The following is a 57,671-nucleotide window of genomic DNA, read 5'->3' on the forward strand; positions in this document are numbered from 1 at the left end:
TTGAAGAGTTTAACAATCAAAACAAAATTTATCAAAATGTAGCTTAACTTATACTGGAATTTTTATTTGCATATCCATAATTGTAAAGGACAAAATCGAGAAGACTGAATTGATAAAGGTTTCTCCTTTTCGAAAAGAAATCCGAAAAACTACACCACACAAGCATAATGACTATTTAGAGATTATTTGTTTACTTGAAGGAAAAGGTACACATACCATTGATTATGTTCAGTATCCAATAAAAGTACCCACTGTTTTCTTTGTGCGCAAAGAGCAGGTGCATAACTGGGATATAGAAGCTCTACCAGAGGGGTATGTATTATTACTGAAAAAAGTGTTTGTAGAACAATCAATGGATAATGAACTTAAAAATCTTCTTGCCAGGTCAAGTGCCTTAAATTGCTTGCATTTGAAGGAAAAGGATACAGTTGAAATTCTCTTTCAGCTACTTATTTTTGAAAAGGATTATACTGTCATCGAAGGAATATTAAAGGCGTTATTAGCTAAAATAATTAACACTGCTCAACCAATCTCAATGAATATAAAAAAGAACAGTGATATTATGTTGTTGTTTCGGGAATTGCTTAATAATACTGAGGATTTAAAAAATAATGTTGCCTATTATGCCGAAAAATTAAATACAACACCGCAAAATTTAAATTCTATTTCGAGAAAAACATTTAATCTTTCTGCTTCAGAAATAATAGCGGAGCATATCATTGGAGAGGCAAAAAGATTGCTAATCTATACAGAGAAAAATATAGCTGAGATTGCGTATTTACTTAACTTTAATGATGCTTCTCACTTTGTAAAATATTTCAAACGTCATACAACCTTTACACCTCAAGCATTTCGTAACAATTAGAAAAAACCATACTATTTTCAAATATACCATACAATATTACAAGTGTTGTAGCAATTTTGTATTACAGATAAACCTGATATGCTATGAAATACTTATTTATTATCCCGATTATATTGATATTATTTGCTTGTAATCCATCAAATAATAATTCACAGGCTTTACAAAGCCAATTAGACAGCCTACATCTAAAATTAGATAATAGTTATAGACCAGGATTTGGTGAATTTATGAGCAATATACAGGTTCATCACAATAAACTTTGGTTTGCAGGTATCAATCAAAACTGGAAGCTTGCAGATTTTGAAATAGTTGAAATTCAGGAAAATATAGAAGGTATTAAAGATTATTGTAGAAGCCGTCCTGAAACAAAGTCTTTACCAATGATAAATCCTGTATTGGATAATCTCAGAAAAGCTATTGAACAACAAAGTAGCAAAGCTTTTAAAGATGAATATATCAATCTAACAAATACTTGTAATACTTGTCATCAGGTAACCAAACATGAGTTTAACGTAATTATAATACCATCTACACCTCCATATAGTAATCAAGACTTTAAATTACATAATGAAAACTAGTATTATCAAAACAAAGGAGCTGCCATTGTTAATTCCAAGAATGATAGTTGGGTTTACATTCCTTTCAGAAGGAATACAAAAGTTTATTACGCCCGAAACGGTTGGTTCAGGTCGTTTTGCTAAAATTGGATTTCAAAATCCTGAATTTTGGGCTACAATGGTTGGCGCGGTAGAAATTGTATGTGGTATTTTATTACTTCTGGGTTTATTGTCCAGATTGGCTTCAATATTTTTGCTGATTATTATGGTAGTAGCGTTTATTTATACAAAAGTTCCCATACTTACTGAAAAAGGATTTTGGAGTTTTGCCCATGAATACCGCACTGATTTTGCAATGACATCATTATTAATAATGCTTTTTTATTTTGGTAGTGGTAATTATTCGATTGATAAATATATAAGCAGTGGAAAAAAATCGTAATCTGAAAGAGATAGCTCAACTTTTTCTGAAATTGGGAATTACAGCATTTGGCGGACCAGCTGCTCATATTGCTATGATGCAACAAGAAGTGGTTGTGAAAAAAAAGTGGATAAGCGAACAACATTTTTTAGACTTATTAGGAGCCACAAACCTTATACCTGGTCCTAATAGTACGGAAATGGCAATCCACATAGGTTATGACAGAGGAGGATGGAAAGGTTTAATAATTGCAGGGCTGTGTTTCATCCTGCCTGCTGTTTTTATTACTTTAATATTTGCGGTACTATATCATAATTATGGACGGTTACCCGAAATACAACCTTTCATCTATGGTATAAAACCAGCTATTATTGCAATTATTATAGGAGCGGTCTATCCATTGGCAAAAAAATCGATAAAATCATTATTTTTAGGTTTAATAGGACTTGCAGTACTGATTGCTTCTCTATTGGGTGCTAACGAAATTTATTTAATGTTTGGAGCGGGTTTATTGGCTTATTTGCTATATTCTAATAAGAATAATACGATTCAAAATTTTATACCCTTTGCTTATATTAAAATCTCACAAATATCTTTTTGGGATACAACCAATATTAAATTGGTTTTGATATTTCTTAAAATTGGTGCGATACTTTATGGTAGTGGATATGTGCTTTTTGCTTTTTTAGACACGGAATTAGTACAAACAGGTTTTTTAACAAGAAAACAACTTATTGATGCAATTGCGGTGGGACAATTTACACCTGGACCTGTTTTTTCATCAGTCACTTTTATAGGATATCAAATTAACGGATTATACGGTGCAATTGTTTCAACAATAGCAATATTCTTTCCTTCATTTGTCTTTGTAGCGTTTCTCAATCCATTAGTAAAAAAAATGCGCAGCTCAAAAGGTTTGTCAGTATTTCTTGATGCAGTAAATGTAGCCTCGGTAGCCATTATATTATCTGTTTGTCTTGTAATGGGCAAGGAAAGTATTGTTGACTGGCGAACAATTTTAATTGCAACTATAAGTGGCATCATTGTTTTTAAATTTAAAAAAATCAATACTGCGTTCATTGTTGCTGGAGGTGCATTATTAGGTTTTTTACTATTCCAGCTTTAATCAGATTAAGTTTGCAGTTAAAGATTTTTTTGAAATACAGCTCAACATTTTATTAATATACCTTTTTACCTTTTGAACTGTATTTTTTGAACAGTCTGTTAATTTTGCAATTTCAATTATAGTTGGTGGATTTTTTCTATTTAGATAACTAATTACATTTGGATATTTAGCTAAAAATTCATCAACAGATTCTGAAGTATTCTTCAACCTTCCTTTATAAATCCCTTTAGCTTTCGCAATTTGAATCCCTTCCCGTTGTCTTTCTAATAGTGAATTTCTCTCCATTTCACTGATATTCGCCAGAACACTTATTATTAGTTTAAATGTAGGGTTCTCTTTCCCATCTACCAAACTTTCAAGCCCTAAATTGTCAACTTTTAAACATATCTCATTGCAGTGTAACTTTTCAATTGTTTGTAGCACATCTAGTGTATTTCTTCCTAATCGATCTATACTGGAAACACTAATATACTGTATTTTATTTCTATCAATATCTCTAAGTAGTTCCCTTGCGGAAGGTCTTTGATCAAATGGAATTGAACCACTTATTTTATCGATATAAATTTTTTCATCAGGATATTGCTTCAGTAATTGTCTTTCAATTTTTTGGTTCAATGTCGATACTCTGATATATCTTGTCTTCATTTCATAAATTTTTATTAAAATCAACCAAATTGTACCAATTTTAGGGTAGGTACTTTTGGTATACCTTTATCTCTTATAAATTGCTAAAAAACATCATAAAAATATCTCACTATTAAACTATAGTCTAATTATGGAATTTATAATATATTTATCTTCACAAAATATTTCTGATGCCTAGAATAAATCTTTTAAAAAATAAAGATATTGAGATTTTCGATAATCCAGCTGAATTAACTTTTGAAGAAAAAAAAGTATTATTTACTTTAGATTTTGACAATCTTGAACCTAATTTAAGGAAAGACATTACGATTGTAGGATATATTCTCCAAAAAGGTTATTTTTTATCCCAAAAAAAATTTTTTGCACCAAGCCAGTTTAGAGAAGAAGATATAAATTATGTTTCAAAATTATGTGGAATAGAATATAAGATAGACATTACAGAATATAAAAGATCTTTATATACTCAACATAGAATTTTTATTTTAAATAAATTCGGATATCGTGCTTTCTCTGATTGTATCGCTTTATTTGAAAAAGAAGCTTTGGAATTAGTTAAAACTCCGCAAAGACCAAAAGAAATTTTTTACTCTCTAATTTCATTTTTAGAAGGTGAATCTGAAGTTAAATTTGATTTAATTACTAAGGAAAAAGGAACTAAAATTAGAGTAACTCATACAGGACTACATAGTTTTCCTAATGATCCACATTTTAAAAGAGAAAGATTTGAATGGGGTTGGAATAATCTACTTGGCAAAAATTTAAAAACACTTTTAGAGAATGATTAGAAAAAGCGAGCCGCAAATAATAATTGCCAAAAGAAATTGATTCTAATGATTATTTATAAAACTCAAATAAGCTTTTCCAACTTAATCTATTTGCAAAAATAATTTTTACCGAACACACTATCATATAAAGCATGTTGGTTCAATTCTATCTATTTCTGTTCAGCAAATTTGTACATAAATTAGTACATCCAAAGGTTACGGTTATTAAGCTTTACAGAAAAAAGAGACTGCCTAAATAAGACAGTCTCTATAATTAATTAATTTTTACGCTTTCGCACTGTCGCGAAGTGCCTTTATTTTATCGTGAGAATTTCGGAGCGACTGCTTCTGCTCGCGTAGCAGGATTTTGGTTTCTTCCATTACATCCTCATCCTCAATGGCAGATTTATAAGCCTTCTGCGCCGCATCTTCACCAGCTTCACAATTGCTTAATACCGAAGCTCTGTCTCCACCTGAGAATGCAGCTCTTACATCCATCCATGCACGGTACACTTTACCAGACGTAGTTGTTCCGCCATCTGTAGAGCCCCCATATTCAATTACTTTACTCTCTAGTTCAGATTTGTAGGTTCTGCTTTCGCTGATCATCTGTGAGAACAGAGATTTCAGATCGCTGTTTTTGCCGTCATGCAATTCATCGATTGCTTTTTCATACCCTTCGATTCTGTCGTTGTTGATTTTAATGAGGTCGTTCATCGCCTCAATACACGCACTATGACTCATAATTTTGATTTTTAAATTAATATTTTGTTTGATTGTGATTATATCTAATTTGATTTCTTTGAAATAATAAATTTTGAAGTTTTATAATTATTAATCCTCTTCTTTAGCTTCAAAATTGATCGAATTGTACGCAGATTCCGTAAGAAGCTGATCTGCATCTTTTTCTTCCTGCAGAGTTTCTTCCAGTAAGGAAGCAATTTCTTCTTCTCCCAGCGTTTTTGCGAAAGCTACCAGTGTTCCGTACGATGCAATTTCGTAGTGCTCCACTTTCTGGCATGCCGAAATAATTCCGGCATCTCTTACAGGTCCGGCCTCTGTCTCTTCCAAAATGCTTTCTCCTTCTTTGATAAGCCCTTCCATTGCATCACATTTAATTCCCCTACTTGATTCTCCCAGCATTTCAAAGATTTTTTCCAGTCTTGTGACCTGACCTTCCGTAACGGTGATGTGTTCCTGTAAAGCCTGCGCCAATTTGGGTTCGCTGGCATTTTTTGCCATTTTAGGTAAAGCCTTTAAAAGTGCTCTCTCGGCAAAAACGATGTCTTTCAACTCATCTACGAATAATTCTTTTAGGCCTTCCGCAGCAGACGGTTTCGCCTTTTTCATTTCTGATGTTTTCATAATAATAAAATTAATTGATGATTGGTATATGCATAGTTACAAGTTTCAGACCTTAAAAAAAGTATGTGGTACAAAAAGTTGAAATTTTAACATTATGCATCATCATATCTTTAGAAAACCTTCTTGAAAGGCATACGCCAGACTATTTAAATCGATAATTGGCGTTACTGCTGATAAAAAGATCATTTTTCTCTTCAGAAATAATTTCAATGAAACGGCTGTAATGCTTCAGCACGTCTGATATCAATTCATTCTTTGTAAAAAGCTGCACATCATAGCCTTCCCTGCTGTCTCCAAAATAAGATGCGGGAAAATAGATCATTTTATCATCCAGATTCGGAAGATTGTCTTCTTCAAGAAGGTAACCAGAAACAACTTTCGATTCGCATCTTACGCCATACATGAAATTATTAACAACATCATGTCTGATTTCAATTTCAAAAGCCTCAGGCTCTGTATCTTCATTAATTTTAACCTCAATATTGAGAGCCGAAAATTCCTGCTTAAGTTCTTCAAATGCTTCTTTAACGGTAGTATGCAGAAATTCCCGCACTGATTTCTGATCCTGAAAAGAGACAATCTGATGCAGTCTTTCTTTCCAGTACGCACCGGACCATGGAACGGTGGTGGAAGAAAAATCTCTTTCATAATATTTCTGATCCACCACCAATGCCTTCATTAAACTGACTATAAAAAGCACCATAATTACAGAAAAAGGCAGCGCCGTAATGAGCGTCATGTTCTGTAAAGCCGATAGACCGCCTGCTTTCAACAATATTAAGGCTAGAGCTGCCAGTAAAATTCCCCATCCTACAGTTTGCCATTTTGGTGAAACTTTGGCGTTTTTCGTGGCAATATTATTCATCACCAGCATACCGGAATCTGCGGATGTCACAAAAAAAATAATAATGATAAGAATAGTAAGAAAACTGGCCACCGCCGTTAAAGGCATATATTCTAAAAACCTGAACATCAGCGCATCGGGATTAGATGATAAACTGCTTAATAAACCATCTGCCACATTCATATCAAACCAGATAGCAGAGTTCCCGAACACCGACATCCATATAAAATTGAACAGTGTAGGGATGAGAAGTACTGCGGCAATAAATTCCTTAATGGTTCTCCCCTTGGAGATTCTTGCAATAAAGAGACCTACAAACGGAGACCAGGATATCCACCACGCCCAGTATAAAATCGTCCAGTCATAAAACCAAGGTTGTGTATTGGCATCGTAAACATGGGTATTAAATGTTAAACTGAAAAAATTTGTAATATAATTGCCGATGCCATCTGTGAAGCTTCCGATAAGGTAAATGGTAGGTCCGAAAAAAAGAACAAACAACAGAAGTAAAATTACGGTAATAATGTTGATATTACTAAGAATTCTTACCCCCTTATCTACCCCACTTACTGCCGATACCACCGAACATGAAACCAAAACCAGAACAATAATGATCTGATATTTAAAACTGCTTTCGGGTAAAATATTCAAGATCTCAAGTCCTGAATTGATTTGCACCACTCCAAAGCCAAGCGTAGTGGTAATTCCGAAAAAAGTACTGCAAAGGGCAAAAACATCAACAGCATTTCCCCATCTACCCTTCACTTTATCTTTAAGCAAGGGATAAAAACAGCTTCGTAGAGAAAGTGGCAATCTGTAGCGATACGCAAAATAAGCGAGAGAAAGCCCTACAAGACCATAGATTGCCCATGCATGAATTCCCCAGTGAAAGAAAGTGAACAGCTGCGCATTTTTTACCCTTTCTACAGAGGAATGAGCATTAAAAACTTCGTTAGAATAATGTTGCATCGGTTCTGCCACACTGAAGTACATCAACCCAATCCCCATCCCCGCTGCAAAAAGCATGGAAATCCACGAAAAGAAAGAATATTCCGGTTTGCTGTCGTTTCTGCCAAGCCTGATCTTTCCGAATTTACTGAACATCAGAAAAACAAGAAACATCACAAATAGAGTAACCGCCCAGACATATACCCAATTTAAATTAACGAAAATAAAATTTTTAACGATATTAAGAACCCTTTGTGAATCTGCAGGATAAACTGCTGATACCAAACAAATACCCACTATAAAAATAAGACTCGGAACCACAATACCGCCATTCAGAGTTGTCCTCAGTTTTAAATTTTTTGTCATAAAACAGATTTTTTTATTTCTAAAAAGGTACAGAAATAATATTAAAAGGCTTTTATGAATTTTTTTAAAGCAAATACAAAAATCACATTCCATTAATATTTTAGTTATGATAAATCTTGAAAATGAGATAGAATTTGTAAATTGACATCAGAATATTTAATTTACCATAAAGTTATGATTGATCTAGACAAAGCAATTCATTTGATAAATGAAAAACTAGAACTATGGTTCCGGGCATTGATAAAAATTCTCCCCAATCTAGCTTTAGCAGTTATCATCTTTCTTATCGGACTTTATATTTCTAAATGGCTTCGTAAACTTTCTGAAAGAATTATTTCAAAATTTACCAAAAACATTACCATCACAAGATTATTTTCTACCTTTATTTATCTTTTTTCAATTGGAATAATCTTTTTTACAGCGTTAAGCATTTTAAAATTAGACAAAGCAGTCACATCTATTCTTGCGGGGGCTGGTATTGTCGGCTTGGCTTTAGCATTTGCTTTTCAGGATATTGCAGCAAACTTTATTTCCGGTATTTTTATTTCGTTCCGACGTCCTTTAAAAGTTGGAGACATTGTATCCATCAAAGATTATATGGGCAAAGTAGAGGAAATAAACTTACGTGATACCGTCATTCTTACTTTTCAGGGAAAGATGGTCATCATTCCTAACAAAGATGTTTTTCAAAATCCAATTGAAAACTATTCTATCCTTGGCAAAAGAAGATTTGATTTAGAAGTTGGAGTTTCTTATAATGATGATTTAGAAAAAGCCGCTCAATTAGCGATTGATGCAGTTAAAAATATTGAGGGGATTTCCTCTGAAGATGATGTAACATTATTCTACAAGGAATTTGGTGAAAGTTCTGTCAACTTTACCATTCGTATCTGGTGCAACTCTTCCGAACAGCTTCAATTTTTAAAAGTTGGTCATTTGGCGATTATTGCCATTAAAAAATCATTTGATCAAAATAAGATCAGTATCCCATTTCCGATTCGAACTTTGGATGTGGCTTGGCCAGAAAAATTTTAGATAAAAAATGACGGCATTTGATCACTTTCACGAACTTATAAAATTAACCTCACACCACCTAACTCATCTACTCTATAGCTGAATTTTTCCCCAGGGCTGCTGATGAACATAAAGTTCTTAGGAATACCCCAAGATTTACTTAATTCCTCGACAAGATCTGGAGTAAACTCTCCTACAATAGTTACGTATTCCATATCAACCTCGGGATAAGCTCTGTCTAATGTATCAAAATCAGCGAGAAACTTTGCATCAGGCTGAATCTTTTCATCAACTACAGTCACTATTTTAATCCTGTTGGTAACTTCATTTTCGTGCAGGTACATCATCACCTTATTTAAAGTTGAAATATCGTCGCCTTTAGAGAAAAAAACAAAGTTCTGCTCATACAGTTTTTTCAAACTTTTATGAATGGAACGCTCTCTTTGAATTGTATATTTTCGATAAGACTTTGATACAGATTCCAAGGTCTCAACGATAAAATGCATGATGTCTTTTCTTAGCATTAATCCCAAAATAATGATTGCTGACGGAATAAAGTACTGAAGAAATGTAAGCAAATATTTGGGATTTGATTTAATATTACCATATAACGCAATGATGATTGCGACAAAGGCAATTAAAACGGCTCCAGGTTTTGCATATTCCGGTCTTGGAAGGCGCGATCTTCTTAACTTTAATAATATATTTCCTAAAGCGAACGAAGCCATTACGGTTAGGAAAGAAAGCGCATATACTGCAGCTAATGGTGCCAATTGTCCTTTTGTTACCAATAACACAGAACAGCATAAAATAAAAAATAAGATTAAAATTCTGTATGTACTTCCTTTCTTATTCTCTTTCAGAAAATAATTCGGTAAAATTCTGTCCAAGGTCATTCTTTTAATCAGTCCATTAACACCGACAAAAGAAGTGAGAACCGCACCACTTAAAACAGTAACGGCATTAATAGAAATAACAGTGGCAAGCCATTTTCCTCCGGTGAGCTCTCCTAAATAACTTAAAAATGAATTCTGTTGCGATTCTACATCTGAAACAGGGATGATACAAATGGCCAAAAATGCCAAAAGGGGATTAAGAATTGAGACCGCAATCCACATATTTCGTAGTGTTTTGGCAAACACGCCTCTTTTCTGTTCCTCGACAAAATTAGAAGAGCTTTCAAATCCTGATATCCCCAACATAGCAGCTGAAAATCCAAAAAATATCGCCATCAATACACTTCCTTTTTTTGTGGGCAGATGAAAGTTGTTGTAAAGAATATCTAAACCATGTACTGAAATAAAATAGAAACATGTGCCAATAAGAAGTGCCATTGTTGCCAAATGAAATAAGAAAATTATTAAGGCAACCACTGCACTTTCTGAAATTCCTAAGATAGTCAAGCCTAAAAAAATTAATAGCAAAACAAATGTTGCAACATTAACATTGAAGTGCGGAAATATATGATGAAGATAGTGCATTGCCTCACTCGAAGAAATTACTGCTGTCGCCATATATGACAATATGGTGAGACAAGCGGCAATAGCCGCATTACTTTTAGAGGTCGTGTTAAGTAAAACATTATAAGCTCCCCCATTCAGAGGGAGTGCCCCAACTACTTCACCATATATCTTTCTAAATAAGAAAAGAACAGCAGCAACCATAAGAAGTGCAATCCATGCATATTGACCTGATGCCACAATGGCTAATGCTGATACATAAAGGCAAGACGATGTAATATCATTTCCGCAGATTGCTGTCGCATACCATTCTCCTAATTTTTTAGTCGACATAAAAATATTTTTTTGGGTAATATTAAAAAATATTCTTCAAAAAGGAAACCATTGTAGCCATCATTTCTGGAATTGATGTAAAAAGAATTTCCTTTTCCATATTTTTGCACAAAAGATATTTTTATGACAGAAAACTACAATAAGAAACCCATTGACAAGATTGTTTATCCTTTGCAGAGATTTATTCAGCAGGAAAAATCCGGCGGACTACTTTTGGGCATCAGTGTACTGATTGCACTCATTCTTGGCAACACTTCTTTGTCGGAAGGTTACCATCATTTTTTAGCTCATAAAATAGGATTAAACTTTGACGGCAAATCATTTTTGGATTTAAGCATTCATCACTGGATTAATGACGGTCTGATGTCTGTTTTCTTCTTTGTTGTAGGACTGGAACTAAAAAGAGAAATGATTGGTGGTGACCTTTCTAATCCTAGACAAGCTTTTTTACCTATAGCTGCAGCGATTGGTGGAATGCTGCTTCCTGCTCTTATTTATTTTGCTCTTAATCCCAATTCAGAAACCGGCAGAGGTTGGGGAATTCCAATGGCTACAGATATTGCGTTTGCTTTAGGTGTTCTCTTTCTTTTAGGAAAAAAAATACCTCTTGCGTTAAAAGTATTTCTTACCGCTCTTGCTATTGTAGACGATCTGGGAGCCGTATTGGTAATCGCTTTTTTCTATACCAATGAAATTAATATGACCTACCTTTTTATAGGACTGTTCATTCTTCTAATTATGCTTTTAGGAAGTAAACTGGGTGTTCGGTCTGTGCTTTTCTACGCCGTTTTTGGAATTTTTGGTGTTTGGGTGATGTTTCTTTTTTCAGGGGTTCATGCGACGATAGCTGCTGTACTTGCTGCATTTACAATTCCTGCAGATGTAAAGATTAAGGAAAATCTTTTTATAACAAAAATATACAATTATTTGGAGCGGTTTAAAAATATAGACCCTACAGAGAATACACCTACTTTAACCAATGAACAGTTACACGAGCTTGAAAAAATACACGAAGCAACGATTGCAGCCACTCCTCCACTACAAAGACTGGAACATGCTATGCACCCTTTTGTAACTTTTGTAATTATTCCAATTTTTGCTATAGCTAATGCCGGGATTTCGCTAAACATAGATTTTACAACCCTCTTTGACAATAATGTCGCCATTGGAGTTGCAGCGGGTTTACTTGTAGGAAAAGTACTTGGAGTTGTTCTTTTCAGCACTCTTATTATTAAACTTAAAATCGCAGAAGTCCCTAAAGGTATGACTTTCAAAAACCTTTTAGGATTAGGTTTTTTAGCATCAATCGGTTTTACAATGTCTTTATTTATTTCATCGTTAGCTTTTACATCTGAATTTTATCAGACTGAAGCCAAAATCGGTATTTTCGTAGCATCCATTATTGGGGGCATCATAGGATATCTAATTTTAAACACAAATAAAATTCGTGACAATGAATAGTTTTTTCAACTTTATCAATCTTCATAATGGAGAAGAAAGCAAATCAAAAGTTTTAGAAAATGTTACTTCAAACATTTCCTTTCGGGGATCAAATCTTTGGATTCTCGCTTGTGCCATTATGATTGCATCAATTGGCTTAAATGTTAATTCCACAGCTGTAATTATCGGTGCGATGTTGATTTCTCCACTTATGGGTCCTATTGTGGGAGCAGGTTTTGCTTTAGGAACTTTTAACTTTACGTTATTAAAAAAATCGTTTAAAAATTTATTGATTGCCACTGCTGTAAGTCTTAGCGTTTCTGCCTTTTATTTTTACATCAGTCCTTTTAAGGATGTTCAATCTGAACTTTTAGCCAGAACGGCTCCTAATATATACGACGTTCTTATAGCTTTCTTCGGAGGTCTTGTGGGAGTGATTGCGATTACCAGAGTAGAAAAAGGAAATCCGATTCCGGGTGTTGCTATTGCTACAGCATTGATGCCTCCACTATGCACCGCAGGTTATGGTATTGCAACTTTAAATCTCTCTTATTTCTTAGGTGCATTTTATCTGTATAGTATCAATTGTTTTTTTATCTGCATCGCTACTTTCTTTGTTGTTAAATACTTAAAATATCCTTCTGCACTTGTCGACAGTAAATATCAGAAAAGAATTCGCTACGGAATTACTACTTTAATATTTATTATGATTGTTCCTAGTTTTTATCTCGCATATAATCTTTACAACGAGAAGAAATTTACCAAGACGGCAGAACAATTTATCCAGAGAGAGTTTGACAACCATGGCTACACAGTAATTTATAAGAAGATTAATTACAATTCATCACCAAAAACTATAGATGTTGCATTCATAAATAAAAAATTTAGTGATCAGGAAGTTGAAGTTTACAATAAACTTTTAGCTGAAAACGGACTTACCAACACTGTTTTAAACATTAAACAGAACTCAACGGATTTAAAATCTGAGATTTTAAGCGAAATCAACAAAACAAATAATAACATATCTGAGAAAGACATCGCTATTTCAAAATTAAGAGAAGAGCTAGACTCTTACAAAATATCAGATTCTACTCTAGTGCAGGAAATAAAAATTTTATACCCAAATATTAAAGACATTTCCTACGGTAAAATTGAGCAATATCCGCAAACGGACAGTGCAAATCTACGATTTTTGGTGCTGTTCGATGGAGAAGATATTAATCAGGAACAATTAAAAAGCTGGCTTCAAAAAAGACTGAATCAAAATAATATTGAGCTTTTAAAAAAGTAGTTTTTTCCAAACGCTCAAGATTATTTCACTCTGAAAAATCAAAAATTTAATACAACCTACTGGCACAAAGTTTGAAACTTTAAAAATGATTTTTTTCATATTAAATTCTTCTAAATAATATGTCAATTGCAAAAATGGCAGATTATTTTATTTTGTATATAATGATTACAATTGTTTCCATTTACATTTAGTCAATTCTACAATAAATAAATCGATGATGTATCGTCTTTATTGAACCGTTTTTAATTTAGTTTTTTTCTATTATAGGCACAAGATTTGTTTTTCACAGATTACATTTTTTCATCACAACTCAAATTTCCATTCAAATAATCCTCTTCATTTAGAAGCGGATTATTTTTTTATCTTTACTTTAATAAAAGTGATAATAGTCATAGATGAACAAATTCTTATTTCTTTAGGTGCTGAGCTAAAGCACTACGCTCCTGGCAACATCATTTTTTCTAACAATTCGTTCTGCAAGTATTATTTTCAAATAAAAAAAGGAACGGTAAAACTATGTAATACTGGGGAGGATGGTAAAGAGCTAGTACATGGCTTTCCATTTGAAGGTCATTGTTTTGGAGAAAGTTATCTTTTTACTGATTTGGCTTATGCAATGGATGCGGTGTCATTGGAACACGCTGAAATTTTAATATTAGAGAAAAATTCTTTACTTCAATATTTAGTTATTAATCCTACTCTAATTTTGAAGATTAACCAATACACTGCAGAGAGACTTCATTTCCGATACCTAATTTCTTCATTTCTCATTACATCAAATCCAGCGGTAAGATTAACAAAACTCTTTGATCATCTTAAACAATATTTTGGAAATATAGATCAATTTTCTTTTAAGATTCCATACACCAAACATCAGATTTCCTGCGTTACAGGATTAAGAACAGAAACAGTAATTCGGACTTTAAAAAAATGCAGGTGGAAAAAAAACTAAAAATTATCGAAAGTAAAATTTTTTATTCCTTCATTTTAGCATGTCATTTTATAACATACAATTAAATTTCAACTATAGCTACGAAATCTTTTTGCAGAAAAAAATGTCAAAAAAAATTCTCTTACAGTTAAATCATTATAAAAATCATGGGATAATTTTTGTTTGGTAAGTCAATACTCATTTTTTATTTTATGGAAAATTACTTGGTTATCTTAACAATTATAGGAATCGCTGGTTTTACTGTCACTTGGATGCCACAAATTTCAGAAAAGACCGGAATATCTTATTCGATATTCTATTTATTCGCAGGAATGATTTTGTATAGCATTTTTCCTGAAAAACTACCTGATCCTCTTCCTAAACATCATATTGATCTTACAGTTCATTTAAGCGAATTAATTGTTATAATTTCTCTGATGTCGGCAGGGATAAAACTCGACCAGCCTTTCGCTTTTAAAACTTGGCGCACTCCTCTGAAGTTAGTCAGCATAACCATGATTCTTTTGATAGCTTTTAGTTTCTTGGCAGGATATTATCTGCTTAATTTAACATTGGCCTCCGCTTTTTTACTCGCTGCAGCACTTTCGCCAACTGATCCTGTACTTGCTTCTGACGTGCAGGTAGGACCTCCCAACGATTCAGAGAAATCCAAAACTAAATTTATCTTAACTGCCGAAGCAGGATTAAACGACGGTATGGCATTCCCATTCGTTTGGCTTGCTATTATAATAGCTAAAAGTGGATCAATGACTGAACTTAATATCGTAGAATGGTTTTCGTATGATGTTATTTACAAAATTATTGTGGCAGTCGTTATAAGCTATTTATTAGGGAAAGCTGTTGGATATTTACTATTTACAATGTCGAAAAAATTTAAATCACTGAATACAAATGATGGTCTTTTGGCATTAACAGCAACGTTATCTGTGTATGGAATAACAGAATTTGCTCATGGATATGGGTTTATAGCCGTTTTCATATTTGCAATAACTTTAAGACATTACGAAAAAGACCATGAGTATCATAAAAAACTACATGCATTTACGGATCAGACAGAAAGATTTCTTCTCGCTTCTTTATTAATTATTTTTGGGGGTATGATTGTAAGAGGCATACTCAATTATTTAAGTTGGGAAACAATTCTGTTTTCTTTTCTATTTATTTTTGTTGCAAGACCATTATTCAGCTATATAGTAATTTTTCGCGAAAAATATTCTATAAGAGAAAAAAGAGCCATAAGCTTTTTTGGAATTAAGGGGTTGGGCTCAATATTTTACCTTGCTTTTGCTATAAAAGAGTTCAATTTTCCAAATCAAAACGAGTTATGGTCAACTGTTTCTTTCGTTATTCTTTTATCGATTTTATTTCATGGATTTACGGCTCCTAAAGCCATGAAAAAAGTAACAGAGACTTTATAGAAAAGCATTTTAACATTCACAAACAAATAAAGGACGCTTTTGAACGTCCTTTATTGAATTGAATAACAAATTTTATTAAATTGATGTATGTTAAATTATCATGTGAATCAGTTTCTTTCCCTCTCAAATTCCCAGGATCAGATGTATATTCTAAATGGTTTTGTTCCGATTTAGTTCCTCGAAACATTTTCATCTTCAGTTCGCCAACCTGACCTTCGTTAGGTATTTCTAAAATTCCCATAAGTTAATTTATTGCTTTTTTTGTTAGTTTTTCCGATAAACGAGCCGCAGCTTGAAGAATTGTGATTAAATTACTGTCTTATCATTAAAGTTATTCCCAAGAAATTAATTATTAATTTTTATAATGTATGTTTTGTGCTTTTACCTAATCAAACCACGTTCTTGGAATAAGTGCGTTATAAGTCTTTGGCTGATCAAAAGATCCTCTCCATTTCTCAACTAAATGTATATTAGAATCATCCCCCCACGTAGACTCTGAAGCGTGTTCAAGAATAATTATCTGCGTTTGAAAATTATTATTTTTCATGAATTCGCTACATGCTTTAAATATGAGTGTTGTATTTTGAATATCTTCTGATATTTTTTTCTTTTTATCTTTTTCAAGATTATCTTTTTGCAAATCTTTAAAATCCTCTGGAAAATAAACTTGACTGGGTTGATCAAGGACAAGTAATGATGGTATATAATTTTTTTTACCGGAGCTTGGAAGATTCAAAAAGTACTCATGTAAGCCAAGCATTGTAGCCAAGTGAAAACACATATGGTTAGCACCGCTGCCTAATTTATATAAAAAGTTTATATTTTTTGTTCTCGTATCTTCAATACGTATGCCTACGCTAACATCCGGATCTAATAATACACGTCGTTGTTCTTTATTTTCTATCGGAAGAATTTTAACATAATTTGCAATTGCATCTGATACCTTTTTTAAACAATGCTCCTTGTCAAATTTTTCTTTTAGTCCCCTTAATTTTTTTCTCTTGCCAGCTAATTCTTCTGCAATTTTTTCAAGTTCAATAACCAACTGTGCAGAAGGTGAAATTTTAGCTAGATTTTCAAGTACATGTTCAATTTTACCACTGAATTCAAAAATATCCTGAAGTTTTTTATAATTTTTACGATCCTCATCTCTAAGAATTTGAATGTTGTTATCAATTTTGATAATTTCTCGTTCTTTACACCTGATCTTTTCCTTATAATCTCCTTTCTCTTTTTCAAAACTAAAACTTTCAGATCTTGAAGCTTCTAAAACTTTCTTGTTTTTTTGACTTTCATTTTGAAGACTAAGAAGCGTATTGATTGCTTTTTCAGATACTGAGTCACAAAATGGACATATATTAGTACCCTTTTGCTTTAGGAACCAATCTACTGGCTTAAGTCTCTTATCAATTTCAACAGCAACATTTTCAACATATTCAGCCTTAGAACGGTCAAATTGTTGTATTTTTTGCAATCCAACCCTAAGTTCATCAAGCTCCCTAGTGAATCGAATACGATCAATATCTAGCTCTTCCAACTTTTCCGAATACCTTACAGCTGAGCCCTCTTTAAAGAATCTATTGTTTTTTACATCTGAAACAATTTTTTTTAGTTCATTTTTTATCAGGTTTACACTTGCACTTTCTATACTAATATCGGCATTTGTCAATCCTAAATTAATCGCTTTGGAATAGTACTCATAAATGTCTGACTGCCAATTTTCATATTGTAAACGCAGATCCTCTAATTTCCTTGCTTTTTCTTTTTCTTCCCGCTCTAGTATATTGATTTCACTCTCTAAATTTAAAATTTCATATGATTTATATCCTAAAACTAATGGAAAAAGTGTCTTCAAACGACGTAAGTGTTCAAATGTATCAGTTTTATAAAATATTGTGGTAGGATTAGCAATAATGTTCTGTGGCTGGAACATAAATGCCGCCGTATCTCGAAAACTTGCTGGAGCATCATCTTTTTGATTTTCATTATTGATGGAAATGTTCTCAAATCCTGCTTTGACACTGAGATAATTTTTAACCTTATCTCTATTGGTTTTATATCTACCAGCTTCTTTGATCCATTCATTTGTGTTCAATGAAGGATTATCACCTTTTCCTTGTACATCATACATGTACATAACATCAGAAACTTTGTTATCATTTCCAGGACAATCTCTTGCTAAAAAAAGTGATTGGTCCCCGATGGTTATATAAATAGCAAACTTATCTACCTTTTCTCTAATTGTTCCAACCGGTATATCACATTCACTACTACCAAGACAATAGTCAATAATAGAGATAATTGCCGATTTCCCTCTTTGACTATAACCAGTAATAACATTTACTTTGGATTCATCAAACTTAATAATTCTGGGGTTAAGGGTTTCGTCAAGTGGATATAGTAGTATATTTTTTATTTTTAATTTCATTAGAACCTAATATTTAGATCGTTTTGTATATTATTGTCGTGTTTTTTTGCGAAAATACAGCCTAATTTATAAGCACTATCCTGAATTTGCTTAACACTATCATAAGAAGTATTTGATGACATTGCAAGGACTAATTTTTTGGCTGTATAAGGTCTAAGCAAAATTATTAATCCATTCTCCTTATTAATACTCAAAATCTTTTTACTAAAGGCCAAATTAAGTGCATCAAAAGTTTGTACAGACATCTTCTCAGCTCTTTCCTGCAGACCAAGAAGTATCGAGTGCTCCTTCATTAAGGCAGTATACAATTCATTCGAGTTTAAAAAACTAAGCATGGCCGAATAATTATAAACTATAGGAAGTACAAAAAAAATATATTCAAGCCTAGGGAAGGTCATTTCACTTTTTCTATTTTTAGCTATCGTATGATACCCCAAAGTAAAGCTATGTAAAGCAATTACACTTAATGCGTCATTTTGCATTAACTCAAAAAGATTATATCCCTGCCCAGCTATTTGATTGCTGCTCATGATTTTTTATATTTAGATTCCCAGTCTGGATGCCAACCTATTTCAGGTATGTTCGATAGTTTTAAGAATGTACCGTTGCGGATATAGCTATTTGATGAATTAAATGAAAAACCATCTTGAAAATTGATCACCATATTGTTCATTATATTATCAAAAATCTTTATCGCCATTTCATTTTTCTCATTATCATCATACTCCTCCAATTCCTTAATAACAACAGTATCTACATAGCTCTGCCATCTATCCATACAAGATTTTTGAAACTCTCTGAAATCTGGTTCTGTAAAGTTACCTCCTCTCACGATGTGTGCCATTTCAATATCATGATATATAAAATCTAACACAGCATTTTCAATGAGCCGTTCCTTTGCAGATTGCTTACGATTGATGTCGGAGATTTGTGTCACAAATAGTTCTTTCTTAACTTCTGAAAGACGTTTCGCATCTATAGTTCCCAAATCATCTTTTTTTCTAAAAACTGAATTTACAATGGCCGGATTTGCATTTACAATTGATAATTTGGCATCAAAGTCCATTTTGGAAAAAGTCGCACCAATTTTAGTTCCCTGCAGCCATTTTGATTTACTTCCGTTGACTAGCCATCCATACATGGAGTCATATACAAAATCTTTTCTTGTTTGAGTAAAGTTATCTGTTGTCATATGAGTTGCTATAAAAAATCTATCCTTTAAGGACTCTTCATCTTCTATTTCAAGATTTTCCTTTACAATTCGAAAAATTTCTTCCTTAGAAAGTACAAACTCAATGAGCTTAATGATTGGTTTAATGGATTTACCTGCTTCGGCATTGGTAGACTGTAACGTTTTAAGTTTGCCTTTCTGATTCTTCAGAAGCTGTTTAATATCTTTTAGAACCTCATCGAAAGGTTTTGTTAAAATTTTTCTCAGCAAATAATCATCTGGAATTCTTTTATTTGTAGAACATACAAACTTTGTCGAATTATTAAAAATACCGCTATCAAGCTTTTCTATCCATATTTGTAAAGTTCTCCATAGTGATTTACTAGTATCTTCAAACGTAGTTCCATTAGGTGCAATACTATGTTTAGATTGTACAGTTACTAGAACAAGATCTTCGTCGTTCTGAATGGCAACATCATCAACTTGTTCAATGGATACAACATCGCTAGTATTATCTAGAGTGGCTAAAAGTACCAAAGCCTTTTCAAACTGAAAGAGAAAACCGGATATAGAACCAGAGGCAGAGTCGGTCATAGATTAAATATGGTTGTTAATTTTTACTAAAATAAATATTTTATAGATATTAGACAAAACTTCACTTCATTAAAGATCTTAAAGAACATTTCTAAATCAAAAAGTATTAATAAATGTAATAATTAAAATACCAAAGATAGCCTCTTCACTTCAATAGTGATTGCGGTTAACCATAGAACATTACAATATTCGAGAACTGATATGTAGTAAAATAACCTGCCTTACTATAGCTTTTAATAAAAGTATCAGTTAGCAAGATTAAAAGTAAAATCGTGAATTCGCTTTACTTTAGAAGGAATAATGCATAAAATCAAAATAAAAAATTTCGGTCCGATAAAGGAAGGATTTTAGGAGAACGATGGATGGATTGAGATTAAAAAAGTCTCACTCTTTATCGGAAACCAAGGCTCGGGAAAAAGTAGCCTGATTTTAAAGGCAAAAAAAAACTCGAGTGAAATTGTTTGCTCGAGTTTTTATTTTTAAAGATTTGATAAACTGATGATGATTGCAATTCATTCACAAATTACCTGAAAATGTTAACAGTTTTTTTATGTGAATCAAGTTATTAAATAGTATTTAGGACTTTTAAAATATTGTCAATATCTTCTAATAAATGGTTTGGAAAGAGTCCTGTGTAGCTCACAAAACCGGCATTAGAAGTTTACTTCTTGCCGGTTTTTTATTTCCGCTTATTTTACTTGACTCTCTAACTCTTTTCTTTAAATTAAACCATAAAGGTATAATTTTCTGATCGCGTCTGATTGAAAGAATTTTTGATCAAAGCTAAAGTTCAGCAATTGATTCCTCTTCATGCAGATTTTTTCCCTGTTGTTTTCACGATCCAAGCAGAATGTTTCTTCCGACCGCACCAGCAGCGGGATTCAAAGTCTATGCTTTTCTTTTTCATACGAAGAAGGTTTTGTGTTTTAATTGTTTTTTGGGGTTACTTATATAACTTATTCTACAAATGTAATAATATTTCATTATTGCGCACAGAAAACCGCACTGTTTTTTTTCTCTTTCTTTTAATTTGTTAATATGAACGATGAAGAAGACGTAATCATTTCTATTTGCAAATACATCTACACTAATTGGATTTCAAAAGCGGAATCGCAAAGAGATTTTGCGTCAAAATGTGGTGTAGAAGAAAGTACCATAAGAAGAATTAAAAATATTGCGTTAGGAACATCAAAGACTGATTATAATATGTCTTTAAAAACTTTAATCAGAATTTGCCGAAAAAAAGAGATTACTTTAGAAGATTTTTTTGGAAATATAAATAAATGAAAATCCTGACAAGAGTCGGGATTTTTATTTGAGAGATTTGTAAATAATTAAAATAAACTTCCAAAGACAGAAAGCTTTCCAAACATGATCTCTACACAGATAAAACTCACCAAAGTTTCTTATTCTTAGTCTAAAAATTTCATACATAGAAAATTTTTATGCACTAAAACGATGTAACAATACTGAAAATCAATTTTTAGATCGAACACAGGTTAAATTACAGTACTTTTTGTCTACAAAGGTAGCATTGTCAATTTTTATCATTAGTTTTGTTCCTTCTAATGCAAAAAACGTTAAACACTTTTTTTCTTGTTTCAGTGTTACTCATGTTTATTTATAACGTGAGCGGCATTAGTATTTGCATAGATCACTCGCAACACCAGAGTAGCAAAACTTTTGATATTAAAAATTCAAAAGACAATCAGCAGGCAAAAATTTCTAAGGAAGATCATTGCCAGTGTGCACTTCATTTTCAGATGAATCATAGCTTACTGCCCGATTTAACCTCACTGGATTGTTCAGTTTATCAGACGAATAAAAGTGAAATTCCACAATCGAAGTCGAAAACCTATCGATGTCTGCTCGATTATTTTTCATCGAGAGCTCCACCCTGTTTTTCATAACTTTAGCTTTCTTTAAGTTAAAATTCTTTACCTACAGATTTTTTTAAGTCTGTAAAGTCTTTTTGCGAATATTTGGGTTTAATAAGATCCTGAATATTCTTATTCTAACGAGGTATTTTTAATACTACTTTACTAATTTTTATGTCATTCAATTCTCATCAAACCGGAATAATACATTGTATTTCCTGTAAGCCTTTTCATTGGGCAACCTTAAGCTTCTTTTTATCATCAATTGCAGTTCATGCACAGAAAGCAAAAGGAGATACGGTCTCAGCAACCATTCAAACCGTAGAGATTGTAGGAAGAAAATCAAAAGCTTACACTTCAGATTATTCATTTGCAGCCACAAAGATCGCAATGAAAAATAAAGATCTTCCTCTTACACTCAATACCGTTACCAAAGAACTCATCAGCGACAGACAAGCCTTCAGACTGGGTGATGTCCTTAAAAATGTTGCAGGTGTTTCCAATGCAAGTTTTTATAATCAGTACAGCATCCGTGGAATCAGCCAGAATGAAGAAGGGCAGATCATTAATGGTATGAGAACCAGGCAATACTATTTTCTCCAGCCCATGACTCCGCATATTGAGCGTGTAGAAGTTTTTAAAGGTCCGGCAAGCATCACGATGTCGAGTGTAGATCCGGGTGGAACGATTAATATGGTAACCAAAAAACCATTAACCAGCCCTCGTTATGAAATGAGCCTCTCCGGCGGAAGCTTTGATACCTATCGTCTTTCCGCGGATCTTACAGGTCCTTTGAATAAAAGCAGAACACTTTTGTACCGGTTCAACGGAGCGCACCAGAATGCCAGATCTTTTCGTGACAATGTGAAGAACAACGGACTTTTAATCGCGCCTTCAATTTCCTTTGTTCCGAATGATAAAACGTCTGTAAATGTAGAGATGATCTACAGCGAAATGAACGGTAATCTCGACCGCGGACAGCCTATTTTCGGAGCTGTTGCAGGAAAAACAAATCTGAACAGTACACCAATTAGTCTAAATTTAGGCGCACCGGGAGATTATTTCAAAACCAAAGACCTAACTTTAATGGGAAGCTTATCTCATCATTTCAGTAAAAGCATCAGTTTCAATGCTTCGTATATGAAACAACGTTGGGATGAAGACACCCACGAAACAAGGACAACCAATTCTTTTGTTCCCGACATTAACAATAAGTCGATTTCCAGTCTGGCAATGATGCAGTATCTTGAAAGAATCCAGCACTGGTCTGTGGATAATATCAATGCTTATTTCAATTTTACATATAAAACCGGAGCATTTGAACATCAGACTCTTGTGGGATACGACAGCCACATCTGGGAGAAAAAAAGTGGTGGAAAGCAGGATGCGGCAAGAGGTTTTCTGCTGAAAGACGGAACTGTTGCTTCATCGTATAATGCAGCTAATGCCGCGTTGTATGAAACGATAATTTACAACGGAATTACCCTTCCGAAACCGAACGTAAACCCTTTTGACCTTACGCCCGGAGCGGTAAATCATCAGGGGAAAGATTACGCAGTTTTAAATATCATCAATCCTTTACCCACAGCTTTAACGACCACTCACGCGGCGTACATTCAACATTTGGTAACATGGAAAAAGCTGAAGCTTTTAGCCGGATTAAGGCAGGAATGGTTTCAGGATATTACCAATTACAAAAAACAGGAAGAAAGCTCATTCAGAAATCAGAAAATGCTTTACAGAGTGGGTCTTACCTACAGCATCACTGAGAATACCAATATCTACGGAACCTATCTTACGGGTTATCAGCCGCAATCTAACACGATCTCACTGATGCCGCAAACGGCAAATTTCACCGGTGCAGTTTCTGCTTCATTATACAAGCCTTTATTGTCGGATTTAAAAGAATTTGGAGTAAAAACAAAACTTTTCAAAAAGATTGATGCCCATTTTTCAGTGTACGAAATCAATCAGAAAAATATTCTGGTGAACGCAAATAATCCCGCAGAACCCGACCAACTGATACAGCGCGGCGCAGACAGAAGCCGTGGGTTTGAAGCTGAATTTACAGGATATCTTCTTCCGCAATGGCACATTTATGCAGGTTACAGCTATATTGATGCTAAAGTTAAAGATGACTCCAATCCTGCTCTTATTGGTCTGGCTAAAGAAAATACATCGAAAAATTCTGTCAATCTCTGGACGAGATACAATTTCACGAATATTCAGGCTTTAAAAGACTTCGGAATTGGCGCAGGAATGCTTTATCAAAGTAAAAAAATACCGTGGTTCACAAGAAGTTTTGAACTTCCGGCTTATACCACACTGGATGTTGCACTGTATTATTCAGTACCGCAAACCAGACTTCAACTGGCACTTAATGTTAACAATATTACCAATACAACTTATTGGGTAGGAGCTCAGAATTACCTGAGACTTTTTCCCGGAGCTCCAAGAAATTATCTATTTACAGCAACTTTTAAAATTTAAACAATGGCTTTTTCACACCTGAAACTAATAGTAAGAAAAACCAGACAGGATTTATTTAAAAGCAGACAAAACCTGCTCATTGTGGTTACCGTTCTCCTGTTTTGTTTTCTAAGCATAGGAATAGGATTTACAAAATATGGAGAAAACTATTCTAAAGTAAAAGAATACCGCAAAGAAACACGTGAAAACTGGGAACACAGACCCGATAAACATCCTCACAGAATGGCACATTACGGCTATCTGGTTTTCAGGATCGGGCATCCGCTGAGTATTTTTGATAATGGTCTGGATGATTATCTGGGAAATGTAATTTTCCTTGAAGCACACAAACAGAATACCGCCAATCTTTCTGAAGCCGGAAGTTCGGGAATACTTGTCCGTTTCGGGGCTTTCAGTTCGGCATTTATTCTTCAGGCAATCGTTCCTCTAATTATATTATTTCTCGGTTTCGGGCTCATTGTTCGTGAAAGAGAAGATGCTACACTGAAAATCCTGACTGTTCAGGGGGCTTCTCCAAAAGCTATTTTATGGGGAAAGATTCTCGGGCTTTGGCAGTTTTCTCTGGTATTTTTAATTCCGGTGATTCCTGTGGTTTTACTGATGGGAATCTGGACTGAAGATTCTGATTTTTCAGATATTTTATCAAGAACAGGGGTAATTTTTCCGGCGTACATGATCTATTATTTCTTCTTCAGTACGTTAACTGTTTTAATTTCTGCCCAAAGCAAAGCTTCTTCATCAGCTTTAATCAGTTTAATCGGTTCCTGGCTCGTTCTGGTCATTTTCCTGCCGAAAGGAATTCAGTTTGCAGCACAAAATCTTTACCCTACCCCATCCAGAATTGCGTTTGAAACTCAGGTGGAAGAAGATGTTTTGAAAATCGGCGACAGTCATAATCCCGACGACCCGCATTTTAAACATATTAAAGATTCTTTATTAGCAAAATACAATGTAAAAACCACCGACGAACTTCCTGTTAATTACGGTGGAATTGTGATGAAAGAAGGTGAAAGAATAAGCGCAAAACTTTATGTTGACCATTTGAAAAAACTCCAGAACCAATATCAGCAGCAGCAGAAACTGAATGAGATTTTTGGTTTCATCAATCCTGTAATGGCAATTAAAAACCTGTCTATGACGGCTTCCGGAACAGATTATTTTGCGTACCGGCAATTTCAGAATCAGGCAGAAAGCTATCGTTACAAACTTGCGCAGCAGATGAATGATCTGCAGATTGAACACATTAGTAACATTAAACCGAAGGAAGGCGAAAAACCAGCCGCTGTAGGACACGAAAACTGGCAGAAATTTCCCGATTTCCGGTATGAATTTACCTCACTGAAAGAAAGTTTAAGCCATCAGTTTCTTTCTCTTGCAGCGATTATTTTCTGGCTTTTAGCCTGTGTTTTAATGATTGAGCTAAGTGCTAAAAATTTAAAATTAATCTAATGAATCATTATTTATATAAACAGTTTTACCGCAACAAAGCCTACCTTATTTCTTTGTTGATTCTGCTTTTTGCAGGTTTGAGTTCTTTGTACACCGGTAAAAAATTTCTCGACAGGAATGAAGATATCATCGCAAAAAGTGCGGCATATCAAAAAAACAGCATTGATAAAAATGTGGCATTACACAGCGACGATATCGGTCTTTTGCTGTACTACGTAAAGTTTAATCTGGTGAATGAAATGCCCAAATTAGCTGCTTTAAATATTGGCTTAAGAGATTTAAACCCTTCTATTCAAGGAGTCACGATAAGAAATCTGGAGGAGCAAAAAAACAACTCAGATTTTTTTAATCCCGCCAATGCGGCAGTAGGAAATTTCGATTTTTCTTTTGTTCTGGTTTTTCTTTTTCCGCTGGTCATTATTGCGTTCTGCTACAATCTTATTTCCGAAGATCAGGAAAAAGGAACCTGGAAACTGCTTTCGGTACAAAGTGAAAATCTGAGAAAACTTATTGATGCTAAATTATTAATCCGTCTAATGGCGGTAAGTTCGGTTTACTTTTTATTGTTGATTGTTGCTGTGGTCTATATTCATATTCCGGTAGATTCAGCTTTTATTATTTTCACTTTAGCGGGTTTACTCTATCTGGTTTTCTGGTTTGCACTTTGCAGATGGATCATCGGTTACCAGAAATCGTCTTCGTGGAATGCTTTGGCTTTGGTTATTTTCTGGATGGGAATGAATTTTATTGTTCCGATGACAGGAAATATGCTGATTCAGAAACTTATTCCGATAAAAGAAGGTTTGCAGGCGCAAATTGAACAGCGCGAAGGCTATCATAATAAATGGGACGAAGCAAAAATTCCTACGATGCAGAAATTCCATAAGATCTATCCGCAGTTCAGGCAATATACCGTTGCCGAAAACAGCAGCTTTTCCTACACATGGTATTACGCAATGCAGCATATGGCAGATGTGGAATCTGAAAAATCTTCCAGACAATATCAGGAAAAAAAGCTTTACAGAAACAAGGCAGCAGTTTATTTGGGCTATCTTTTACCCAATATCCAGACGCAGCTTGTACAAAGCGAAGTTGCAAAAACAGGAATGGAAAACCAACTGAATTACGCCGAAGGTCTGAAAAAATTTCACGAAAAACAGAGGCTGTATTTCTATCCGTCCATCTTTAAAAAGGTAAACGGAAACACCATCGACTGGACGAAGCAAACCGTAAAAACCTTTACAGATGAAGGGAAAATAAATCTTGCAGGTGTATTTCTTCCCTATTTTATAATTATTTCTTTATTGTTAATTCTTTCACACATCAAATTCAGAAAGCTATGTTAAAAACCATTAATCTCCATAAAAAATACAACGATTTTACAGCCTTAAAATCTCTTGATCTCGAAATTCAGGAAGGTGAAATCTTCGCTCTTCTCGGGCAGAACGGCGCAGGAAAAAGCACCACCATCAATATCCTCTTGGGTTTAATTAAAGCCACTTCGGGAGATGCTTTCATCCATAATATATCCGTAAAAGATCATCCTGAAAAGATTAAAAAACACCTGGCTTATATCCCGGAAACGGTATTGCTCTATCCCAATCTTACAGGAATTGAAAACCTTGATTTTTTCTCGAAGATTGCCGGATTTAATTATGATAAAAATGAACTTTCCGCTTTGCTGAAACGTACCGGATTGCAGGAAACTGCCCACGAAAAACCTTTGGGTGGTTATTCGAAAGGGATGCGGCAGAAAGTAGGAATTGCCATTGCACTCGCCAAAAACGCCAAAGTTCTTCTTCTGGACGAACCTACAAGCGGACTGGATCCGATTGCCACCGCAGAATTTACCGAAATTGTAAGGCAGTTAGGAAACGAAGGCAGAACCATTTTAATGGCAACCCACGATATTTTCAATGCGGTAAGTGTTGCTACCAATATCGGGATCATGAAGCAGGGCGAACTGGTACAGCATCTTCCTTCAAAAGCTTTTTCGGCGGAGGAATTGCAGGAATTGTACCTGAAAACAATTTAGAAATTAAAAGCCTGATTACATTTAACACTTTCATACAATAATGGAAGTGTTTTTTTGTAAATTTTATTACCGAATTGCCTTCTATCTTTAATCAAAACAACCTCAGTTCGGGACAAGAAACAGATTAAATAATTGATTTATAGTATCATATTAATCTGTCACAAAAAAAACAAAAGATTTTTTCCCTTATTGAAAGTTGGTAAGCTAAACAAAAAAGCATTTCGTTTATTTAAAAAAGACAAAAATATTTTTGATTGTCCTTTTATTAACCTAAAACTTCGACAGGCTCAGCTTGACATCGCTAGAAATCAAGTGTTTAGTATTAGAGGTATCACACTGAGCTTGTCGAAGTGCCTGTTATAAATAATTGATTTTCATATCAGTGCATAGTAATAGGTTATTTAACGGATATTCAATAAAATATTCCTTTGATAAGTTTTTCGCCTTTCTATATCTTAAAAGCTGAATCCTTGTTTGAGTCTCTTTTTTAATAGTGCGTTTAAGAAGAAATATCCCGAACTCAGGTTAAAACCAATTCTGATCATGGCTGAAGTTCAGCGATTGATTCCTCTTTATGCAGGATTTTTTCCCTGTTGTTTTTACGATCCAGAATGAGCCATGCTGCATCGAGTATTTTGATGAGGTGCAAATACGGATCTACGATATTGCGCTCCGGTACATTGTTGAACTTTCCGAGCGAGAAATACACGATTTCCGACAGAAACTCTTCGAATTCCACAAGACGGTATTTTTTAAAAGCTTTCCGGAAAACTTTTGCCGGATCGCGGTATTCTTTTTCCGACAGTGATCCCTGTAACATCGGATTTTTGTGTTCCGAAAGTTCATGAACCAGCCATTTTCCGCGATCGTTTCTAAGGGAATATGCTGCACGAATAAACGACCGGAGCGACTGGTGAAAATAAAAGACAACGGAAGCATCTTCCGGAATTCGTGTTTGGCGCTGTGCGGCGTATTGCATGATGAGATTTAAATGTTTTTTGGCAATTACCAAATCATGAAACTGGAAAAATACTTCCATCAGCGAAAGCGCAGAATGTTTCTTCCGACCGCACCAAAAGCGGGATTCAAAGTCTATGCTGTTCTTTTTCATACGAAAATGGTTTTGTGTTTTTATTGTTTTTTGGGGTTGCTTATATAACTTATTCTACAAATGTAATAAAAAACTTCACATTCGATACAAATTTGTATCGAATAATTTTATCTAATATTTCAAATTTTACTGTATGCAAGAATATAGTAATGAAGAAATTGACGCATTAGGTTTACAGATAGGTTGTATAATCAGAGTAGAAAGACTTAGAAAAAAATTATCACAAGAAAATCTTGGACTTCTAATTGGATCTAATAAAACAACAATAGGTCGATTAGAAAGGTATGAGCATTCTACAAGTTGGAAAATTCTATATAGAGTAAGCCAATCATTAAGCATTGATTATAATGAATTATTCATTCTTAAACCATTGGATTTTATATTATCTATAATTAAAGAATCTTTTGATTTAGAAGAAAAACTTACTGCTGAAAAAGAATTATTTTACAAGAACTTAGAAATTGATGCAAGAAAAATTTTTGGTAGAATTAAATAATTACTACAACTTTAAAATATACATTTTAATAAATAAAATTGAACGCTTTGGTATTGAAATATTTAAAAACATATCAAACTTGCTAATAAATCCTTACGAGAGTTGGGATTTTTTTGTTGTTTACGGAAAGCCGTAAGGTAATATCAATCATTAATTATAAATTTGATTTAGTTAACAATAAAATATTAATATTATGGCACTTAAACCAGGACCAAAAAGAATAGCTGAATCAACTGGGAAACCAGATAAACGACAACGTGATAATAAAGAAACACCGGGAAATACCCCTTCTTTAAAACCACCAAAGAAACAGCAAGGTAAATAAACCATATCTTAAACTAAATCCCAGCTTTTGTTGGGATTTTTATTAAAAGAATTTATTCATTTAATTTTTTTTGATAATATTCGTTGAAAATTTCATCAGCTTTGGGATTAATCTAAACTTAATTCTTATTGTTAAGGAAATTATTTTGTTAGCATTAAAACTATTGAAGTCAAGAGACTTTACGCATCAGAGACAATTATTTAAAAATTTCAGGGAAATTACTGATTGAAAATCTTCTAGCGATTTTTATTTTTGTTTGTGGAAAACAATAAGAATACCTATTAAATTATTCTATATTTTGATAAAATCTTTCTCTGAACTAGTAAGATTAACTCTGAATGATACAAAGTAAATAACAGTAAAAAATGAGTATAACCTCGAATCCCTTTGAAGAAAAGATAAAAATTTGGCAAAACATTGTTCAAGATTGTAATCTAAATTTTTTGATTGGTTCAGGCCTTTCAAATCCTTTTTTTGGAACTTTAGGAAATATTGAAATTTGGCTCACTGAATTAGAAAATGATACTTCATTAAAAGCAGATCTAAGAGAATACATTAAAGCGAGTTTATATGCAAGTTACTTTGTTGTTGCAATGCAGAAAAATATAATGTTATATGATGCAGCGTCAATTAAAGATGAGTTAATTTCAGCACCAAAAAATGATACTGAAAAGCTTCAGAATACCTACAAAGGTTACAAGGATTTTCTTCGATTAATTAATCAAATAGTCTATTTAAGAAGGAGTAATACAGTAAATAAACAAACTAACTTATTTACAACAAATATTGATATATTTTTAGAAAAAGTGATCGAAGATCTAAATCTTCATTATAACGATGGTTTTAATGGTGTTTTCAAGAAGACTTTTAGCTTAAGTAATTTTAAAAAATCTTTTTATCAAAAAAGTCTTCATTATGATAACATTGCTGAAATCCCTGTTTATAATCTACTAAAAATACATGGATCAATAACATGGAAACTTCAGGACAATCAATTAATGTTTAATGATATTGATACAATTTATTCAATTGAAGAAGAGTACAATAAAATTAAATTTTTAGACATAATTAAGCTAGATAACGATTATTGGAATAAATACAAAAAAAGCATTCCCTTTAAAGAGATTGTTAAAGCAGCAGAAAAAGCAACAATTGTAGATACTACAGATTTCATTGCAGCATATGAAATGCTACAAGTTGTAAATCCAACAAAAGCAAAATTCAAAGATACTACATTCAACAAATCATATTATGAAATGTTGAGGCTTTATGCTAATGAACTAGAAAAAGAAAATAGTGTCTTATTTATTTTCGGATTTTCAATGGCAGACGAGCATATCCGAGATATTACTTTCCGAGCCATAAGATCTAATCCTACTCTAAAAGTTTTTATTTCTTCTTATACCAAAAGTGCAACTGATATAGTTAATAATCTTAAATTGGATAATATTGATTTAAAAGATTTTCATAATGTGGAATTATTAAATGAGATTGACAATTTTAATCTTAATCTTATCAACGAAACCATCTTTAAAAAAATGCTGGATTATATTAATTGTTTGTAGGAATGGAAAAAGATTTACAAAAAGATTCTATTTTCAGAGTTGGCAAAGTAGTTTCAGTTGAAGGTAGAACGATAAAAATTGAAGTCGATAAAAGTAAGAATAGTTCACATTTATTGTACAATGGTGAAATAATTAGAAATATTTCGGTAAATAGCTATATTAAAATTACAAAAGGATTTAATCGTATTATCGGCAAGGTTGATGGTGAATATATATATGAAGATTCTAATTTTTCTAGTAAGGATTATACAAATGAAAAAAAGAAAATTAAACGAATTTTAATTGTAAAACTCTTAGGCTTCTTTACAAGACGTGGCTTTGAAAGGGGTATTAAGGAGCTTCCTCTAATTAATAACGAATGTTTTCTATTAGATAAAAAAGAATTCCAAGATGTACATCAATTTGTAGGAAAAGCTGATTTACCATTGAATATTGGTACTTTAACTCATGAACCCAATCAAAATGTAGAAATTGGCATCAATGAACTTTTTGCCAGCCATATAGGTATTTTTGGAAACACTGGAAGTGGTAAATCATATACTTTGGCAAAAATATACTATGAACTTTTCATGAAATTTAAGCATGAAGAAAAGTTTAAAAAAAATGCAAAATTTCTCTTATTTGATTTTAACGGAGAGTATGAATCAAAATATAGTATAATTGAACAAAAAAAAGTTTATAATTTAAATACTCGTGCTATAAAAAAGAAGGATAAACTGATTTTTCATGAAAGTGATTTACTTGATAAAGATTTGTTTAGTATAATTGCAAATGCAACGGAAAAGACGCAAAAACCATTTGTAGCAAGAACCTTAGAGTTTTATAAAAATATTTTCAGTTCAGAAGATGCTTTAGAATATTTTCAGAATATCCTTAGAAAAAGGGTCAAAGATGTATATAAAATGGCTGATAAAATTAAAGCTGAGCTACTCCTCGATTATTTTAGGGAAATTTTACCTCCGCAATACGACGACGATAATATAGAAATTGATTTAGCGAGCGATGTTGATTTCAACAATAAATTTGGCGAATTTGTATTTGACGGCACATATTTACGAAGTAACCCAGAAAGTATAGAAGATACATTACTCTATCAACAAGTAAATCGATATGAATTTAGCGAAGACTTTATTTCAAGAATTGTACATTTCCTTTATTTACAATTAATACATGATATCTTTAGTAATAGAGCTACAAACGAACACATTTCTCCTGTAATAAATAAGCTAAAAAGTTTTCATAAAGATATTGATGCTGTGATTAAAGTTGTAGATAATTTAGATGAAGAAGACTTTTGGAATGATAACTTTTTTTGTGTTATTAATTTACATAAAACCAACACCCATATTAAGAAAATGATTCCTCTACTTGTGTCACAAAAACTTTACTCGGAACATAAAAAACACAATAGAAAAAAAGAAAAATCCTTAAATATAATAGTTGATGAAGCTCACAATATTCTTTCATATATTTCCGAAAGAGAAAGTGAAACATGGAAAGACTATAGATTAGAAACATTTGAGGAGATAATAAAAGAAGGACGAAAATTTGGTGTTTTCATGACAATAGCCAGTCAAAGGCCTTCAGATATTTCTGCAACTATTATTTCACAACTGCATAATTTCATTTTACACCGTTTAATCAATAATAACGATATTATTGCCGTTGAGAGGACTGTATCATATTTAGATAAAGTTTCTTTTGAATCATTACCCATTTTGCCGACTGGTACTTGCATAATTGCTGGACAATGCCTACAAATACCCATTATGGTTGATATTTCTTCCATAGATAAAGCTAATGAACCAGACAATAAAACAATTAGATTAATTGAAAATTGGATTTAAATAAAAAGCTAGAAGAAATTCATTTAGTTAATTCCTTTTTGAAATAACTTAAGTTACTTAAATAGCAAAAGCCATTTAATTCGAAAACAGACTAAAAGCAATAATATTCTATTTGATTACTTTATGATATAAATCAAAAAAAAAATCCCGAAAACTCGGGATTTCAAATTTCAAATTCAAACTTACTTGATCTCCACAGGAACCGAGATTTGATCCCAATCCATCGAAAATCCGTTCTTATTTATTTTGTAAACCAGAGTTTCCTGTTTTGCAGGCAGTGCTTTTGTTTTTACGTCTACCCGTAAAGCATCTTTTGCCTGTTCGTATTTGTAGGCGCCCCACTGTTTTGCCTCCTTGTTGAAGATGGCAGTCCATGTTCCGCTTTCTTTAGGAATTAAGAAAAAGCTGTATTTTCCGGCAGGAAGTTTTTTACCCTGAACGGTAATATCTTTATCCGTTTCAAAAGTGGTGGCTTCATTGGCTCCCGCACGCCAAACCTGATCATACGGTTCCAAACCTCCCCAAATGGTGCGCCCTTTAACAGAAGGACTGCTGTAAGCGATCGTAATATTGGCATCATTAATCTTTCCGGTTGCCGTTGCAGGAGGACTTGCCGGTTTTTTGGTGTCCTGTGCAAAAGCGTTTACCGAAAGCGTCATGGCAGCCACAAGAACCGTAGCCGATTTAAAAATTGTTTTCATAATACTATTATTTGTCTGTTTATTTTTATGATTAAAATTGTTTCAACTTAATAGCTATAATTATCGCAAAGGCGCAAAATATATTAAATACAATCTTGTCTTAAGGCGCAAAGATTTTATCTACGATAAAATGAAGCATCCATCCTTATTGAAAATCTTCGATTTTCTTGCGCCTTAAAAATTTGAGACGAATAAAAATCTTGCGTCTTTTGCGTTTTCCAACAAGTGTTCTAAAGAAATTCTATTCTCCGTTTACGAATTTACTGCTTTCGGTTTATAAAACAGTAACCCGATTGCAGAAAATACAATCACCGCTGCTGCGCCGATCACATTAAGCCAAAGGAAGGAAACAATATCGAACTGATAAACGGCAATCACGGCAATTTCAGATAAAATAGCAGCAATAAATACATTCGCCCCGTTGATTTTTTTAAAGTAAAAAGCGACAAGGAAAATCCCCAATATCGGTCCGTAGAAAAGGGAACCCAATACATTCACCGCTTCAATAAGAGAACCCATTTGCGTGGCAAACATCGCGACTCCGATGGAGAAAATTCCCCACGCTAATGTGTGAAGTCGGCTGTATTTTAATTCAGTGGTATCATCAGGAATTTCTTTTTTAAAGATCAGATGAACATCTTTTAGGGAACACGCAGCAAGAGAATTCAGTGCCGCCGAAATGGAACCCCAACTGGCAAGGAAAATAACGGCAAACAGCAACCCGATCATTCCAACAGGTAACGTATTTTTCACGAAATACAGGAAAATATAATTGGTATCCGTTTTCTCGGCATTAAAGTTTGACTGATTGATGGCTTCTTCTACCCTTCCGTGAAGTGCTTTTACCTGAGACTGCGTATTTTTAAAATCCTGAATTTTTGTTTCAAGCTGGGAAGAGTTGTTTTGTTTTAACTGTAAAATTTCCTTCGATTCTGCATTAATTTTTGCCTGCAAATCCTGATGTTCTTTTTCAAAAACCGCTGCCTGTTCAGGTTTCGTTTCCTTTAAATGCTGATAAGAACGCTCGTTAAAATAAATCGGAGCCGGTTTCAGAGAAAAGAATGCGAAAAGCAAAGCCCCAATTAAAAGAATTGCAAACTGCATCGGAATTTTAACCAGTCCGTTCAGCAGCAAGCCCATTTTTGCATTGGTATTGTCTTTCGCCGTAATATATCTCCCAACCTGACTCTGGTCTGTCCCGAAGTAAGACAATGCTAGAAAAAAACCGCCAATTAATCCGCTCCAGATATTGTATTTGTCTTTCCAGTCGAATTCTGTGGTGATGACATTCAGCTTTCCTGATTTTCCCGCGAGATAAAGCGCATCTTTAAAACCAATTCCATTCGGCATATTTTCGATAAGTAAATATCCTGCAAAAGCCATGGTTCCCAGAATAATGAGAAACTGTAGTTTTTGGGTGTGCGCAATGGCTTTTGCTCCGCCAACATAGGTATAAATCAATAGAATTCCGCCTGTTAAAACATTCGTCAGGTAAATATTCCAGTTTAAAACGCTGGATAAGATGATACTCGGCGCATAAATGCTGATTCCTGTAGACAAACCTCTCGAAAAAAGAAAAAGCAGTGAAGTAAGTACCCTTGTTTTCTTATCAAAACGGTTTTCTAAATATTCGTAAGCCGTATACACATTTAACCGCTGAAAAATCGGGATAAACGTAATACAGATCACAATCATCGCCAAAGGCAGCCCAAAGTAATACTGCACGAAACGCATTCCGTCTGTATAAGCCTGTCCCGGCGCCGAAAGAAAGGTAATGGCACTTGCCTGAGTCGCCATAATCCCCAAAAGCACAATGTACCAAGGCATTTTATTGTCTGCTTTCAGGTAAGATTCGTTGCTTTTCTGTCCACGCCCGATGAATACGCCGTACACAACCACTGCAACCAGTGTACAAATAAGAACTGCCCAATCTATAGTACTCATGCCCAGAATTTAGTAAACCAATAATAAAAAGCGATCTGCACTACCAAAGCGAGCGCCAGTAAAATGTACCATGTATTCCAATTTTTAAGAGGCTTGTTCATCAGTTTTTCTGTGCAGATAAAAAGTTTAAAAATAAACGTGCGGCCCCAACATTTCCCGCAGGCAACTGCCTGAAAAATGCCAACGGCGTATAAATAAAATTCCCCTTTCCGTATGGGGCATATAAAGTAGATCCCTGCAAAGGCTCTTCACCGGTGTCATGCATTTCAAAAAGAGGTTCATAAGCAGAATCCCACTGATCCGGAAAATACGCGCCGCGTTCCTGTACCCAATCCTTGAAATCATTTTGAGTAATTTTATTCGGAAAGTTTAGTAATTTATGATTCGGATTTAAAAATGTAACCTCTGCATTTTCTTCAGTAACGCGTTTACTTGTGGCAATACGGAAATTGTAGATTCCCAATTGATCGACGGTTGTATCCTGATTGGTGTTGTACTGCATCACCAGATTTCCTCCGGCTTTTACATAAGACCATAAAAAAGGCATCCAGCGACCGAGCTTTTTCTCTGTGTTATTGGCACGAATTCCCAATACTATGGCATCATATTGAGCCAGTTTGTTTTGGCTGCCGTTTCCGCTGTAAAAATCTTCGTCTTTCAGAACATCAACCTGAATCCCCGCAATTCTCAGAAATTCAGGGATAAAATCTCCTGCACCTTCTATATATCCTACTTTTTTAACCTTTGACTGAATGTCACCTTTCATTACGGTTACCGTTGCAGGTGCAAAATATTGCAGGGAAGGTAAATGCGGATATTGAATTAATACCTGCTTTTTATTGTAAATAGCTCCATCTGCGACAAAATTAGCATCCAATTGTAAACGGGATGCATTTATTTTGCTGAGTTTATTTTTGGGAATTACATAATTGATGGTTGTTTCTTTTCCATTGAATGAATTGACATCTGTACTGCCTAATTGTTCTCCGTTGTACATCAGATTAATTTTACCATTGCTGAATGGTTTATCTGAATTAACTTTAACATTTACGCTCAAATGTAGATCTTCATTTTCTTTTGCTAAATAAAGCGGCTGCGTAAATTTCAGTTCCAGAGCAGGAACAATGCGCAAAGCTTCTACCACATCACCTTTTACGGGATCTAATTTTTTGAACGATAAAGGAAGCTTAACCTGAAACTTTTCCGAGCCGATTTTTAAATCCACCCAGACATTCAGTGGAGATTCTGCTTCCGGCAAACCGATTAACGTATCATTCGGAACTGAAAAAGTTGCCGCGTTCGTAGCGGGTTTTGACAACCAGTAAGGTTCCGTAAGTGCTGCATCGGATGGAATCTGAATATCATGCTGAATGGTAATTAAAGAATCTTTTGAAAGATTTCTGTTGAAACTTTCAGATTGATTCAGCCATTTTACATTTTCTAATACAACAGGATTGGAAGCTCTTGAAATAATATTTAATTTGAATTGATAGTGATTTCCTGCAACCGCTTCAGCCTGATTGGTCACTACTTCCCCCATGAATCCGGCGCAGCTTAAAATAATCTGGTCAAGAGATTTAATTTTATCTTTTTTCAGCTCTGCATCTTTCAGCGCCATAATCTTTTTTCGTAATGCAAGCAAAGCAGGTAAGCTGAGATCCGGATTGTTGAAATTAAAATTTGAAATAATCTGATCCAGTGATTGGTCAATGTCAGCATTTCCCTGTGAAGTCCATGTTTTAGTGATACCGTCAAAAAGTGTCGATTTTGCAGGATCTCCGATAACGTGGGAAAAATATTCAGTCTTTATTCCGGCAACAGATTGTGTTCCTGCACCCTGACTTTTGTGTAAACTTCTGCTGAGTCCTGCCAGTTCACCATAACCCATTCCGAGTTGCGCATCGTATTGTCCAACGGTAATTTTCAGTTGATTTTCAGCGGTTGTATTCACTGCACCAAACCGGAATGTATTCCACAACACACGTTTTGGCTGCCAAACATTAACGTATTTCAATTGATCCGGAAAAGCGGTTTTATCACCTGCCAGTTTAAAAGCTTTTTCGGCAACCACAGCCGAAGCCGCGTGTTGTCCGTGTCCTGCCGCAGCGGTAGGCGGAAAACGACAAATAATGACATCCGGACGGAATGTACGGATCACCCAGACAACGTCTGCTGTAATGTTGTCTGCATTCCATTGTTTAAAAGTATCTGTGGTATTTTTAGAGAATCCGAAATCAATCGCGCGGGTAAAGAACTGTTGAGCACCGTCTAATTTTCTAGCCTCTAAAAGCTCATGCGTTCTGATTAATCCCAGTGCAGCACCTTGCTCTGTTCCCAATAAATTCTGCCCTCCATCGCCTCTGGTTAAAGACAAATAGCCTGTTTCTACATTTTGATCGTTAACCAGCCATGAAAGTAATCCTGTATTCTCATCATCAGGGTGAGCGGCAAGGTATAACACTTTTGGCAGATGTTTAAGGGTTTTGAGTTCGCGGTAAATCTCAGATGATTTTGACGGCCGAAGCTGCTGAGCCGGACAAAAGGCCGCATAAAAGACAAGGATAAAAACAAGGGTTACTTTTCTGAACATTTGAATTTGCTTTGCAGGGCAAATATAAGTAAATCGTTTTTGGTTTTGATGCTAAAGATATTTTGCTGATCTCTTTGTATGAAAATAAAAAATCGAAGCGGAATCTGCCAACTTCGATTTTTTATACTGTTTAAACTTTTTATTTAATCACAAAAGATGACTAAACTTTTATTTAAAGCTGATCACTATAAATGAAAAGGTCTCCATAGTTTTTAAAAATCTTTGATTTTATTCTTTTGAGCGCTTCGATTATTATAGAAATTCGCTTTAACATTGTCTTTTTTGCCTTTTATGGTTAATTATGAAATAGTTTAAATAAGTTTACGCTTAAAAAAGGAATCTTTTTTACAAAACTTTTTTACTCCAGACCAAATTCCTCCGAAATTACAATCTCCGAGTTTCCGCCTACCATTACTTTAAATGCTCCTTCTTCTACAATAAAGTTTCCGGAATTATCATAGAAACCGAGTTCTTTTTCAGTTAAATTAAAGGTGATCTTTTTACTTTCGCCGGATTTCAGTTCTACGATCTGGAAGCCTTTTAGTTCTTTTACAGGTCTTGCAACGGAAGCAGATTCGTCCTGAAGATACAACTGAGCCACTTCCTTTCCATCGTATTTTCCTGTATTTTTAAGGGTAAAAGTGACCTGAATGTTTTCTCCTTTTGAAAACAACTTTTTATTAATTTTTAAATCGGAATATTCAAATTTTGTGTAACTCAATCCAAATCCGAACGGATAAAGCGGTGTTTTTTCTACATCGGAATAATGGCTCCAGAACACATTTTTATCTTTATCAAAAGGTCTTCCGGTATTAAGATGATTGTAATAAACAGGGATCTGACCTACGTTTCTTGGGAATGTCATCGGCAATTTTCCACTTGGATTGTAATCTCCGTAAAGAACCTGCGAAACGGCGTTTCCTGCCTGTGTTCCCAAATGCCACGCTTCTACAATGGCAGGTATATTTTCTGAAGCCCAATTGATGGTTAAAGGTCTTCCATTGTTTAAAACGAGTACGATATTGGGATTTACTTTAAAAATTTCTTTTAAAAATTCTTCCTGAAGTCCGGGTAAATCGATGTTTGTTCGGCTTCTTGCCTCTCCGGACGAAAATCCGTGTTCTCCTAAAACCATCACAACAACATCGGCATTTTTTGCAGCATTTTTTGCTTCTTCCAGCCCTTTTCTGTCCGTGGTATTGTAATTCACTTCGGTAAGGAAAGTAGGTTCGGAGGTTGTTAATTTTGATCCTTCCACAAAATTAAGCTGATTGCCTTTGTAGGCTTTCATACCTTCCAGAACAGAAACTGCGGTATTGTTGTCTGCTGCAATTCTCCAGCTACCGAGAGGGGAATTTTTACTTTCTGCCAAAGAACCCAGAAGGAGGATTTTTTGTCCTGATTTTTTAAGCGGAAGAAGATTTTTTTCGTTTTTAAGAAGAACAATGGATTTTTTTGCCATATCCAGAACGGCTTCATGGTTTGCAGTGCTTCCAATTGTTTCCTTTTCACGCTTCTCATCGAGAAAACGATAAGGATCATCGAAAAGTCCCAGTTCAAATTTAACGCGAAGAATTCTTCTTACGGCATCATCTACAAAACTTTCTTTAACTTTTCCTTGTTTCACCAGATCAATGAGGTACGGCAGATAAATTCCGCTTTCCATATCCATATCGGTTCCTGCTTCTACGGCAGATTTTGCCGCTGCTTTTTCGTCTTTTGAGAATCCCCATGAAATCATTTCACGGATAGAAGCCCAGTCTGATACCACAAAACCGGAAAAATTCCATTTGTTTTTCAGCACATCTCTCAGAAGATATCTGTCGGCTGTTGCAGGAGTTCCATTGATGGTATTGAATGAATTCATCACACTTCTTATTCCCACGTCTACTGCGGATTTGAAAGGCGGCAACACCTGATTGAATAAAGTATTGTTTCCGATTTCCACGGCATTGTATTCCAGTCCGGCTTCTACAAAACCGTACGCTGCAAAATGTTTTGCGGTGGCCGCGATTCTTAACGGAGATTTGAAGGTGTTATCTCCCTGAAAGCCTTTTACACGCGCTGCGGCAATCTTTCCTCCCAAAAAAGGGTCTTCTCCGGCTCCTTCCATCACTCTTCCCCATCTTGCATCTCTGGAAATATCCATCATGGGACCGAATGTCCAGTTGATTCCGGAGGCGGCAGCTTCTGAGGCAGCAACTTCCGCAGATTTTTCGATGGCTTTGAGATCCCAGCTTGCCGCTTCTGCCAAAGGAATCGGCGAAATCGTTTTATATCCGTGAATAACATCAAAACCAATAATTAGCGGAATGCCGAGTCTTGTCTGTTCAACAGCGATCTTCTGAACTGCTTTTACTTCTTTTACTCCGCGAACGGTAAGCATAGATCCTACCAGTCCTTTTTTTATATTTTCATATTTTTCTTCAGCACTTCCTCCAACGGGAGCAGGTCCCGTAACATCCCAGAAACCGTTGTACTGATTCATCTGCCCTACTTTTTCTTCCAGTGTCATTTTAGACATCAGAACATCGATCTTCTTTTCTGTTTCGGGGTTAAGTTTTTGCTGTGCGCTGACTGTGTTCACTGTAATGATGCTTATTATGGAGATAATTACTATTTGGGTTATTTTCATTTTATTTTTGATTATTCTTTGTTGATTATGATCTTTAATTTTAACGTAAGATTCTGAGATAAAAACTCAAATATTTTTTAACGGTAAAAAATTTATCATCACAATTTATGAATGTCCGTTTTTAAAATTCAATCAATATAAAAGAAATATCTGGTGTTTTTAAAATTTTTCAGTTAAAGTTCTGACTCTATGAATTTTTCTGTTTTATTTTTCGGTTGAAAAACTGGAAGCGGGCAATTCAGACTTATTAAATAAATCAGGAACCGCGGTGTTGCTCCAGTCATATCTTACATGAACAGGGCTTTTCACTTCTTTGGATTCTAAAATAATGGTATTCCCTTTTATCACTGCGGCTGCCGGAGAAAATTTTCCATCTGTTCCTGCAATTTCAAAAAGTGTTGATTCTTTATCTTTAAAATGCAATCCGTCTGCAAAATCAAAAGATAAAATAGCTTTATTTCCTTTGTATTCTACGTTTTTAAGCTTCGGACTTTCTACAAGACCGTTATTTTTGCCGTATACATTTTTCAGAATAAGATTTGCCATTCTTATCCCGACCGGCTTTTTATTTTTCGGATGAATGTCGTCTGTTCTGTCGAGATCTGAGGTAATGACAAGACCTGAATTTTTAACGGTTTCTGAAACTATTCTCTGGGAATTCTGAATTTTAACGGTAGTATCGCCCCAACCTGTATATTTGGCAATCTGAATGATGTAAAAAGGAAATTCTTCTCCTCTTGCCTGTCTCCAGGATTGTATCATGGAAGAAAGCAAGTCTGTATATCCTTCGGCATTTCCTGTATTGGTTTCACCCTGATACCAGAGTGCGCCTTTTATTTTATACGGATTCAGAGGGAAAATCATTGCATTGTACGCTCCGCTCATCTGCGTAGGATAATATTCTGAACTTCCCAGCTTTTTGTAATTGTCTGCTAACCGAGGATTTTGGCGGAATACCTGTTCCGGAGCCCATAATTCTGCTGCACTTCCTCCCCATGCGGAAGAAATAATTCCTACCGGAACACCGCTGAGGTTTTCCTGTATTTTTTGGGCAAAGAAATAGCCTATCGCACTGAAGTTTTTCATGGTCTCGGGATTGCAGGAAACCCAGCTTCCAAAGAAATTATTCTGTGGATAGGGTGATGAGAGTTTCGGAACGGTAAAAAATCTTATGTCCGGAAAATTGGCTTTGGCAGTTTCTGCATCGGCATCTTTCATTCCCCAAGCCGGCGTATATTCCATATTAGATTGTCCGGAAATCAGCCATACTTCACCCAGCATTACGTTTTTAAGCTTTACTTCGTTGTAGCCTTTCAGGGTAATGGTGTAAGGTCCCCCTTCTTTTCCTGTGGGTATGGTGAATTTGAAAACAGCATCATTGCCTGTCACGGTTTTGTATTCTTTATCGAGAAAATCTGCTTTCAGGGTGATTTCTTCTTTTGGATTGGCATTTCCCCAAATAACGATTTCTGCATTACGCTGCAACACCATATTGTCTGTAAACATTGCCGGAAGATTGATGTTGGCGAACAATAGATTCGTGAGTAATAAAGAGAAAAGACTTATGATAGATTTCATGTGAGATAAATTAAAGCTTAATTAAGGTAAGTATTTCTGTAAAAAAGGAATTAACTGGTTTGCCATTATCTGGTCGTCTTCTTTACCTGGATGATATCCGCATCCTTTCGGAGTCATTGGCTTAAATTCAAATATTTCGATTGGCTGATGTTTTTTATCATTCCTGAAAGAATTTTTCACGGCATTTAAACATTCTACAAGGAGTTTATTATTCTCGCCTGAAACCATCGGACTGTTTAATAAAACAACTCTGGTGTCCGGATATTTTTTGTAAATATTCTGAACGAATTCCACATAATTTCCGATGAATTTTTCTTTATTGAACGGCAGACGTTCTTTTTTGCCATCGCCATTCGACAGATCATTTGTTCCCAGACATATACTTACCAGATCAGGCTGATAATCGTTTCCGAAAAGTTCCGGCTCGGAAGTTCTCAGATAAAGATAAGGATAAACATCGGGCAGAATATTTTCTTCCGATTTCTCTGTGTTCCAGTTTCTATACATCCCATATCCTGAAACAGAACTTAAAAGATAATCTGCTCCCAAAGTTCTGGCAGCAACAGAACCATAAGCAAAATACGCATTATGCTGATCAAACCACTGTCCTTTTCCGCACGGCAGTCCGCTTTCATCATTTCCGAATCCGCAGGTAATAGAATCTCCTATAAATTCAATTTTTTTTCCTGGTTTCGGCTGAAAAGAGACAGCATCAATTCCGCTGCCGTCAAAATAGACTTCTCCCATTGCTGCTTCCGTTGCCTTTACGATTTTAATGGTGTGTACTTTCAGATTTTTGTCTGAAACATTGTAAGTAAATTTTTTAATCTCGTTATTGTCTATTTTAAATCTACCGATATATTTACCGTCCAGTTCAATGGAAACATAGTTGTAATAGCCTTGGAAAGGAATATTTTTTAATCCGAAACTTACGGAATTTCCGGTAAACTGAAATTCGGTATAAGATCCGGGACCAATAAGTTTACCTTCGTTAAAAGAAGACTGAAGCACTCTTCCGTGCCAGTAAAATTTCTGAAGAAAGTTTCCTCTGTCGTCAAACTGTTTAAGATATTCTCTTGTTATTATTCCGGATTCGTTAAGATCGGATAATTTCCAGTTTCCGTTGGAGGAAGCAGTTGGAAGAAGCATGGAGCAGGTTTCTTTTTTGTCGGAAACAGACCATGTAATCCAGCTCAGCTTATTTTTATTCATCCAGCTAAAATAGCTATGCCATTCAGGATAATTAAATTTTCCATCTCCGGTAGCTTCCATTCCGGCAGATTCTGAAATGAAAACCGGAATGCCCGATTTTATGGCTTCATCGGTTCTGTCGCGCAGCCATTTTCCATGAGTTCCGGCATAGAAATGCACGGTGTACATGATATTTTTTTTGTCTTTTAAGGGATTTTTCTGAACGAGATCTATTCTTTGATCCCATTCCGGACAGCCTATGAGAATAATATTGTCGGCATCATTTTTTCTGATGGTCTTTACAATTTCTTCCGCATAACTTTTAACTTCTTCCCAGGATTGTTTTTCAGGCTCGTTGAAAACCTCATAGATCACGTTCGGGTATTTGCCGTATTTTTTGGATATTGTATTAAAGAATTCTTTCGCTTCTTCTGTATGAATTTTATGAGCGTGCCAATCGATAATTACATAGATGCCTTCTTTAATGGCAGCATCAATTACCGTTTCTATACTTTTGAGATTTACCTTAGGGTTTTGCAAATAAGCACCTTCAGGATCAATTCCCATGGAAGCACGGACAACATTTACGTTCCAGTCGTCTTTCAGCCACTTTACGGTTTTCGGGGTATAAAATCTGGGATGAAAATTGCTCCAGCCGAAACTGGTTCCCACTAACCTCACAGGTTTGCCTTTTGCATCGGAAAGCTGGGTTCCCACAAGCTGAAGATTTCCGATTTCCTTTACAGGATTTCCTGCAAATGTAAATATGGAAATTAAAATGAATAGAAGTGTAATGCGTGAAGATTTCATTTTACCTTTTTTATTGTTATTTCTGTTCAAACAATTTCAAATTTATCCAACATAAGACACTGGTAAATTGTTTGTTAAAATCATTTAAACTACAAATAGTCCTGTTTAATTTTAATTGTTATCTTACTAATGGATTATGCATTATTATTTGTACAGGTTCATTTTTCCGGCTTCTTTTTCAAATAGTGTTTTTTTATCTTTATAGAATTTAAAAAAATCTTTTTCCGAAGGATGTCCTTTGAAAGGCAGATAATATTCCACTTCATTATTTCCCGGTTTGAAACCTGCATTTCTCCAGAACAGGACGTATGAAAATGTGTGTTTATCAAAAACAGGTTTCAGCACTTTCGTAAACCACTCAGAATCCGGAATCTGGTTATATCCTATTTCGCCGATGGCTGAAATTTTATTATGTTTTTCTGCTGCCTGATTCATTGCTGAAATAAGAACATCCAGTTTTTCTGCAAATTTTTTTCCTTCATCCACAGAACCTCTCTGATAAGCGTCAAAAGACATCATATCTACATAGCTGTCTCCCGGATAGCGTTTCAGGAATTCTTCAGGGGTAGAATATTCAACGCTGGTGTTATAAACTGAAATCAGGTGATGCAGTTTTTTTTCATTTTTTAAATAATCTAAAGAAAACCTGTACAATTCTTTATATTCTTCATCTGAAGCCGATTTCGCACCCCACCAGAACCATGTTCCGGTGTGTTCATGAAATGGCCTCCACAGAATAGGAATCGGAATTCCTTTATCGTCTTTTAAATCCGCTAAAAAATCGGCAACTTTATCAAGATAAGATAGAAAAACGGAATGTTTATCTCCACCTTTCAGAATACTTTTTATGGAGGTATTGGAAAAATCCCATGCATTGCCGCCTGTAATGGGATTGTTGGAGTGCCAACTTATGGTAATAATTCCGCCACGGCGATAGCCTTCTTTTATGAATTCTTTCATTTTACCGAATGGTACACCATCAAGATTCTCTGCTTTTCCCAGCTCCAGATCTCCAAGTTCCCAGCCGTACACAGCGGGATGATCTTTTACCACTTCTTTAACATCACTTCTTCCCTGTTGGTATTTCCAGTAAACACCATACGCCAAATCGTCCTGATGTCCTATGAAATAGCCTTTTTTCTGTGCTTTTGCCAGATTTTGATAGAGATTCTGTGTTTCCTGTGTGGCTTTCTCGTCAGATAGTCTGAACTGGGCATTTGCAAAAGACAAAGCCGAAAGAAAAGCTAACGAGAAAAATTTTGTAGGAAAAATTTTCATAGTAAAGAAATGTAAATAAAGATTAATGATAAAAATTAATTTTTGATCATCCTGTGTTTGAAGCTGTTTTGAAATGTATAGGTAATCACAAAAGAAATATTAAGATCCTGAAGCAAAAAATCTATCCGGATTAAACAGCGAAATCATCTTTTAGGCTGCTGTAATTAATTTAAGAACAGCAAGATGGTTCTTTTCTTTTGTGATTACGTTTTATTGACCTTTATAAGTATTGAAGCATGTGTTCGATAATTATTTAAGGTCGTTTTGGTCTTATGCTCTGTTGTAATCGTCTTCGATTCTTACAATATCGTCTTCTCCAAAGTAGGTTCCGTACTGAACTTCAACAAAAACAACGGGCTCGGAAGTTTTATTTTCTATTCTGTGGTGTGCTCCAAGAGGAATCTGTGCAACCTGCCCTACTGTGTAATCTCTGATGTCTTCATCAATGGTAATGGTTCCGACTCCTGAAACAATTGTCCAGACTTCTGCTCTTTTATGATGATACTGCAAAGATAGTCTTCCACCGGGATTCACCTGTATTCTTTTTACTTTATGAGTTTCTGAGTCATCCAGTACCCAATATTCTCCCCAAGGTCTTACGTCATGTTCCATACTAATGTTTATTTAATTTTAAATTTTTATTTGTTGAATTTTACCTGAATATCATCTACATACATAGTTCCTGTAGCTTCAGAAAGAGCCAGCATAATTCTGTATTTTCTAGATCCTGCGGGAACAGCAAGGGTTTTTGAAAACTTTTGCCAGTCTTTCGCGTCCGAAACAAAAAATACCGGCTGATCGTCTCCTGTTTTTGCAGTTCCGTCTTTGGTGAATTCTACGATCATTACTCCTTTATTCCAGTCGTTTTTTCCGGGTTTCAGGTCTTTTGTTTTTGCAAATGCAGAAATATCCAGTGTTTTGCTTCCATCGGGGATATCTGCAATCTGATCTATTCCGAACCAGACAGGATTTGAAGAAGACAGTTTTAAGCTTTTCTGTCCTTTTACTTTTTCTTCGGAAGTGGTTTCAGCGTTTCCTCTCCAGTTTTCGAGTCCGTTTTCAAAGTCCGTATTACTGAGGGTTACAATTTCCAGCGGAGTAGAATCGGTAATCACTTTCACCTCATATTTTTTGGTTTCCTGCTCCTGAATTTTATTAAGATCTTCCTGTGTAAGCGGTGTAATTTTAATATCATCAAAATAGAAACTTCCTGTACATTCGGATAAAGCAATCATAAGTCTTCCGGAACGGTCTTTATTTAGCGGAATTACTTTTTTATATTCCTTCCATGGAGTTGTTCCTTCCAAAGCGGCAATATTTTCTCCTTTACCGTTAATTTCGGCAATTACCACTGCTTTGTTCCAGTCGCTTTTTCCTTTTTCCACGCCATCTGCTTTCAGCCATGCAGAAACTTCGATCGCTGCTGTATTTTTAGGAATACTGAAGGTCTGATCGATTCCTTTCCACTGCGGAGCGGTATATTCTGTAATTCCGCCTCCTTTACTTCCTGTATTTTTGGTGTACGGATTAATTGTTATCGCACTTTCATTGTTCCAGCTTTGGGCATCCATTTCAAAACCTCCGTTGCTGATGAGATTTTTCTGAGCGCTAAGTGCTAATGAAGCTAAAATAAAAATGCTTAAAATATTTTTTTTCATTCAGATTCTTTTTTCTGTTAATTGTATAAAATTCCGGCTATGGTTGTCTGAAGAGCCATCTGCGGTTTAAGGGTAAAGTTCTTAAAATCTGTGGCATAAGGTGTTGCCGGAGTGGGAACGTAATATGTATTTCCCGCATTACTCCAGAAGCAAACATATGAAATTTTCACGTTATTGGATGTAATGGCAGGATGCACCAGTGTCGTAAAGTGGGTAGACGTTCTGGCTGTACTGTTCTGGCTGGAGTATCCGGTTTCGGTTAATGCCGCAATTTTATTTTTCTGGATGGCAAGATCAGATATTACTTTAAGTTTGCTGTTGGCGGTATTTGCTCCTGCTGTTGTCTGTGCTGTAAAGTCATAATAATTATCCATTCCTAAAACATCTACGTACTGGTCTCCCGGATATCTCGAAAGGTAGGCTGCAGAAGTTGTGTAGGAAGCATCCGGTGCAAAAGCGTATAGCACATTATGAACATTCATGGTGTTTCTGAGATAGTTTACAGTAAACTGCCAAAGCTGTTTATATTCTTCTGCCGTGCAGTAAGCTGCTCCCCACCAGAACCAGTCTCCGTCGAATTCATGAAAAGGCCTGAAGATCACAGGAATTTCTTCGCCGCCGCTTCCTTTAAGATTTTTAAATACAGAAGCCACTTTCTGGAGTTTGGTAAGATACCAGTTGTGGTTGGCTCCACCGGGAAGAATACTTTTGAAAGCGTTCTGCTTTTGAGAAGCCGTCATTTCCGAGGTGTAGAAAGTAGTTTCGTTGTAAGGTTCTCTCAAATGCCAGCAAAATGTTACCGCCATCCCTTTCTGGTAGGCTTCTTTTGCTGCTGCCACAATTTTCTGCTCCTGCTGATAATACCAATTGGAAGCATTTGCCTGATAATTTTTGTCGGTAATGAACATGAGATCCAAACCGATAAGTGCAGGATCGGATCCTGTAGCTTTTTTTACGTCAGACATGGAAGTATTATCCTGATAATACGTGTAAAACGCATCCTGATGACCTACGAGAATTTTGGTTCCGGCATTATTTTTTAAATTATAAAATAACAACTGGGTCTTTTGGGTAGCACTTGCATCTGAGGTATTATTCACGAGTTTATTTATGGATTCTGAAGGCTGAGAGGTGCTATTCTCAACGGGATCGTTTTCTGAAGACTGACAGGAAAGAATTCCTATGAAGAAAGATATCAGAAAAAATTTACTTTGAATTTTCATTTTAAAATGTTTTTGAAAGTTAATATTATTGTGATTTGAATGTTTCTTTTTATTACTTCCTGAGTTTTTTCCTTCCCGTCATTACCTGTTAAAAAGAGAATAATTTATCTGCGATGCTTTTTGAATTATTTAAATATGCAGAAAATTAATTAAGACAAAATCAGCTTAATTTTCTACGCTAAAAAGACGTTTTTAAATTAAATCTTCATTTAATTTCGGAGTTAAAAGTCTATCAATATTTTAAAAACAGATCGATTTATTTTAGGTAATAAAATTATATCAAACAGCTTCGGATATTTTAAATTATTCTCTTTATTTCAGGCATTCTTCTTCTATGGTTTATATCTTACTCTTTAATGATTTTCTGAGAATCTGTTCCGTTTAAGGTAATAATATAGGTTCCTTTGGCAAATTCTGAAAAATCAACTCCTTTATCCAGATCTTTCGTACTTCTGAAAATTTCTTTTCCTGTAAGATCATTAATTTTCACAGATTTTATTTTTTCAGGATTACTGAAATACAGGGTATTCTTTACAGGATTAGGATAGATTTTAATTGGGTTTTTAGCCGCTTCAAAATCAGAAACAGATAATGTTGTATTGGCACTTGTTACAACTACACTCGTGTTGGTTCCGTTCATATAGCTCCATGATGTAGTAGCCATTGTGGCTTCCCAACCGTAATATTCTCCGTTTGAAAGATTAGCGGTAGATGTTGTTCCCGCAGGTATCGCAAGATTTGCAACTCCTGAAACAGGCGTTGTTGTTGTAGCCGATGCAGGATTAATAATTACTGATACAACATCACTGATCCAATTTCCGGAAGAGCTGTACTTTGAAAGTCCTACCTTCACGATACGGTCTGTAGTTGCAGTATATTTGTAAGGTATGCTTTGTGTGGAACCAGCCGATACAGAAGCCGGAAGTGCTCCGTTGAAGCTTACATTATCTATAACGGTATTGGATGATATAATATTGGTTTGCGGCTGGCTTCCTGCTATCCATCCTCCGGAAGAATCCTGAAGGGTAAGTGCCCAAAGATAATTGATTCCTGAAGGTAAATCTGTGCTTACTGTCTGGTTTGCAGGAACTGTAACTGTAATCGTCTTTGAAACTGGAGAAGAAGTAGCAGGAAGATTATCTAAAATAGTTCCTGTCTGCCAAGTATTCCAATCCGGAGTTACTCCGTCTGACTGGGATTTTATCAGGGATACTATAATTTTACACGGTGTGGCAGACGTGTAGTTTAAGGTAAAGGAAGGAGAACTTCCTACAGTAACGTTTACCGGTAAAGCCGATGTAAGATAGAGGGATTGCGCATTGGCAAAGACTCCAAAAGCGATCATCCCTAAAATTTTAAATTTCTGAGAAATAATTTTTGTATTCATTTTATTGTTTTAAAAATATATTACTTTACTCTTTTAATGATTTCTAAACAGGCTCTTCCGTTATGATAGGGACATTTCCAGAATCCTGCTTTGTCTTTTTCTATGGGAAGATACTTTTCGTTGATTCCCCAGATCCATTCTCCGTTTTTTTTATCAATGATGTATCTTTCTGTGAATTCCACATTTTTTCTAAAAGCATCAAGGTATTTTTTGTTCTGGGTTAGCTGATAAGCATTCAGAAAACCAATCCACAATTCCGCCTGTGGCCACCAGTGTTTTTCTGAAATAAGATGATCGGATTCCGGCTCATATTCATACCATAATCCTCCGTCTTCATCCAGTCCCTCGAATGTTGCATCCGCCATTTTCACTGCATAGTTTCTGTACAGCGCGATCAGGTTTTCGTCTTCTGTAGCTTCTGCACACCATTGCAGCAGCCATGCCGCTTCGATATCGTGTCCATAGGAAATCACATCTTTCTTTTCGTTCCAATTTTCATCAAAAAACAGCCTGAGATGCCATGATTCTTTATTGATGAAATATTGGTCTATCGTTTCCAGCAACTGAATAATATTCTGCTTCAAATCTTCATCTTTCCATACCAGATAAAGGTTGGCAAATGCTTCTACGATATGAAGATGCGTATTCATGGTCTTTTTTTCGTTAGCATCTTTTTCGCTGAGACGCATATCTTCAATTTCTTTCCAGTCTTGGGTGTATGCTTCGAAGTAGCCTTTATTCACTTTATCAAAAGAATGATTCTGAATGCTGTGATAGAGCGTTATTGCCAGATCCAGCGCCTCTTTATCATTTGAAACTTTATAAAATTCACTAAGACCATAGATAACAAATGAAATGGCATAGATCTGATTTTTGGAATCTTTTACTGTTCCATCTGCATTAATACTCCAATAGATTCCTTTTTGCTCCGGATTGTAAAATTTGGTTTTAATCTCTTCAAAAGCTCTTTTTGCCATATTGAGATCTTCGGGATTCTGAGTAACAGAAAATGCTGCAGAAAAAGTCCAGAGAATTCTTCCGTACATTACGGATCCTTTTTCCGCAGCAGCATTTTTTTGTTCATTAAAATCAATCTCACCTATAAAACCTCCGTTTTTTTCGTCAATTGTATTCTTTCTCCAATAATTCAGAATATTATGGAGCTCACTTTGCATTGTATTCAATAAAAACTCTGTCTGCATTTTGAGATTAAATCTTATTATCTTTATTGTTGAGATTTTTTTACAGTACTGATGATCTGTTATTTGGAAACCAGATTATTATCTACGATCTCAATAATTGTTTTTACCGATTCTGATGAGATAAGTCTGTCTTCTGCCGTGTTCATGCAATAATCTGTCAACTGTTCCACTGAAGAAACCGCTACGTGCATTCTGGTGTCTGAAGATGCATAATAGATGAAAACTTTACCATCTTCATCTGCAATCCATCCGTTGGAAAACAACACATTGGAAACATCTCCTACTCTCTCCTCATTTTCAGGAGCCATAAAATATCCGGCAGGTTTATAGATTACTTTTCCAAGATCGTTTAGATCCGTCATAAACAGATATAAAACATAGCGCAATCCGGCAGCCGTGTTGCGTACTCCATGAGCAAGATGCAGCCAGCCTTTATCTGTTTTAATAGGAGCCGGCCCCAATCCGTTTTTCAGCTCGTAAACTGTATGATAGGTTTTTCCGTAGATGATTTCTTCATTTTCCACCACAGGATTCGTCATATCTGCAACATAGCCAAGCCCGATTCCTCCTCCTGCTCCAACATCTATAAATCCGTCTTGGGGACGTGTGTAAAGAGCATATTTTCCGTTTACAAATTCAGGGTGCAATACTACATTTCTCTGCTGTCCTGTATTGGAAATTAAATCCGGAAGCCTTTCCCAGTCTACTAAATTTTTTGTTCTTACAATACCCGCATTTGCAATTGCCATAGAAGTATCTCCTTTCGGTGCGTTGGGATCTTTTCTTTCTGTACAGAAAATTCCGTAGATATATCCGTCTTCATGATGGATTAAACGCATATCGTAAACGTTTGTATCGGGATTTCCTTCAATCTGAGGAATCACAATGGGTTTTTCCCAGAAACGGAAATTATCAATACCATTCGGAGATTCTGCAATTGCAAAGAAAGATTTTCTGTCGTAGCCTTCTACTCTTACAGAAAGAATATATTTATCGTTCCACTTCATTGCACCGGCGTTAAAAGCGGCATTGATCCCGAAACGTTCCATAAAAAATGGATTTCTTTCGGCATCCATATCAAAACGCCATTCTAACGGAGTATGAGCCGCTGTAACGACAGGATTTTTATATCTTGTAAAAATTCCGTTTCCGGCATGATCTTCCGGAGAATTTTTTTGAGTAACCAGCTTTTCAAATTCTTCTGACACTTCATTAAATCTTGTATTGAATAAATCACTCATCTTGCTATATTATTTTATATTTTGTTTGTAATAGAAATTATATTTCATCTGGTTTCAGATGTTTTTATATGATTTGTATGTATTTAGTTTTCTTTTCTTCTCTGCTCCAGTTCTTCTGTAATAGATGAAAGTTTTTCTTCCGTTAAAGGATAAACAAAAATGAAAAGCATAGAAATAATGGCTCCTGCCGCCGGAAGAATACTCAGCATCAATCTGATTCCGGTCTGTGCATTTTCTGTCTGTACAACGTTTGCCTGAAACCCAAAGTAAGCCAAAAGCCATCCTGTTGCTGCTCCACCGAATGCCCAACCCAATTTCTGGGACATTGATGATGCCGAGAATACAAGTCCTGTTGCTCTTCTTCCCTGTTTCCATTCCGAGTAGTCTGCGGTATCGGCATACATCGACCATAAAAGAGGGAAAATGCATCCTGCGCAAATGCTTATGAAAAATTGCAGCAGTAAAATCATCATGATGTTATCTTTCGTAAGAAAATAGAATATGATACTGAGAACTGCTGCTGATAACATTGCGGCAAAGAATGTTTTTTTCTTTCCGAATTTATTAGCTAAAGGGGTCGCCAAAACAACTCCCACAATGTTGGCTGCCTGTCCTAAAACAAGATAAATGGTGAGATAGGACATCCCTGTTCCCATACCGAAAATGGAAAATGTTTCATGATCTGTTTTTTCCAGATAATATTTGAAATAGTAAATTGCTCCGCCGTCACGAATGGTATTGAAAAGCAATGTGGCAACTCCGGCTCCCAAAAGAATCCACCATGGTTTATTTTTCCAAAGATCATTAAGATCTTCTTTTAAGGTAGACTGGTCTTTTTTTATAGGTTTAATACGTTCTTTGGTTCCTGCAAAACATCCCCAAAACAACAGCGTCGTCATTACTCCGAATACAACAATGGTATAAAACCAGCCTTGCGAAGAAGTTAAGGTTCCGTCTCCAAAATATTTTACCAGAGGTTCTATCATCCAAAGCGCAATAAGACTTCCTGCGAAAGCAAAAACCATTCTGTAAGAAGCCAGTGTAGTTCTTTCTTTACCGTCTGAAGACATCACGCCAAGTAATGATGCATAAGGAACGTTGATGAGTGAATACACCATCATCATTAAGGAATATGTGATGTATGCATAGATCAATTTTCCGTTGTGTGCAAAATCTGGGGTATAAAAGGTTAATACACCGATGATGGCAAAAGGAACGGCAACCCATAATAAAAAAGGACGGAATTTTCCCCATTTTGTATCGATCCTGTCTGAATAAATTCCCACAAAAGGATCGAAAAAGGAATCCCATACTTTGGTTACCAGAAACATGGTTCCTACCGCCGCCGCCGCAAGACCAAACACATCGGTATAGAAAAAAAGCAGATACATGCTGAAGATTTTCCAGAACATAGAGGATGCGGCATCTCCAAATCCGTAAGCCACTTTTTCTTTTATATTTATCTTTTCGTTATTCATTAATTTTCTTTTAATGATTAAATTTTACAATTGATTTTAAAATAATTTACGATGGGTATCGTTTATTATTTATACACATTTGTTTTCTGTATATCTTTCAGGAACAATGTGTTGCCGAGATTGTAAAAATCTCTGAAATCCTGTTCATTCGGATGTCCTTTGTAAGGTACATAATAATGCATTTTTTTCTCTTCCGTCAATCCATGATTTCTCCATGCCAGAACGTAAGAAATTTTGTAGTTTCCGATGGCTTCCGTTAAAGTTTTTGTCCAGAAACGGTTGTACGGAATCTGCTCATATCCTGTTTCAGCAAGAGCCGGAATTTTATGATGTTCTTTCGCAATTTCGTCCATAATGGCAAACTGCTTTTGAGAACGTTCTACAAAACCTGTATTGTGTACCGGATTATCAAGCTCATAGATATCAAAGCTAATCATATCCACATATTCATCGCCGGGATAAAATTCCAGAAATTCTTCTTTGGTATTAAAGTCTGAAGTATTGTAGATCCAGATAAGATTATTTCTTCCTTTTGTTTTGGTAAGATAATCGTAGGTCATTTTCCAAAGCTGTTTGAATTCTTCAGAGGTACAGTTATTTTTTCCCCACCAGAACCAGCTTCCTGTAAGTTCATGATAAGGTCTCCAAAGTATAGGAACCTGTTTTTTATCTTTCCCCTTTACAGAAGCCAGATAATCTGAGATCAGATCCAGCCAGTTGAGAAACATCTGATGTTTTTCGCCTCCGGGTAAAATGGCCTTTACGCCTCCTTTTGTATTATCCCAGGCTGTTTTTCCAGTTAAAGGATTATTGGCGTGCCAACTTATGGTATTTATTCCGCCCATGTTGTAGACATCCTCCATCATCTTTTTCATCTGGGCAAAACTGAAAATATCAATGGGACCTTTTCCGCCGGATTCTATATTCATAACGTCCCATCCGAAAACTGCGGGATAATCTCCTGCTGTTTCTTTTACATCGCTTCTTCCATCCTGCATTCTCCAGTTCACTCCATACCCCAAATCATCCTGATGTCCGAACATGATTCCTTTATCCATAAGCTGCCAAAGATTTCTGTACAGGTTTTGGGTTTCCGCTGTGGCATTTTTGTTTGACAGTGAAGAAGTATCCTGCGCCGCAAAAAGACCGGCACAGAATACGTTAGAAACTATAATAAAATTTTTTAAGGAATTCATTTATTTAATTGTAGAGGAAATTTATCCTGCTATTTTAATTATCTTTTAAGGATTAGTATTGTATTTTCTTATGATGTTCCATGTGGATTGATCTGAGATGAAAACTCCATTCAGTCCCTGTTCTTCCATCGGTGGATCTCCCATGTAATCATCGCCTTTTTTCCAGAAGGTCTGCCCGGAAATTGGTTTTGCAATTCCGTTGAACGCCCAAAAAGAGCATCCGGCAAAACTTCCTTTCAGATTTCTGTTCTCATTCCACAATTTCAGAACACTTTCGTAGTATTTGTCTCTTAAATTTGTACTGCTGCTGATATCGAAAGAATGCCCGTCTCTCGGAAATCCGAATTCTTCAAGAACCAGCGGTTTGCGGAGTTCGTCTGCAATTTTGAGATGAGATTTTATATAATCTGAGGTTTTATGGTTCACTTCTTCGAAATCTTTTTCCATGGTTTCATTTGCAAACCAGCCCCAGTTTTTCGGCCAAATATGAATGGTGAGATAATTTATGTTTTTATCTGCATGGTTTTCTTTATACAGATCCATATCTTCCGTCCCCTGTACTCCTTCACTTCCGGTAGTTACCAGATGATTTTTATCCAGCGTTTTAATGAACGAAGCACTTTCTGTAATAAATTTTTTATACTCTCCGTTAGCTGCGGGTCTCATCGGGCGTGGTTCATTGGCAATTTCCCAAGCCATTAGTGTTTTATCTTTTGTATATTTTTTTCCATTCACAGAGTTTCTTCTTGTAACAATTTTTTTGACCTGTTCAAAATACTGATTTTTGCATTCTTCGCAGCTATAAAACTTTGCGGTAAAGTCTCTCTGATCATCCCAGTTCAGTTTTTCTGCTGTTTTTTGCTGATCAATTTTATTGTTCCAAAGTAAATATTGCAGCCATCCGCCGCTCCATTCCCAGTTATTGGAAAGAAAAAGGATTACTTTCATGTTTCTTTTTCCTGCTTCATCCATAAGAATGTCGAGTCCTTTTAATTTGTCTTCATCAAATTTTCCGGCTTCATATTGATAAGCGGGTTCTACTCTATTCGCTCCGTTCAATTTTCCGGAACCTTCCACTGCGGCAAGAACACGAATATTTTGAATATTTTGAGATTTTAAAAAATCCAGTTCTTTCTTTAATCTACCGATACCCTTTTCTTCATTTTTTTCCAGCCCAAGATAAGAAGCATACCAAAAGTTGGTTCCTACAAAATAATATTCCTTTTTTTTAAGGATGAAATGACCTTCTTTTACGGTGACGAATTTTTGGGCATTCAGTTTCCCCAACACGCAAAAAAGTAAGATCAATGATATTTTGTATTGTAATTTCATAGTAAAGAAAATGCATCAGTCTGTTAACATTTGCTTAATGCCAAATTTATTTATGTATCTTGGCGGGATGTAATATTATTTTGTCATTTTTACATATAAATTACGCAAATAAACGGTAAAAAACTGAAAATCAACACTCATACAAAAGATACAAAATGAGCAAACATTCCGAAATTCTTAGAGAAATAGCTACTATTTCACCCGATGAAACCTTTTTGGTGTTCGACCGCATAAAAAATACATTCGATTTTCCTCTCCATTATCACCCGGAAATTGAGATCAATTTTATTCTTAAGGGAAAAGGCAATAAAAGAATAGTAGGCGATCATATTGGAGAAATAGATCATATCGAACTGGTGATGATTGGTCCCTACCTTCCGCATTACTGGGATAATTACAGGTGCAAATCGAAAAAAATTCATGAAATAACGGTACAGTTTAATCAGGATTTCTTTGATGAATCTTTAATGAAAAGACGAATTATGAAACCAATTGACGATCTTATTAAAAATTCTATCCGGGGAATTCTTTTTTCTACAGAAACCGCCGAAAAGTTAAAAGATAATTTTCTGAATTTATCTAAACTAAAAGGTTTTGAAGCTTTTATGGAAATGATGCACATCCTGCATGAACTTGCTATCGCAGAGAATACAACCATTCTCTCATCTTACAGTATAGAACTGGAAACCTTTACCGATGACGACAGCATGAAGCTTATCTACGATTATGTGCATAAAAATTTCGACAAGAAAATAACCCTCGAGGAAGTTGCTGCTATTTCTAATATGAGTATTGTAACCTTCAACAGATTTATAAAAAAGAGAACAGGAAAAACATTCATCAACTACCTGAACGAAGTAAGAGTGGGCTACGCCGCAAGATGGCTGATTGAAAAAAAACTAACGGTATCTGAAGTTGCCTTTGAGTCGGGCTTTAATAATATTGCCAATTTCAATAAAATTTTTAAATCTATAAAAAAATGTACACCTTCGGAATTTAAAAATCAGTTTAACGGTATTAAAAGAGTTCA

The 57,671-nt window shown here is 35.1% G+C and carries 46 protein-coding genes (1 of these 46 running past the window's edge); 20 read left to right on the top strand and 26 right to left on the bottom strand.

Annotated features, from left to right (window positions below; genetic code table 11):
- Positions 1-109 precede the first annotated feature (109 nt).
- The 4 genes from H6W52_RS06545 to chrA all read left to right on the top strand — a co-directional run bounded on the left by H6W52_RS06545 (position 110) and on the right by chrA (position 2,969).
- On the top strand, positions 110-865 hold the full coding sequence (locus H6W52_RS06545) for a helix-turn-helix domain-containing protein (protein WP_194304375.1): 756 nt from the start codon (positions 110-112) through the stop codon (positions 863-865).
- 83 nt (positions 866-948) lie between these two features.
- Complete coding sequence (locus H6W52_RS06550) at positions 949-1,443, top strand: hypothetical protein (protein WP_078797875.1); 495 nt, start codon at positions 949-951, stop codon at positions 1,441-1,443.
- Entirely contained in the window at positions 1,433-1,864 is a 432-nt protein-coding gene (locus H6W52_RS06555; protein ID WP_116099117.1) for a DoxX family protein, read from the top strand. The genes H6W52_RS06550 and H6W52_RS06555 overlap by 11 nt, the downstream gene beginning before the upstream one ends.
- Complete coding sequence (chrA, locus tag H6W52_RS06560) at positions 1,848-2,969, top strand: chromate efflux transporter (RefSeq protein WP_078797879.1); 1,122 nt, start codon at positions 1,848-1,850, stop codon at positions 2,967-2,969. Before H6W52_RS06555 ends, chrA begins: the two co-directional genes overlap by 17 nt.
- Here the strand turns inward: chrA and H6W52_RS06565 are convergent, their stop codons facing one another.
- Positions 2,970-3,614, bottom strand: coding sequence for a recombinase family protein (locus H6W52_RS06565; RefSeq protein WP_116099118.1), 645 nt, complete (start codon positions 3,612-3,614; stop codon positions 2,970-2,972).
- Positions 3,615-3,784: 170 nt separating this feature from the next.
- Here H6W52_RS06565 and H6W52_RS06570 point away from each other — a divergent pair, with 170 nt between their 5' ends.
- Entirely contained in the window at positions 3,785-4,399 is a 615-nt protein-coding gene (locus tag H6W52_RS06570; protein WP_116099119.1) for a DUF4158 domain-containing protein, read from the top strand.
- A gap of 264 nt (positions 4,400-4,663) precedes the next feature.
- Here the strand turns inward: H6W52_RS06570 and H6W52_RS06575 are convergent, their stop codons facing one another.
- The 3 genes from H6W52_RS06575 to H6W52_RS06585 all read right to left on the bottom strand — a co-directional run bounded on the left by H6W52_RS06575 (position 4,664) and on the right by H6W52_RS06585 (position 7,901).
- Positions 4,664-5,122 (bottom strand): PA2169 family four-helix-bundle protein, encoded by a 459-nt coding sequence (locus H6W52_RS06575; RefSeq protein ID WP_065721263.1) that lies wholly within the window; start codon positions 5,120-5,122, stop codon positions 4,664-4,666.
- A gap of 90 nt (positions 5,123-5,212) precedes the next feature.
- Positions 5,213-5,743, bottom strand: coding sequence for a ferritin-like domain-containing protein (locus tag H6W52_RS06580; protein ID WP_065721262.1), 531 nt, complete (start codon positions 5,741-5,743; stop codon positions 5,213-5,215).
- 142 nt (positions 5,744-5,885) lie between these two features.
- Positions 5,886-7,901: a BCCT family transporter gene (locus H6W52_RS06585; RefSeq protein WP_116099120.1), complete on the bottom strand. Its 2,016-nt coding sequence runs from the start codon at positions 7,899-7,901 to the stop codon at positions 5,886-5,888.
- 174 nt (positions 7,902-8,075) lie between these two features.
- Between H6W52_RS06585 and H6W52_RS06590 the strand changes: the two genes are divergently transcribed.
- A complete protein-coding gene (locus H6W52_RS06590; protein ID WP_194304376.1) occupies positions 8,076-8,936 on the top strand; it encodes a mechanosensitive ion channel family protein in 861 nt (286 codons plus the stop codon).
- A gap of 35 nt (positions 8,937-8,971) precedes the next feature.
- On the opposite strand, the gene H6W52_RS06595 is transcribed toward H6W52_RS06590, so the two are convergent.
- The gene (locus H6W52_RS06595; RefSeq protein WP_065721261.1) at positions 8,972-10,708 is read right to left on the bottom strand and encodes an APC family permease; all 1,737 of its coding nucleotides are present in this window, start codon (positions 10,706-10,708) and stop codon (positions 8,972-8,974) included.
- A gap of 123 nt (positions 10,709-10,831) precedes the next feature.
- Here H6W52_RS06595 and nhaA point away from each other — a divergent pair, with 123 nt between their 5' ends.
- The 4 genes from nhaA to H6W52_RS06615 all read left to right on the top strand — a co-directional run bounded on the left by nhaA (position 10,832) and on the right by H6W52_RS06615 (position 15,809).
- Entirely contained in the window at positions 10,832-12,169 is a 1,338-nt protein-coding gene (gene nhaA, locus H6W52_RS06600; protein ID WP_116099121.1) for a Na+/H+ antiporter NhaA, read from the top strand.
- Complete coding sequence (locus H6W52_RS06605; protein WP_065721259.1) at positions 12,162-13,439, top strand: DUF389 domain-containing protein; 1,278 nt, start codon at positions 12,162-12,164, stop codon at positions 13,437-13,439. Before nhaA ends, H6W52_RS06605 begins: the two co-directional genes overlap by 8 nt.
- Positions 13,440-13,818: 379 nt before the next feature.
- Complete coding sequence (locus H6W52_RS06610; protein ID WP_065721258.1) at positions 13,819-14,391, top strand: Crp/Fnr family transcriptional regulator; 573 nt, start codon at positions 13,819-13,821, stop codon at positions 14,389-14,391.
- A 191-nt stretch (positions 14,392-14,582) separates the two neighbouring features.
- Positions 14,583-15,809, top strand: coding sequence for a cation:proton antiporter (locus tag H6W52_RS06615; RefSeq protein ID WP_065721257.1), 1,227 nt, complete (start codon positions 14,583-14,585; stop codon positions 15,807-15,809).
- Between the two features lie 16 nt (positions 15,810-15,825).
- Here H6W52_RS06615 and H6W52_RS06620 read toward each other — a convergent pair whose 3' ends face one another.
- From H6W52_RS06620 to H6W52_RS06635, 4 genes are all read right to left on the bottom strand, one after another.
- Complete coding sequence (locus H6W52_RS06620) at positions 15,826-16,050, bottom strand: hypothetical protein (protein WP_065721256.1); 225 nt, start codon at positions 16,048-16,050, stop codon at positions 15,826-15,828.
- A gap of 144 nt (positions 16,051-16,194) precedes the next feature.
- Positions 16,195-18,237, bottom strand: a complete 2,043-nt coding sequence (locus tag H6W52_RS06625; RefSeq protein ID WP_185216506.1) for a DUF3732 domain-containing protein — start codon at positions 18,235-18,237, stop codon at positions 16,195-16,197.
- The gene (locus H6W52_RS06630) at positions 18,237-18,767 is read right to left on the bottom strand and encodes a three component ABC system middle component (protein ID WP_065721254.1); all 531 of its coding nucleotides are present in this window, start codon (positions 18,765-18,767) and stop codon (positions 18,237-18,239) included. Before H6W52_RS06630 ends, H6W52_RS06625 begins: the two co-directional genes overlap by 1 nt.
- Complete coding sequence (locus tag H6W52_RS06635; protein ID WP_065721253.1) at positions 18,764-20,002, bottom strand: ABC-three component system protein; 1,239 nt, start codon at positions 20,000-20,002, stop codon at positions 18,764-18,766. The genes H6W52_RS06630 and H6W52_RS06635 overlap by 4 nt, the downstream gene beginning before the upstream one ends.
- Before the next feature lie 1,038 nt (positions 20,003-21,040).
- Here H6W52_RS06635 and H6W52_RS06640 point away from each other — a divergent pair.
- From H6W52_RS06640 to H6W52_RS06660, 5 genes are all read left to right on the top strand, one after another.
- Positions 21,041-21,289: a helix-turn-helix transcriptional regulator gene (locus H6W52_RS06640; RefSeq protein ID WP_185216508.1), complete on the top strand. Its 249-nt coding sequence runs from the start codon at positions 21,041-21,043 to the stop codon at positions 21,287-21,289.
- Between the two features lie 764 nt (positions 21,290-22,053).
- A complete protein-coding gene (locus tag H6W52_RS06645; RefSeq protein WP_185216509.1) occupies positions 22,054-24,369 on the top strand; it encodes a TonB-dependent siderophore receptor in 2,316 nt (771 codons plus the stop codon).
- Between the two features lie 3 nt (positions 24,370-24,372).
- On the top strand, positions 24,373-25,818 hold the full coding sequence (locus tag H6W52_RS06650) for an ABC transporter permease (RefSeq protein WP_185216511.1): 1,446 nt from the start codon (positions 24,373-24,375) through the stop codon (positions 25,816-25,818).
- A complete protein-coding gene (locus H6W52_RS06655; protein WP_185216514.1) occupies positions 25,818-27,164 on the top strand; it encodes a DUF3526 domain-containing protein in 1,347 nt (448 codons plus the stop codon). Before H6W52_RS06650 ends, H6W52_RS06655 begins: the two co-directional genes overlap by 1 nt.
- Positions 27,158-27,853, top strand: a complete 696-nt coding sequence (locus tag H6W52_RS06660) for an ABC transporter ATP-binding protein (RefSeq protein ID WP_185216516.1) — start codon at positions 27,158-27,160, stop codon at positions 27,851-27,853. The genes H6W52_RS06655 and H6W52_RS06660 overlap by 7 nt, the downstream gene beginning before the upstream one ends.
- A gap of 541 nt (positions 27,854-28,394) precedes the next feature.
- Here H6W52_RS06660 and H6W52_RS06665 read toward each other — a convergent pair.
- Entirely contained in the window at positions 28,395-28,964 is a 570-nt protein-coding gene (locus H6W52_RS06665; RefSeq protein WP_185216518.1) for a hypothetical protein, read from the bottom strand.
- 133 nt (positions 28,965-29,097) lie between these two features.
- On the opposite strand from H6W52_RS06665, the gene H6W52_RS06670 reads away from it, so the two are divergent.
- From H6W52_RS06670 to H6W52_RS06680, 4 genes are all read left to right on the top strand, one after another.
- Positions 29,098-29,460 carry a helix-turn-helix transcriptional regulator gene (locus tag H6W52_RS06670; protein WP_087706210.1) on the top strand — a complete coding sequence of 121 codons (363 nt, stop codon included), beginning with the start codon at positions 29,098-29,100 and terminating at the stop codon, positions 29,458-29,460.
- 193 nt (positions 29,461-29,653) lie between these two features.
- The gene (locus tag H6W52_RS21315) at positions 29,654-29,785 is read left to right on the top strand and encodes a hypothetical protein (protein WP_262487197.1); all 132 of its coding nucleotides are present in this window, start codon (positions 29,654-29,656) and stop codon (positions 29,783-29,785) included.
- Positions 29,786-30,150: 365 nt separating this feature from the next.
- Positions 30,151-31,350: an SIR2 family protein gene (locus tag H6W52_RS06675; protein ID WP_185216520.1), complete on the top strand. Its 1,200-nt coding sequence runs from the start codon at positions 30,151-30,153 to the stop codon at positions 31,348-31,350.
- A gap of 2 nt (positions 31,351-31,352) precedes the next feature.
- On the top strand, positions 31,353-33,197 hold the full coding sequence (locus H6W52_RS06680; protein WP_185216522.1) for an ATP-binding protein: 1,845 nt from the start codon (positions 31,353-31,355) through the stop codon (positions 33,195-33,197).
- Positions 33,198-33,379: 182 nt separating this feature from the next.
- On the opposite strand, the gene H6W52_RS06685 is transcribed toward H6W52_RS06680, so the two are convergent.
- The 16 genes from H6W52_RS06685 to H6W52_RS06760 form a co-directional block, all read right to left on the bottom strand.
- A complete protein-coding gene (locus H6W52_RS06685) occupies positions 33,380-33,898 on the bottom strand; it encodes a DUF2911 domain-containing protein (protein WP_185216525.1) in 519 nt (172 codons plus the stop codon).
- Between the two features lie 252 nt (positions 33,899-34,150).
- Positions 34,151-35,842, bottom strand: coding sequence for a sodium:solute symporter family transporter (locus tag H6W52_RS06690; protein ID WP_185216527.1), 1,692 nt, complete (start codon positions 35,840-35,842; stop codon positions 34,151-34,153).
- A gap of 100 nt (positions 35,843-35,942) precedes the next feature.
- Positions 35,943-38,432 (bottom strand): PIG-L family deacetylase, encoded by a 2,490-nt coding sequence (locus tag H6W52_RS06695; RefSeq protein ID WP_185216529.1) that lies wholly within the window; start codon positions 38,430-38,432, stop codon positions 35,943-35,945.
- A 358-nt stretch (positions 38,433-38,790) separates the two neighbouring features.
- On the bottom strand, positions 38,791-41,067 hold the full coding sequence (gene bglX / locus H6W52_RS06700; protein ID WP_185216531.1) for a beta-glucosidase BglX: 2,277 nt from the start codon (positions 41,065-41,067) through the stop codon (positions 38,791-38,793).
- A 204-nt stretch (positions 41,068-41,271) separates the two neighbouring features.
- On the bottom strand, positions 41,272-42,645 hold the full coding sequence (locus H6W52_RS06705; protein ID WP_185216533.1) for a sialate O-acetylesterase: 1,374 nt from the start codon (positions 42,643-42,645) through the stop codon (positions 41,272-41,274).
- Positions 42,646-42,666: 21 nt separating this feature from the next.
- A complete protein-coding gene (locus H6W52_RS06710) occupies positions 42,667-44,646 on the bottom strand; it encodes a cellulase family glycosylhydrolase (protein ID WP_185216535.1) in 1,980 nt (659 codons plus the stop codon).
- Positions 44,647-44,790: 144 nt separating this feature from the next.
- A complete protein-coding gene (locus H6W52_RS06715; protein WP_185216537.1) occupies positions 44,791-45,924 on the bottom strand; it encodes a glycoside hydrolase family 26 protein in 1,134 nt (377 codons plus the stop codon).
- A gap of 270 nt (positions 45,925-46,194) precedes the next feature.
- On the bottom strand, positions 46,195-46,536 hold the full coding sequence (locus H6W52_RS06720; RefSeq protein ID WP_087706196.1) for a phosphomannose isomerase type II C-terminal cupin domain: 342 nt from the start codon (positions 46,534-46,536) through the stop codon (positions 46,195-46,197).
- A gap of 26 nt (positions 46,537-46,562) precedes the next feature.
- Positions 46,563-47,582, bottom strand: a complete 1,020-nt coding sequence (locus H6W52_RS06725) for a hypothetical protein (protein ID WP_185216539.1) — start codon at positions 47,580-47,582, stop codon at positions 46,563-46,565.
- Between the two features lie 17 nt (positions 47,583-47,599).
- Positions 47,600-48,805, bottom strand: a complete 1,206-nt coding sequence (locus H6W52_RS06730) for a glycoside hydrolase family 26 protein (RefSeq protein ID WP_185216542.1) — start codon at positions 48,803-48,805, stop codon at positions 47,600-47,602.
- A gap of 346 nt (positions 48,806-49,151) precedes the next feature.
- Entirely contained in the window at positions 49,152-50,192 is a 1,041-nt protein-coding gene (locus H6W52_RS06735; protein ID WP_185216543.1) for a T9SS type A sorting domain-containing protein, read from the bottom strand.
- A 20-nt stretch (positions 50,193-50,212) separates the two neighbouring features.
- Entirely contained in the window at positions 50,213-51,394 is a 1,182-nt protein-coding gene (locus H6W52_RS06740) for an AGE family epimerase/isomerase (RefSeq protein ID WP_185216545.1), read from the bottom strand.
- A gap of 59 nt (positions 51,395-51,453) precedes the next feature.
- Positions 51,454-52,635: a glycosidase gene (locus H6W52_RS06745; protein ID WP_185216547.1), complete on the bottom strand. Its 1,182-nt coding sequence runs from the start codon at positions 52,633-52,635 to the stop codon at positions 51,454-51,456.
- Between the two features lie 83 nt (positions 52,636-52,718).
- Positions 52,719-54,113, bottom strand: coding sequence for an MFS transporter (locus tag H6W52_RS06750; RefSeq protein ID WP_185216549.1), 1,395 nt, complete (start codon positions 54,111-54,113; stop codon positions 52,719-52,721).
- A gap of 65 nt (positions 54,114-54,178) precedes the next feature.
- Positions 54,179-55,309 carry a glycoside hydrolase family 26 protein gene (locus tag H6W52_RS06755; protein ID WP_185216551.1) on the bottom strand — a complete coding sequence of 377 codons (1,131 nt, stop codon included), beginning with the start codon at positions 55,307-55,309 and terminating at the stop codon, positions 54,179-54,181.
- Positions 55,310-55,354: 45 nt separating this feature from the next.
- Positions 55,355-56,641, bottom strand: a complete 1,287-nt coding sequence (locus H6W52_RS06760; protein ID WP_185216553.1) for a glycoside hydrolase 5 family protein — start codon at positions 56,639-56,641, stop codon at positions 55,355-55,357.
- Positions 56,642-56,796: 155 nt separating this feature from the next.
- Here H6W52_RS06760 and H6W52_RS06765 point away from each other — a divergent pair, with 155 nt between their 5' ends.
- On the top strand, positions 56,797-57,671 hold the 5' portion of the coding sequence (locus tag H6W52_RS06765) for a helix-turn-helix domain-containing protein (protein WP_185205471.1). The gene runs 4 nt beyond the window's last position; only the first 875 of its 879 coding nucleotides appear in the window; its start codon is at positions 56,797-56,799; its stop codon lies off the right edge, out of view.

This window comes from Chryseobacterium sp. C2(2020) (assembly GCF_014218915.1).
In the GTDB taxonomy this organism is placed as follows: Bacteria; Bacteroidota; Bacteroidia; order Flavobacteriales; family Weeksellaceae; genus Chryseobacterium; species Chryseobacterium mucoviscidosis.

Coding starts and splice junctions, on each gene's coding strand:
- H6W52_RS06630 (WP_065721254.1), bottom strand. CDS start 18,767: ATGAGCAGCAATCAAATAGCTGGGCAGGGATATAATCTTTTTGAGTTA.
- H6W52_RS21315 (WP_262487197.1), top strand. CDS start 29,654: ATGGCACTTAAACCAGGACCAAAAAGAATAGCTGAATCAACTGGGAAA.
- H6W52_RS06745 (WP_185216547.1), bottom strand. CDS start 52,635: ATGAGTGATTTATTCAATACAAGATTTAATGAAGTGTCAGAAGAATTT.
- H6W52_RS06660 (WP_185216516.1), top strand. CDS start 27,158: ATGTTAAAAACCATTAATCTCCATAAAAAATACAACGATTTTACAGCC.
- H6W52_RS06715 (WP_185216537.1), bottom strand. CDS start 45,924: ATGAAAATTTTTCCTACAAAATTTTTCTCGTTAGCTTTTCTTTCGGCT.
- H6W52_RS06635 (WP_065721253.1), bottom strand. CDS start 20,002: ATGACCGACTCTGCCTCTGGTTCTATATCCGGTTTTCTCTTTCAGTTT.
- bglX (WP_185216531.1), bottom strand. CDS start 41,067: ATGAAAATAACCCAAATAGTAATTATCTCCATAATAAGCATCATTACA.
- H6W52_RS06730 (WP_185216542.1), bottom strand. CDS start 48,805: ATGAAAATTCAAAGTAAATTTTTTCTGATATCTTTCTTCATAGGAATT.
- H6W52_RS06655 (WP_185216514.1), top strand. CDS start 25,818: ATGAATCATTATTTATATAAACAGTTTTACCGCAACAAAGCCTACCTT.
- H6W52_RS06590 (WP_194304376.1), top strand. CDS start 8,076: ATGATTGATCTAGACAAAGCAATTCATTTGATAAATGAAAAACTAGAA.
- H6W52_RS06570 (WP_116099119.1), top strand. CDS start 3,785: ATGCCTAGAATAAATCTTTTAAAAAATAAAGATATTGAGATTTTCGAT.
- H6W52_RS06695 (WP_185216529.1), bottom strand. CDS start 38,432: ATGTTCAGAAAAGTAACCCTTGTTTTTATCCTTGTCTTTTATGCGGCC.
- H6W52_RS06580 (WP_065721262.1), bottom strand. CDS start 5,743: ATGAAAACATCAGAAATGAAAAAGGCGAAACCGTCTGCTGCGGAAGGC.
- H6W52_RS06720 (WP_087706196.1), bottom strand. CDS start 46,536: ATGGAACATGACGTAAGACCTTGGGGAGAATATTGGGTACTGGATGAC.
- nhaA (WP_116099121.1), top strand. CDS start 10,832: ATGACAGAAAACTACAATAAGAAACCCATTGACAAGATTGTTTATCCT.
- H6W52_RS06740 (WP_185216545.1), bottom strand. CDS start 51,394: ATGCAGACAGAGTTTTTATTGAATACAATGCAAAGTGAGCTCCATAAT.
- H6W52_RS06650 (WP_185216511.1), top strand. CDS start 24,373: ATGGCTTTTTCACACCTGAAACTAATAGTAAGAAAAACCAGACAGGAT.
- H6W52_RS06670 (WP_087706210.1), top strand. CDS start 29,098: ATGCAAGAATATAGTAATGAAGAAATTGACGCATTAGGTTTACAGATA.
- H6W52_RS06735 (WP_185216543.1), bottom strand. CDS start 50,192: ATGAATACAAAAATTATTTCTCAGAAATTTAAAATTTTAGGGATGATC.
- H6W52_RS06550 (WP_078797875.1), top strand. CDS start 949: ATGAAATACTTATTTATTATCCCGATTATATTGATATTATTTGCTTGT.
- H6W52_RS06640 (WP_185216508.1), top strand. CDS start 21,041: ATGAACGATGAAGAAGACGTAATCATTTCTATTTGCAAATACATCTAC.
- H6W52_RS06615 (WP_065721257.1), top strand. CDS start 14,583: ATGGAAAATTACTTGGTTATCTTAACAATTATAGGAATCGCTGGTTTT.
- H6W52_RS06575 (WP_065721263.1), bottom strand. CDS start 5,122: ATGAGTCATAGTGCGTGTATTGAGGCGATGAACGACCTCATTAAAATC.
- H6W52_RS06555 (WP_116099117.1), top strand. CDS start 1,433: ATGAAAACTAGTATTATCAAAACAAAGGAGCTGCCATTGTTAATTCCA.
- H6W52_RS06665 (WP_185216518.1), bottom strand. CDS start 28,964: ATGAAAAAGAACAGCATAGACTTTGAATCCCGCTTTTGGTGCGGTCGG.
- H6W52_RS06685 (WP_185216525.1), bottom strand. CDS start 33,898: ATGAAAACAATTTTTAAATCGGCTACGGTTCTTGTGGCTGCCATGACG.
- H6W52_RS06605 (WP_065721259.1), top strand. CDS start 12,162: ATGAATAGTTTTTTCAACTTTATCAATCTTCATAATGGAGAAGAAAGC.
- H6W52_RS06760 (WP_185216553.1), bottom strand. CDS start 56,641: ATGAAATTACAATACAAAATATCATTGATCTTACTTTTTTGCGTGTTG.
- H6W52_RS06755 (WP_185216551.1), bottom strand. CDS start 55,309: ATGAATTCCTTAAAAAATTTTATTATAGTTTCTAACGTATTCTGTGCC.
- H6W52_RS06620 (WP_065721256.1), bottom strand. CDS start 16,050: ATGGGAATTTTAGAAATACCTAACGAAGGTCAGGTTGGCGAACTGAAG.
- H6W52_RS06625 (WP_185216506.1), bottom strand. CDS start 18,237: ATGAAATTAAAAATAAAAAATATACTACTATATCCACTTGACGAAACC.
- H6W52_RS06675 (WP_185216520.1), top strand. CDS start 30,151: ATGAGTATAACCTCGAATCCCTTTGAAGAAAAGATAAAAATTTGGCAA.
- H6W52_RS06585 (WP_116099120.1), bottom strand. CDS start 7,901: ATGACAAAAAATTTAAAACTGAGGACAACTCTGAATGGCGGTATTGTG.
- H6W52_RS06645 (WP_185216509.1), top strand. CDS start 22,054: ATGTCATTCAATTCTCATCAAACCGGAATAATACATTGTATTTCCTGT.
- H6W52_RS06595 (WP_065721261.1), bottom strand. CDS start 10,708: ATGTCGACTAAAAAATTAGGAGAATGGTATGCGACAGCAATCTGCGGA.
- H6W52_RS06680 (WP_185216522.1), top strand. CDS start 31,353: ATGGAAAAAGATTTACAAAAAGATTCTATTTTCAGAGTTGGCAAAGTA.
- H6W52_RS06705 (WP_185216533.1), bottom strand. CDS start 42,645: ATGAAATCTATCATAAGTCTTTTCTCTTTATTACTCACGAATCTATTG.
- H6W52_RS06750 (WP_185216549.1), bottom strand. CDS start 54,113: ATGAATAACGAAAAGATAAATATAAAAGAAAAAGTGGCTTACGGATTT.
- H6W52_RS06725 (WP_185216539.1), bottom strand. CDS start 47,582: ATGAAAAAAAATATTTTAAGCATTTTTATTTTAGCTTCATTAGCACTT.
- H6W52_RS06690 (WP_185216527.1), bottom strand. CDS start 35,842: ATGAGTACTATAGATTGGGCAGTTCTTATTTGTACACTGGTTGCAGTG.
- H6W52_RS06710 (WP_185216535.1), bottom strand. CDS start 44,646: ATGAAATCTTCACGCATTACACTTCTATTCATTTTAATTTCCATATTT.
- H6W52_RS06565 (WP_116099118.1), bottom strand. CDS start 3,614: ATGAAGACAAGATATATCAGAGTATCGACATTGAACCAAAAAATTGAA.